Below are 55,636 nucleotides of genomic sequence, written 5' to 3' on the forward strand. Positions count from 1 at the left end.
GTGTCGGCCTGATAGATGACGCCGTAGGGCTGCGCTACTACTGTTGCAACCTGGGCAGCGACATCGGACTGAATGGCGAAGATATCGCGGGAACGGAAATCGTCGTTGTAGGTCTGAGACCACAGGATCGTGCCGTTTTCGGTTTCGATCAGACGGGCTGTGACACGGATGCGCGCGCCGGAGATCTGCACCCCGCCGGTCAGAAGGTAACCGGCTCCGAGTTGCTGGATGTGCGAAGGGGCGACTTGCGATGGCAAGGCCTCTGAGGTCTCGCGGCCGAACACGGTGAGTTCCTTGAAGCGCGGCAGGATGCTCAGCAATTCCTCGGTGAGCCCCATCGCATAAAGCTTGGCTTCCGGTCCTCCGCCGAGATCGGCGAATGGCGCGATCACCAGCGTTGGTCCCTCGGGACCGGCCGCCCGCGCCGAGGGCAAGGAGGTCTGCGACCCTAGCTGGCTGGAGGCCCAATATGCAAGGGTGAGGAGGCAGACGACGACTGCGAGCGCTGCCGTGGCGAGCCAATGCACTCGTTCCCATGAAATCGAAGCCGCTTTCGAAATCTCGGGAGCCGCTGCAGGTTCGACTGGCGTGAGTTCGACTGCGTTCGAGACGCTCCAGCTGAAAACGGGCACGTACCCGCCCTTGGGGATTTCGATGCGGATCGGATCGGTGTATCCCGACAGCAAGAAATACCGCTCAAGCGCGCGGCGCAACCGACCCGCCTCGATCCGCACCACCGGATCGTCCTGCGTGAAGTTTTCGTCCCGGTCGAAAACCTCGATGGCGATCGAATAACCCTTGATCCGCGTAGCGCGCCCAGAAAGCGTTTCCTCCACGATGTAGCGTAGGAAAGCACAAGCGCGCGCCGGCACCGAAAACTCGGGACTTGAGAGAATGCGCTCAAGCTCGGCGCGGACCTCCTCCGGAGAGGGTGGCAGTCGGACTCCCGAAGTCAGTGCTAGCGCTGCAACCCCAGGATCAAAGGCGTTCATTCCATAACCCCTCGTACCCCACCTTGAGGGCTGTCCCGACCTGCCGTCGGGCATTGGCTTAGGAGTTGAAGTAGGAACTGGTTAAGCAGCGTACTCCCGGCATTCCGTTCCGTCCACGACTAAGTACGATTCCATACATTCCAGCGTTGGCTACAGTAACCTACGCCCGCAACTGCTGCGACACGCCTATGCTCCATTGCTGCTCAGGAGCATCGCCGGCGGCGGAATGGGCGTCATTGATATGGATCAAAAAATCGAGGCGGCCCAACGGCGCTTTCCCTTGCGAAAGCGCGCGATCGAGGAACTCGCCGTCCGCGATGAGGATTTCCGCTCGCTGTGTATCGACCTTGCTGACGCCGAAAGTGCGGCCCTGCGTTGGGAGAATTCCGACGCACCAAAGCGTGATGAGCGTCGCGCCGAATACCTAGCGCTTGTCAACGACCTGGCCAAGGAGATCGAAGCAATATTGGATACAGCCACCATTATCCCGCTCCCGGCCCGGCGGCCGAAAAGTCAGTAGTGAGCGAAAGCTGCTCAATGGCTGGCGCAGGCCTCGCAAAGCGGAGCAGCCCTTGGCCGCACAGAACATACCAGATGCTACAACGCGCGGCGAGCCAAAGTATCACGCCGCCGCCTCCTTCTGTTGCGCAGCCGCACTGACCACTGCTTCCTGTTGCGGTCCGGCAGAGCTCTGAGCCAGTACGGATTTCGCGAGTTTGATACCGTTTTCATCAAACGCTGTCTTGATCATGAGGAGGGCGCGACGGCGGACGGTCGTTTGCTGTCCGGGCTTGGTCTTGAACCTCAGCGTCAGCTTGATCCCAAGGTCTGCGAAATCTTCGACTCCCTGCATCTTGAGCGGCTCGATGGTTATCGCCTTGAGCTCGGGGTCTTCGGCCAGTTCAAGTCCGATCTTCTTGATGAGCTTGCGCGCCTTCTCCAAATCGGAATCATACGTGATGGTGAGCGACAGCTTCTCGATTACCCAATCGCGGCTCATATTCTGGACCGCTCCGAGGACCCCGAACGGCACGGTGAATATGGGTCCCCGGTTGTGACGCAGCTTCACCGAGCGCAGGCTGAAGGATTCGACTGTGCCCTTGTAGCTGCCGCTCTCGATATATTCACCAACCCGGAAGGCATCGTCCAACAGGTAGAAGACGCCGCTGAGAACGTCTTTTACCAGTGTTTGCGCACCGAAGCCGATCGCAACGCCGGCAATGCCCGCGCCGGCAATCAGAGGCCCGATCGCAACCCCCATCGCCGACAATGCCATCAATATGGCAACGACAGCGAGCGTGGCCCAAAGAAAATTCCGCAGTATCGGTAAAAGCGTGCCGAGCCGACTGCGCCTCTGCGACTGCTCCGTTTGATCGACCGCCGTATCGCGCACTTTGGCAATCTGATTGTCAATCAGGGTCCGCGTAACGCTCCAGACAAGGTCGGCCACGAGCAGGATGATGACCGCGCTGATGACGCCATGAGCGGCCCGGCGCGACGGCGTGTCACCCGCGCTGAGCGTGATGAGATCTATATCCCATGCCCAGGCGAGGAGCAGGAGAGCGGAAACGATCAGGATGAACCGGATGCTCCGGCCGAGAAGAGTTGCGCCAGCGCTAGACGTCTCCACGTCGACACTGGAAGCACCGGGCCGTCGCAGGATGTGGACGACGCTGCGTTGCGCGACAGCATTGGCCCAAACGAGACCTGCCGCAATTGTCGCGAGCCAGAATAGCTGCACTGCGCCGAACGCCCACAGGCACCACAGCAGGACGAGATAGGCCGACAGGAGACCCGCCGACGTCTTCGAGCGCACCACCGTCCCTTCATCCGTTCCAGCGTCCTCAATCGTTGGCTGCTGGGCCCGCCTGACCGTATCGATGCCGACGGCGAGCACCCCTAAGCCGAACGAATAGGCCACGATCTCACGGGCTTCGATCGAGAAGCCGAGGAGGTTCAACGACAGTGTTGTTGCATACCCGACGGCGAGGATGACGACGAGCAAACCGAGCCGCTGGCTCCAAAACTTGGCCGAGTCCCCGTCCATCGGAACGATCCGAAAATCGTTCGCGTCGCTTCCAGGCGGCGGTAGAAGAAATCGGAACAAAACGCGTGCAACGAGCACGATGATGAAGGCGAGCAGATAGGCAAGCACGATCTTCTCGACGGTGTCGGGCCAATAGTCCAGGACAAGGAAGGTGCCGACGCCAGCCGCAGCGATGATGGCGACGCGCCCTAGCTCATTGGCGGATCGGCTGCCGTGTGCGACCAGCTGACGGCGTCTTGTGTTCACCGGCAGGCGTGCGATGTGGGCCTCAAACCCCGATGTGGCTCGCCGATACAGCCACGCGGCCCCGAAGCCGGCGGCCCCGAGCGCCCCGACAAGGCCAACGAGGCCAGCCGGACCAATATCGTCAACATCCGCTACAAGAATGGACCAGGCTGCTGCAAACTGATCGGGCAGCGTCGGCAGTGCCCGGGCGAGGCCATAGATGTGCGCCCGAATGGCGCTGACGTAGTCGGCCAGCGGGTGAGACGGAGGCGGCGCCGGGGTCGGTGCGCCCGGAACCTGCGTCGTCGCCGGTGTGGCTCGGTGCGCCTCAAGCCATTGTTGAACTCCAGGATCGGCCAGCAGGGACAGGAGTGCATCGATATTCGGCGGCAGCTGTTCCTTCGACGGCGCGGTATCCGCTCGAGCCGGGAGCATGACCCCAAGCAGCATGAAGACAGCAAGAAAAAGAGCGCGCATCGTGTTCGCCTCCTGACGCCAGCACTTACAAAGGCTGTTATTCGGCCTTTGGCAGACAAGTCTTACAGCATGTCGATGGAACTCGTCTGATCACCGGCAGGTCTCAAGGCACCATCGTGCATGGTGTGGGTGTTCAGGGAGTAGGTTACCAGATGCTACGCGCGTGCACGCGCCACGTCCGCTAACCTTCGCGTCAATCAGTGCAGAGGAAGCGACAAACAATGTCATTCCCCTCGCTGGCCGACGACTACCGGACAAGAAATAAGATGGACTATTTGATCGACCGGCTTTGCCTGCACCTGTGTCGGGTTATGATTGCCGAGCAGAACATACCAGATGCTACGCGCACTGACTACTTTCCCTTTCAGTAATGCGAGCTCGATCGTAGCGGCAGCACCACTGCATCGCCGTGGGCGAACGCGCCTAACGATGAAGAGTGCCTTTCGGAGGATGTTCGACAATGAAGATTACCGCTCTGCTGATCTCGACCTTGGACTTAACCACAGCAGCCTTCACGCAGGCAGGCGCCCAACAGATCACAGGAGGCTCGCCGAAACTCGAACCGTCGTAATTGGCGCGTGCTAAGGCAGCAATGTTGGAGATTGCTAATGGCTATCAATAGGTCGACTCCCATGACCGTTGCCCAGAGGGCGAAGCACGAGCTGTGGGAATTTGCACTGCTCTCAGCGTATCTCTACGTTTGTTTCGGTGCACTCATTCTCTACAAAATGGCGATACTCAATGGGGAAGGTGTCGGTTATCTGCCGTTCGGGTTGGTGGCCATCAAGGCATTGATCCTGGGGAAGTTTGTACTACTCGGACAGGCAGTCCGATTGGGCGATCGGCACGAGAGAAACAGGATCGTCTACCTCATAGCCTACAAGGGGTTGCTCTACCTTGCTCTGCTGATCGTTCTCTCCGTTGTTGAGGAAGCCGTGGTGGCGATCATTCACGGCCAAAAAATCGCCGCTTCGCTTGCTGAACACGTAGGTGGCAAACTGCCCGAGACACTCGCAGCAAGCCTGATCATGCTTCTGATACTCATCCCATATCTGGCATCCAAAGAGCTTGACGTCGTCCTCGGTGAAGGCAGGCTCTGGAAGATGCTGTTCGAACGCCGGGCTGGCGCCTGACTTAAGGCCGTGCGTCCATCAATTCCGCGAATGAAGCATCGAAAGGTCAGCGGGTTTCGCCGTTGGCCTTCCCATGTCCTACCGATCATGACCGATGCCGGTTGGAGGGTTTTTGAACGCCGCGTCTATTCAGGCGTCAGTGATTGCCCCGCCGGAAAAGCACGGTCGCGTTACCAGTTCGACTGCGCACACAGCCCGGAATGCGATGAGGCGGTGAGGCGTAACCGCGCTTACTCAGTCAAAGGGTGGGCTACAAATGTTCGATTTCATCCCCGACACGGCACGATTAGTTCAAATCTTTTCACAAGCCACCGCCCCAACTTTTTTTCTCGGCGCGGTGGCGGGGTTTGTTTCGCTCATGGCTTCGAGGCTGTCAGGCGTCATGGAGCGTGTACGGACTCTGAACGCAATAGCCGACGATGACCACGCTCGCGCCCACCTCAAGTCCGACGTTGAACGGTTGAGACGCCGGGCGCATCTCTTAAACAGTGGCATACTAGCGGCATTGCGCGGCGGCCTTTGTGCAACTCTGCTACTGGCGATCCTATTCATAACTGAATTCATCGGCCTGGAGTACTCGTATGGCGCTGGTCTGCTTTTTGTGACTGCTACGTGTTTCCTGGGTTTTGCACTGTTTCGCTTCGCCCAAGAAGCTCGCATCAGTGTCAATGAGGCTGATGAATACCAATAGCTGGGCTTGAGAGCTTCAACGCCAAAGGTAACCCGCGAGCCACACTCCTCCCCCGTGGCAGTCCCGCAGCGAGCGTGGCGACAAAGGCGACCGCTATGGATGCCGCCGGACCGATGCGCTAGAACATACCAGATGCTACGGGCGTGTCGCCCCCTCTACCCCTAGGGTTGCGGCAGGCAACGCGGGAAAGCCAGTAACATGAAGCGATCCACTGGTGGAGGATAGGGCGTGAACCGAACCATGTTTGCGACTACGCTGGCCTCGGCGGCGGGGCCAGTCGCACAGTTTGGTGCCCGTCGGGTGCGGGGAATGTCTGAATTGACATTGCGCTTCGCTTGCCTGCTTGCCCTCTGCGTCTTGGCCTTGACAGCCTGCGTCGGCATTTCTGCGACTGAACTCAGCACGATCGGGACCACCTCGACGCACGAGAAGATAGACTTTGAGGTGCTCTACGCTTTCGCCGACCGCTCCCAAACCGCGTATGAAGCCGAGGATGTCATCCGCTCCAAGTTCCCGGCAACCACGAGAGTGGCCGACCCCGGGACAACGGACGGGCGCTACTTCCTTGAGGTGGACCAAAAGAAGCATACGCAGACAATCACAATCCGCGGCACGGCTAGCAAGATAGATATCCACGACGATATCGAGGTCAAGATTCGCGAGGACCGGCAGATAGCAATTCCCGTCCATACCGGCTTCGACCTCACCACCCTGGCCATCTACGCCGACGTCAAGCCGTACCTGAGACCGGGCTACAAAACCTACATCACCGGCCATTCGCTCGGCGGCGCCGTCGCCGCGCTGCTTGCAGTCTATCTGATCGAGGACGGCCACAAGGTCGTCAAGGTCATCACGTTCGGCCAGCCGAAGTTCACCACCGCAGCGGGGGTGGCGAAACTCGCCATGCTGCCCATCACCAGGGTGGTCGACGAGAACGATATCGTTCCCATGCTCCCGCCCACCACACTCGGCAACAGGGAGTACGGGACGTATGAGCATGTCGGACCCGAGCTCATTCTGCTCGAGGGACCGCGCTTTGCGTTTCTCCAAACCCACGACGCCACTCGCATTTCGATCGGCGAACTGGCCCGCTCGATGCGCATCGCCGAATTGAAGGACCACCACATGGACAACTACATGCGACGGCTGTCGGCCAAGATGAAGGCCGGGGTCGAGGTGCCTTACCACGATCGCGAGAAATATGTCGCTAGTAGCAAGCCACAAGCACTGTGATCGGACGAAGAAGCCGATGAATTTCCTTTTCAGTCAGCCGGCCGGTTGGGACACCCACGTCACCAGAGGAGGCAACCGTGGTTGATAACTCGGTGGGACTCGGCTTGCCGCCACACTTGCTGGATGGCGAATGCGCACGATCTCGTTCTGGCAAATGAGCCGACTCGCATCGGCAAGCCGCGCCTTGATTTGCATCATTTTCAAAAGTTGCCGGTACGACCGCAAGCCGCAGGGCAGGTTAGTGCCGATACTTCTTGCGATGTTCCCAGGCAGGCAATTGGACGCAAGGCCGTAAGCGGTCCGGTCGTTCCATTATCCTGGCTCTTCGTCCGCAGCCTTTCCCCTTGATCGTGATCAAGGACCGATGCAGCGATCGGGATATCCTGCCAGCTCAAAGGAGAATTGCGATGCAGGATATCAAGGTCGATGAAGCGCTGTGGGCGTCCAGCATGCTGCCCGAGGGCATTTTGGAGCGCTGGTTCATCGCCAGCGGTGAAACCGTCAGGGCTGGCGAGCGAATAGCAGAAGTTAGAATTGAAGATGCGCTGCACGAGATTGTCGCGCCGGCAAACGGGCGAGCGACGATTGTCGCGACAGTGAACGCTGTCATCGAACCTGGTTCAGTCCTGGCAACATTGGACGACTCGTTGCGACCCGGCTGATGGCGTTTAACGCGTCACGGTTTGAGAGAGCGCCGAGGGAGAGCTAAGGGAGTTCAGCATGGTTAAGAGATCGGACAAGATAGAGATTGGCATGGATGTGGCGGTGAGGTGCCGCGTCACCAACACCTGGCAGGATGATCTAGGGGACCAGTGGGCTACGGTGCTGATCGATGGCTATGATCTCCCGATCACGTTGAAGGCGACCCATTTCTTCCCGGTTGACGACAGCGACTAATCGGTTGCCAGAGGGGACCCTCGTGGGGCGCACAACCATCCACAATACAAGGATTGCATTGTCGCCGTCGACGCGGCGGATCATCCCACGGAAGCGCTGATCTTTGCGCACGCTCGATCGTTCTTCCGCGCCGCCGACTGTATGTTGCCTTAGCCCCAGTTGCGGCGGTTTTGGCCTGGCCTGCAGTCGGCCGCGAGGCCGATTGCGCATGGACCAAGATCAAATCTGCGTCGCGCTCTTGCCCATTGCTTGCCTGTTTCTGTCACTGATCACGGCTTCTGCAGGCTGGCGATATACGCGATGATCGCCTCGATCTGATCGGGGCTGGCAACCCACTCGGGCATGTCAGGGTGGCCGGTTGAAATGCCCTCGGCGAGCGCCTCTTCGAGATCGGTGAGCGGATAGCGCTTCGACAGGGTGCGAAAGGCGGGAGCGTCCGGATGGCTGCTCACGTCGGTTTTTCCAACAGCATGGCAGCGTGCGCAATTGACTTGCACCAAGGCCTTGCCGTGTTCCGTCACGCTGTCGGCAAGGGCTGGCGACATGGAACCAAGCAACGCCGCCGCAAGGATGGAAACTCGCGATAGACGACTCTCATTGCCGATATGGGCATTCATGCCTGCAAGCCTCTGCAATGGTCAATTCTACGCGACCGTCTTGGCCGCCACGTCCTCGATCGCAGTCTCGGCTTCCTTGCGCACACGCCGGGCCGTTTCCGAAACGAGCTTCGAGGTCAGCGCTGCGACCTTACCGGCTTCCGTGGCGTATTGCGCTGTCGCGTTCTGGAGGAAGTTCGCGAAAACATCGAAAGCGTCGTTGAAGTCGCTGCCGTCGATGAGATCCTCGGCCAGCCGAACATCCTGCTCGCACCGATGTTTCAAGAACGAAAGGGTCTCGATCTGATAGCGCATCATTGCCTTGAACGTGTGAGCCTGAAGGAATGCCACGGCGAGGATAAGCTTCTGTGCATTCTGCGCCGTCGGCATAGATGGCATGCCGAATTGGAATGGCTCGAGATGGGGTTGCATGTCGGTACTCCCTTTTTGAGCGGTGCAGACAACTGTCTGCAGGCAACGCTATCGCCAATTGCCGCGGGGTCGTTGATCAGGATCAAGAGGTCCAAGACCATTGCCGGCACTGCGAGCAACTGGTGTGCCCCTGGTGCACCGTTTGACGCGCATCAAGGTCCTTGCTCCTTTTTCGTGGCTGGCTTGCCTCGACCACAAGAGGGCGGCAACGATGGCTTTCAAAACGATCATGGTACAGCTGGACGTGGACGCCCTCGCCGCGCCACGCATTTCAGTCGCGTGGGATCTTGCTCGAAGGCATGATGCGGAGCTGATCGGCTTCTGTGCGGCTGAGCCACATTTTGTAATGCCCACCGGCACCGACGACAGGGCCGCCACGAAGGCGATATGGTCTCAGGTGGAAGAGATAGAAGGCCGCCTTGATTGCCTGAGAGAGGAGTTCCTGCACATAGTCAACGGCAACAACCGTGCCTCGTGGCGCGGCGAGATCGGAAATCCAACGCGCCAGCTTGCGCTCAATGCACGTGCCGCCGATCTGATCGTCATCGGATCCCCGGCGCCGGATTTCGTAATCGACCGCCACCGCACCGTGGATCCAGGCAGTCTCATTCTCGCGGCGGGCCGTCCGGTGCTCGTGGCTTCTGAAACCCCCGCCCCGATCAAGGCCGAAAGTATCTTGATCGCATGGAATGACACGCGGGAGGCGCGACGTGCCGTCATCGACGCCCTGCCCTTCCTGACCCGCGCGAGCGATGTGGTGATCGCCACCGTGAATGATGGAGAATTCTCGTCCCGGGAAAATGCGGCGGACGTCGAGCTTTTCCTGACACGCCACGGGGTGAAGGCGCGATCCGAGGTGTTGGATGCCAGCCGCTCCGAGCCAGCGGAAATTCTCCTGCGGATCGGGCAGGAAATCGCCGCCGACCTCATCGTTCTGGGCGGTTACGGTCATAGCCGAGTCCGGGAAATGACCTTTGGCGGCGTGACGCGCTCACTGCTCCAGACTGGATCGTTCCATCGGTTGATCTCGAATTGAGGCAACGGACGCGACGTGTTGACCTGGATCAAGGCCGATCTTTGCGTCAAGCGCTTGGATACCGCTCTTGCCAAGCCAAACTGGATTTTGGCGATACGGAGCACGACGAACCGTGATGACGGAGAATCGTTGGGCGAGAGCCGATCCGGCGACGACTGGCAAGCGGGCTCACCGACCTCCGGTCCCGTGATTCCCATTTGGGAAAACCCAAAAGTGAAACGGCGGAGCCGATGGGTCCGATAGTCAATCCACTGCTAGGAGAAGTACCATGGCTGAAGCCGCCACCAAACTGCCCGTCAAAACAGAGAAGAGCACTGCGCCGGCGCCAACCGGCAATTGGACCGGCCCGTTTGAAAGCCTGCGTCGTGAAATCGACCGGCTTTTTGATGATTTCCATCCGTTCGACTTTCGCCTGCCTTCGACGCGATCGCTTTTCGGTCGTGAACTATCGGCGCTGCGCAACTCGGACTGGCCGGTCGCGCCGGCGATGGATCTCGTCGAGAAGGGAAGCGAGTACGAAATCACGGCCGAGTTGCCCGGCATCGACGAAAAGAATGTCGAGATCAAACTCTCCAACCACGTGCTGACGATCAAGGGCGAGAAGAAGGATGAAAAGGAGGAGAAGGCCAAGGACTACTATTTGTCCGAGCGCCGCTACGGCTCCTTCCAGCGGTCGTTCCAAGTGCCCGAAGGCGTCGACGCCGACAAGATCGAGGCCAGCTTCACCAAGGGCGTGCTGACGGTGAAGCTGCCCAAGACCACTGAAGCCCAGAAGCCCGAGAAGAAGATCACGGTCAATGCTGCATGATTGGCTGTTTGATCAAAGCCCTCAGCGCCAGTCCGCGCTGAGGGTTTCAGGCGCGCAGGTTGGATTTGTCAAGGCTGGCGCTGCCTACGACAAGAACCAACTCACCACAGGCGCGGTCTCGGCTGAGCCCTCGTTACCAGGTCAATCTTGAGGCTCATCGCCTTTTGCGGGATTGGAAGGCTGGCGAGATTCCTTGCGTGCCTCACGCTCCGCAATTTGGAGCTTTTGCCGCTCCTGGGCCAACAAACCTTCGATGACGCGCCGCTGCTCGGGATCGGTCTCGCGAGCGAGCAGATCCTCGAAGTGGGCGATATTGGCACGCGCAATAAATCGGCCCACGACATCCCTCAACGCCCGGACGGAAAACACCAAATATACATTGCTCCAACATTGTGGCAGTCCCAGCTGTTTGACGGAGATCAATGCGTGCCCCGCAATCGCGTGATTCATGGCAGACGACGCAAACCGTCTGAATGGAGCATCCCATGTTCACTTGGCGTACTACCTTAGCCGCGGGATTTATGGCTGTGACAGGATTGCCTGCTCTGGCGGGCGCTGAGGACGACGATACCGGCTGGTGGCCCCGGTGGGGCATGGGCCGCATGATGATGGGTCAAGGGGGTATGGGCGGCCCCATGGGTGGCTATGATTCAGGCGAGATGCTTGATCGAATTGACGGACGCCTCGCTTTCCTCAAGACGGAACTGAAGATCACCGACGAGCAGACGCCCTCCTGGGACCAGCTTGCCGTCGTCATTCGCAGCACAGCCGAAACGCACAACGCGCTGATGCAGGCCATGATGAAGGAGTTCCAGGAAGGCGACTTCCTGAAAAAGCCCCTGCCAGAGCGGCTGGCTTACCAACAGACTCATCTCGAAGCCCGTCTGGAACAGGTAAAGGCTGTTAGGACGGCCGCCGAAAAACTATACGAAACACTCAGCGACGAGCAGAAGAAGGCAGCCGACGAGATCGTCCTGCCGATGATGGGCATGGGCATGGGGCGATCGGGCGGCTTCGGGCCTGGAATGATGTTCAGGTAGTCTCCCTACGCTGGAGGAGACATGGACCGATGCAGATAGCCTGCGGAGGAGCTGAGCGCGTGTTCGTTCTGTTTCGGCTTGTGGGATTTCTGGTGACACTTTCTGTGGCCGGCATGACTCAGGCCGCCGGCTCGACCATCTTTCCAACAGGCGTGACCTACAGCAATTGGACTGAAGAGACCGAAGAGACCCGGTTCTGCGAAATCATCGTCGATATCAGCAACCCGCCATCGCGCGAACTCGTCAAATTCATCACATTTGGTGGATACGACAGGTCCGACGGTACGGTTCTGGCCGGCTTTCTCATGGCGGCAACGGTCGTCACTGCAATCGACCAGTCCGAGATCGTGCCGATTTCAAACGCAGCCTTCAATTCCGCGACTTTCAATTCGCCGGGGCAGCTGAGCTCCGAAACCTTTGATGACGGTACAATAATGGCGACGACGGACAACGCCAAGCTGGCCGCTCCATTCATCAATGCCGTGCTTGCCGGAGATTATGAATTGAGATTCTCCCGCGACGAACCGAATTCGGAAATGCGAACCTACAAGATCCTGACCGCCCCGTCGGGCTCTGTAGCGAGCAATTTCATTCTTTGCATGGACGGCCTGACGATCGGATCCAAGCAGGTTCGGTCGTTCACATCGGGAAGGAGAAGCCTGCTGCCGGAGCGATTAACAGCAGGCTCCGCATCACGATGGCGGCAGCCTCCGGCAGGCGCCAAATAATTTGATGCGGCTCAATGCAAGGATCTTCCCGTTGGCCAAGATGGCGCGACGGACGTGAAGGAGTACTCGCATGGCTCACACCTCGGCAATTGGTTTTGCTCACGCGGCCGAGCAGGCCCAGCAATGGGTGAGTGAGTTGGCCAGGGACCTGGGCTGGAGCGAGCAGAGCGCCTACCGGCTCCTGAGATCCGTCCTGCACACACTGCGGGACTGGCTGTCACCTGCGGAAATGGCCGATCTTTCCGCCCAGCTGCCGTCGCTCATCAGGGGCATCTACTTCGAAGGCTGGAATCCATCGGCGCCTGAGTCTGAGCACAAGAAGCGAGATTTTGTCCTCAGCGTCAGAAACAGTTTCGGCTATGATGAGGCCCTCGATTTTGATGTGGCGATCAACGCGGTGTTCAAACTTCTCGACCGTCATATTTCGCATGGCGAGATCGTGCAGGTAAGAAACTCGATGAAGAAATCGCTTCGTCATCTGTGGCCGGCGGGTTGATCGATGTTTCGTGACCGTCAGGACGCTGGACAAAAGCTTGGCATCGAGCTGGAGAAACTCCGGCTGCATCAGCCAATCGTCCTCGCCTTGCCGCGGGGCGGCGTTCCCGTCGCTGCTGAGGTGGCCAACGCGCTGAAGGCCCCGCTTGACCTGATTATCGTGCGCAAGGTGGGGGCGCCGGGGAATCCCGAACTGGCTGTTGCCGCGATCGTCGACGGCGATCCTCCAGATGTCGTACTCAACCGGGACATCGTCGAAGCCTATTCACTCGACGATGACGAACTTCGGGTATTGATCGCCAAAGAGCGCCCTGAGCTGGAACGACGACGCCTGGCCTATCGCGGCAAGCACTCGGCCCTGTCGGTGTCCGGAAAAACAGCAATCATCGTCGATGACGGAGCCGCAACCGGAACGACGATGAAGATCGCGATCCGAGCCTTGAAGAGGCGTTCGCCTCGGGAAATCGTTGTCGCGCTTCCCGTGGCACCTGCTGACACGTTGACTGAACTTGCCCAGGAAGCGGACTGCACCGTTTGCCTCAGTCAACCGGCGCATTTTCGCGCTCTCAGTCAACACTACCTCAATTTCCCGCAGCTCTCCGATAGCGAAGTGCTGGCAGTCGTGGCTGAGGCTGCTCGCGCGCATAGCGCTGGCCGACTTGGCAATTCGAAACGCCCCGCCATGGACGCCAAAAGGAGACAACGGCACAAGACAGTTGCCAAGAGTTAGGAGAACGCAACGATGCTGATCCGCACACTGTCTACTTTGGAATGCACCAAATTGCTGACGGCCAACCGCGTGGGCCGCCTGGCATGCGCGAAGGACGGGCAGCCCTACGTCGTGCCGTTGTACTATGCGCACGCAGACAATCATCTCTATGCGTTTTCCATGCCCGGCAAGAAGATCGACTGGATGCGAGCCAACCCTCTGGTATCGGTCCAGGTCGATGAGCACGGCCAAGGCCGAGGTTGGAGAAGCGTGGTTGTCGACGGCCGCTATGAAGAACTGCCTGACCGGGTCGGCCACAAGCTTCAGCGCGATCACGCGTGGTCAGTGCTGAGCAAGCACCCCGACTGGTGGGAGCCTGGCGCCCTCAAGCCAGTCACTCCTCCCAAGCCCGATAGCGAACCCCACGTTTTCTTCCGGATCCTCATCGAGCAGGTGTCGGGCCGGGAAGCGAGCGAGTAAGTCGTACAGCCCATTCGCTGCCAAGAACAAAACGGGCCGGCGCAAACTTGCCGGCCCTTTTTTGTGATGTTCCCTTTTCTGGCTTTCAATTGCTACCGCGCCATCAGGACAGGCAGCGATGGATCCTCGAGCATCGACTTGGTGACGCCGCCGAATATCCGCTCGCGCAGCCGCGAATGCCCGTAGGCGCCCATGACCAGCAGGTCGGCGGCGACATCAATTGCGTGCTGGCGAAGCACGTCGGCAACGGAACGGTTCGCACTCGGCAACCGGTCGACCGTGACTTTCACCCCATGCCGGGCAAGATAGGCTGCAGCATCGGCTCCCGGTTCGGCCCCGTGGTGGGTTTCACCCTCGACAGGATCGACCAGGACAAGATGCACTTCTTCGGCGCGGATCAGCATGTCGAGCGACTCGCGAAGGGCGCGCGATGACTCCAGACGGGAATCCCATGCGACCATCACGCATTTCGGCTTCAGCGTCGGCCGCGAACCTTGGGGGACAAGCAGCAAAGGCTTTCCAGAGGAAAATAATGCGCCCTCGATCACTTTGCTTTTCAGCGTCTCGCCGGCAAGCACTTCCGGTCCCACGATGGTGATATCGGCATAGCGGGCGCGGCGACCGATGGTTTCGTCGGCCCAGCTGGCTTCCGGATATGCGCTGACAGTGTCAGCCGAAAGTGCGCGACCAGCCAGGAACGCCGACACGGCCGCCGTTGTCTTCTTCAGGGCCTTCTCATCTGCCTGGCGCTCCTTCAGCCAGTCTTCTGAAACGATCGCGGCAAACTCTCCAACAGGCGGTGGCGCGGCGAGCACCACCACGAGAGCAGCGAGGTGCGCACCGACCTCCTCGCAAAGGCCGGCAGCGAGGTGCAGATCGCCGTCGCTCATGCCTGGTTCCGTGACCGTGAGTATCGTCTTGAATGACATCGCAGTGCTCCTGACTCTGAGTTTGGCTTCAATCGTGCCTGCAACCGTAACGAGACGGGTCGCGGCGCTCATTGCGCTGAATCAAAGATCACGTTCGGCGCCCATTTGATCCGGATCAACAGGGGTGCACACCGAGGTAGTAAGGTTCAGCCAATCAATCGGTGGACACGAAAATGAAGTTTTTGATCGCTGCAGTTTTCACAAGCTTGGCTGTCAATGCGTCAACGGCGCAGGAAATGAGCTACGGCCAGGCGGAATACCTGAACTCCTGCGCGGTCTGCCATGGTGTCGACGGCAAAGGTGATGGCCCCCTGGGCGACGAGCTGGTGAAGCGCCCAGCCGACCTGACTCGTCTATCGAAAAGGAATGGTGGCGAATTTCCGTATTGGCGCGTCTTTGCCATGATCGACGGCCGCACCATGGTGCCGGAGCACGGCGAGCGCGACATGCCGGTCTGGGGCCGGCAATTCCTTCCGGATGACGTGAAGAAGTACGGCCCAAACGCCGGAGAAATCGTCACCACGGAACGCATCCATAACCTGGCCGGTTATGTCCAGACACTGCAGCGGTAGGCATTGGGCGCGGCAAGGTTTTCGCATCGCGGGCTCAAGGAGGCAGAACCATGATCGCTGAAAACCAGGAAGCCGTGGTCGCGCTACTGCTCGATCCCGCCACGTATGGCGAGAGTGGACCGGTTGAGGCGATCGAGACCCATATTTCGCGTATCTTCCTGGTTGGCGAACACGCCTACAAGATGAAGCGAGCGGTCAAGTTGCCCTATGTCGATTTCTCGACACCGGCACTCAGGCTCGCCGCTTGTGAGAAGGAGGTTGAACTCAACTCGAAAACGGCACCTGGCCTTTATCTGGGCGTGCGGCGCATTACGCGAGAGGCCGCAGGCAAGCTTGCCCTCGATGGCTCGGGAGAACTGGTCGATGCAGCGATCAAAATGGTTCGCTTCGACCAATCGAAGCTCCTCGATCGGATGGCAATCGCCGGCGAACTGACGCCTGCGCTGATGACGGCGACTGCGCGCATGATCGTGCACTATCATCGCGGCGTACCGGAAATCCGCAATGGCAGTGGCGCCTCTAACCTTGCTGGCGTGCTCGACATCAACGAGGCCGGCTTTGCCACCAGCCATGTCTTCGGCAAGGCCGAGGTCGCGACCTTTGCCGAGGCCTTCCGTACCGCGCTTGCCCGGCATTCCGGATTGCTCGACCGTCGCGAAGCAGCTGGCAAGATCCGCCGGTGCCATGGCGATCTGCATCTGCGCAATATCTGTCTCTTTGACGGCGAGCCCCGGCTTTTCGACTGCATCGAATTCAACGACCAGATCGCGACTGTGGACGTGCTCTACGACCTTGCCTTCCTGTTGATGGACCTGTGGCATCGCGGTTTTCCGGAGCTCTCCAATCTTGTGATGAATCGCTATCTCGACGAAGCCGACGATGAGGATGGCTTTGCCCTTCTGCCCTTCTTCATGGCGGTTCGGGCTGCTGTGCGCGCGCATGTCACCGCGACGCAGGTCGAAGAAGGCAGTGCCGATTCCGACAAATTGATTGCCGAGGCCAGATCCTATTTCGAGCTTGCCCGAACGTTTCTCCAGGAGACCGCGCCGCGACTCGTTGCGATCGGCGGCTTGAGTGGTTCCGGCAAGACGACCGTTGCAGAGGCCCTCGCCGCCCGCGTCGGTGCGCCGCCCGGCGCGCGCATTGTCGAAAGCGACCGCATTCGCAAAGCGATGCATGGCGTTCCTGCAGAAACGAGGCTGCCGGACAAGGCCTATCGACCGGGAGTATCCGAACGCGTCTATCGCCAAATGGCATGGCGGGCCGGTTTGATCCTTTCCGAAGGCGGGTCGGTGGTCGCCGATGCCGTGTTCGACAGGCCAGCTGATCGAAGCCGGATCGAGAAGACGGCAAGCGACAGGAACGTCTCATTCTCTGGATTCTGGCTGGAAGCGGATCCGCTTGTCCTTTGGCAACGGGTCAGCGAGCGCATCGGTGGTCCTTCCGACGCCACCATCGATATCCTCTCGCGGCAATTGCAGCGAAATGCCACGCAGTCCAGCTGGCGCAAGGTCAACGCCGATCGGAAGCTTGCCGACATCGTCGCGGAATTGCGAAGGTTCTCCGAAGGAGATGCTTCCGAACCGGGGCTACCCCTTCGCTCAGCCTCGTGACGGCGGCAGGGTGATCGACCTCAACGGAGGTCGAGCCTTGCCTCGAGAAGGCCGGGTTCGCTCGGATGATGCGCTACCTTGAAGCCGAATTCGCGGCACATGGTCAGCATCTTGCTGTTCTCGCTGAGCACGATGCCTTCGATCCGACCGATCCCATCGGCCTTTGCATAATTGACGATCTGTCTGAGCAATTCCCAACCGAGGCCATGACCCTGCAGATCCGTGCGCACCAGCAAGGCGTATTCGGCAGCGAAGCGGTCCGGATCGCAGGAAAGCCGACTGATGCCTGCCAGCGCGCCAGTTGCTGTCTCCAACGCGACGAAAGCCATGCTGCGGTCGTAGTCGAGTTGGGTGAGCCGCTTCAGCATCTGGTCGGAGAAGCTTTTACGCGGCGAGAGAAACCGCAGGCGCAGATCGTCCGGAGAAATCCTGGCGAGGAATTCCGGGTAGAGCACGATGTCGGCCGGTCTGATCGGCCGGATGTGACAGTGCGCGCCGCCCGCCACAAAGTCCCTGGTCCAGCCCGACGGGTAGGGCCTGATGGCGAGCGCCGGGTTCGGCCCCGGCTCGTCCACGCGTTCCGGCTCGATCTCGATGCGGGCATCGAGCGCGATCACGCCATCGGTGTTGGCGAGCAGTGGATTGATGTCCATGGAGACGAGGCAGGGAAAGTCGACGATCAGCTGCGACAGTCCGTTGAGCGCAGCAGTGATTGCACCACGATCGGCCGGCTGGCGGTCGCGGAACCCGGCGAGCAGGCGGCCGATCCGCGTTTGCCCGATCAGGTCACTGGCGAGAACGTCGTCGAGCGGCGGCAGCGCGATCGCCGTATCGTCCATCACCTCGACCGCCACGCCGCCGGCACCGAACAGCACCACTGGGCCGAAGATCGGATCCCGGTTCATGCCGAGGATGAGTTCCTGCGCCTGTTTTCGCACCACCATCGGCTGAACGGCGTAGCCTTCAATGTCGGCTTTCGGTGCGTGCTTGCGCACCCGCGCCTCGATCGAGCGTGCGGCCTCCCCGACGGCCGCGGCGGTGGCAATGTTGAGTACCACCCCGCCAATGTCCGACTTGTGCGAGATCGTCTTGGACAGCAGCTTGACCACGACGTGCTCGGACGTCTTGAGGAGCCGGCCGGCCGCAATCTCCGCTTCGGCAGGAGATTTTGCGACGATCGTCTCGGGCACCGGAATGCCGTAGACGGAAATCGCCGCCTTGGCTTCCGGCTCGGTCAGCATTCGCCGGCCTTCCTTCGCGACCTGCCTGAATATGGCACGCACGGCTTCGCGGTCACTGGTGGTGTCCTCGCTGCTGCTCGACGGCGTGCGCATCAGCGCCCGTTGGGCTCGCGACCATTCGCTCAGGTAGGAGACTGCCTTTGCAGCATCCGCAGGCGTCTCGAAACTGGCAATGCCGGCATCCTGCAGGATCAGCCGTCCGGCCCGCGCCGTATGCTCCCCGAGCCAGCAGGTCAGGACCGGTTTTTGGCCTATCTTGCCTTCCCTGGTGAGCTCAACCACCGCGCTTGCTGCATCAAGTGGCGAGCCAAGCCCCGTTGGGCAATTCATCACCAGGACGACATCTGTTCCCGGATCGGCCGCGACCGCTTCAACGGCGGCCTTGTATCGCGCTGGCGGAGCATCACCAATGATGTCTACCGGATTGGCATGCGACCAGGTGGGCGGCAGCACAGCGTTCAGGCGATTTATGGTCACCGGTGAAAACTCGGCCAGTTCGCCCTTGCAGTCGATGAGTTGATCGACGGCCAACACGCCTGCCCCGCCGCCATTGGTGATGATGCCGACGCGGGCTCGTTCGAGCGGAGCGAAGCGAGCAGTCGTTTCGGCAGCATCGAAGAGCTCTGCCAGGTCTTTGACGCGCAGGATGCCGGCACGCAGCAATGCCGCATCGACCACGCGATCGGCACCCGATAGCGCGCCGGTGTGGGTCGCAGCAGCCTTCGCCGATTGCTCGTGCCTGCCGGACTTGATCGCGATCACCGGCTTGACGCGCGCCGCAGCACGTGCGGCCGAGATGAACTTGCGCGGATCGGGAATGGTTTCGAGGTACATCACAATGGCGCGCGTGTGCGCATCGCCCGCCAGCATGTCGAGACAGTCTCCGACATCGACATCCGCCATGTCGCCGAGAGAGACGATCTGCGAGAAGCCGACATTGTTCTGCGCCGCCCAGTCGATCAGCGAAGTCGCGATGGCGCCGGATTGCGACAGCAACGCGATATTGCCTGGCCTGGCTGCCATATGCGCGAACCCGGCATTGAGTTTCACTGGCGGGATCATCAGACCCAGCGTGTTCGGCCCGATGATGCGGAAAAGGGTGGGCTTGGCGGCGTCGAGCATCGCCTGGCGCAATCCGTTCTCGCGCGTCAGCCCAGCGGTGATGACGACTGCTGCCCGCGTGCCCTTGTCCCCGAGTTCGCGAACGATACCGGGAACCGTCTCGGGTGGCGTTACGATCACACCCAGAGAGGGAATACCTGGAAGATCTGCCGCCTTCGCATAGCAGCGCCGACCCGCCACTTCAGTGTATTTCGGATTGACCGGCCAGATCTCGCCCTCGAAGCCGCCGCTGACAATGTTGTCGAAGACGACACGGCCGACAGAGCCGTCGCGCACCGATGCGCCGAACACGGCAACCGACTTGGGGGCGAACGCATGTTCAAGGTTCCGGATCGTCACCCCTGCTTCTCCCGTTCGTGGCGATAGTCGCCAATCGATCTTGCCCGTTCATTGCGTTGGATCAAAGCCTCCTCCGGTCATCGCGATTATCTGTTGCGCGGGTTCGACGCGACCGCCAGTGCCCGCGGAAATCGCGCAAGCATCGATCAAATCGGAAAGCATCGCATGAACGAGTCCGTCCTGCGCCGCGCCTTGCTGGTCATCGCTATCCTTGGCTTGGCCATCGGAATCGGCGTTTGGAGAACCGGTCTTGGCCCCATTGATGCGGGCACGATCTGGACGGTGGCGACCTTGCCCGTAGTGGCGGCGCTTGCCATTTCCATATTGCGCGATTTCTGGATCGGCCGCTTCGGCGTCGACGCCATCGCACTGGTCTCGATGTCAGCGGCGCTGCTGTTAGGCCAATCCCTGGCAGCAATAGTGGTCGCGATCATGTATGCCGGCGGCACGGTGCTCGAGGATTTCGCCCGCGGGCGCGCGGAGCGCAACCTCAAGGCACTGACAGACAGGTCGCCCCGCGTTGCGCACCGGAAGTCGACACAAGGAACAGAAACCATCGCTGTCAAGGACGTCACCGTCGGCGACCACCTGCTCGTGCGCGCTGGTGAGTTGCTGCCTGTCGACGGGATCCTGCTAGACGCTTCGGCCTCACTCGACGAGTCCGCGGTGACTGGCGAACCTTTGCCGGAACGGCGCAGCGCCGGCGATCTGCTGCGCAGCGGCACCGTCAATGCGGGCGAGGCTTTCAGCATGCGGGCTTCTGCCCTATCCGAACAAAGCACCTACGCAGCGATCGTTCGCATGGTTGCAGCGGCGCAGACGGCGAAAGCTCCCTTTATCCGGATGGCCGACCGTTTCGCCCTGTTCCTGCTCCCTGTCACGTTGCTGGTTTCCGGCATCGCCTGGTACGTCTCCGGCGACCCTATCAGAGCGCTCGCCGTCCTGGTGGTCGCTACACCTTGCCCGCTCATCCTCGCCGCCCCAGTTGCTTTCATTGGCGGCGTGTCACGCGCCGCGCATGGCGGCATCCTGATGAAGGGCTCTGCGGCGCTGGAGGCCCTTGCACAGGCTCGGACCGCGATCTTCGACAAAACCGGCACCTTGACCATCGGAGGCGCCGAGCTGATCGAAATCGACGTGGCACCCGGCCGTGACCCGGACGAGCTTTTGCGACTGTTGGCATCGCTGGAACAGGCCTCGCACCATGTGCTCGCCGACTCGATCGCCCGAGCGGCGCGCGCCCGGCACCTGCTGCTCTCGCATCCGTGTGATGTTCGCGAGTACCGTGGGGCCGGCCTGAAGGGGGAGGTCGAAAACGTGTCGATCGCGGCGGGCTCGCGGCATCTCGTGCTCGCCCATAAATCGATGCCGACCTGGGCGAGAAATGGCGAAGACCGGTACCGGGACGAGCCGGTGCTGAGGGTCTTTGTTGCGCTCGGCAAGCGCCTTGCCGGCGTTTTTACATTCGGGGACGCCTTGCAAGCGGACGCACGGGATACGTTGGGCGAACTTCGGCAGGCAGGCATCCAGCGTGTCGTCATGCTTACAGGCGACGACAGCGTGGCGGCCGAGCGCATTTCCCGCTTGCTCAACCTCGATGTGGTCGTCGCCAATGCCACCCCCGCCGAAAAGGTCGCGGCGGTCGAGGCCGAGAAAGCGCGGGCCCCCACAATGATGGTCGGCGACGGTATCAACGATGCCCCTGCCCTCGCTGCGGCGACGGTCGGTGTTGCCATGGGTGCACGCGGTGCAACGGCCTCCTCCGAGGCGGCCGACGTCATCATACTGGCCGACAGGTTGCAGCCAGTCGCCGAAGCGATGCGGATTGCCCAACGCACCCGCGCGATTGCCCTGCAGAGCATCATCGCCGGGCTCGCGCTCTCGGCCTTGGCGATGGGTGCCGCAGCCATGGGGCAGATCACACCGGTGGCAGGCGCGTTGCTGCAGGAGGGGATCGACGCCGCGGTCATCCTCAACGCGCTGCGCGCTCTTGGCGATGGACGTCTCGGGCGCGCATAGTAGACGACGGCAAATCGGTGAATGGCCATGGCACAGCAGGATCTTGTGGTTTGCAGCGAGTGTGGCGGGGTCAACCGTTTGCCGCAGGCCCGCAATGCCTTGGAGGCAAAATGCGGGAGATGCGGAATCAAACTGTTTTCGGGACACCCGCAAGACGTCGACGCCGAGATTTTCGATCGTCAGATCACGCGCAGCAGCCTTCCCGTTGTGGTCGACATCTGGGCGCCCTGGTGCGGCCCCTGCCAGATGATGGCGCCGGCATACGAGGCGGCGGCCAACGAACTGGAACCACATGTCCGCTTGATCAAGCTCAACTCCGACAAGGAACAGGCCGTTTCGGCAAGGTTCGGCATTCGCGGCATCCCGACGATGATGCTCTTCCAAGGCGGCGTGAAATCGCGCGTACATCCGGCGCGATGACGGCGGGACAGATCGCCAGATGGGTTCGCGACCATCTGCCAACCGTAGCCGCCTGAGGCCGCGCCAGCCATGGATACGCTCATCGCCCGGCTTGGACTGGCCCTGGCAATCGGTCTGCTCGTCGGATTGGAGCGCGGCTGGCGCGAGCGGGACGCGCCGGATCGCAGCCGGACAGCTGGCATCCGCACGTTCGGCATATCCGGCCTGCTCGGCGGCATTTTGGCAGCGCTGGCCAATGCGCTCGGTGCGGTATCCGTGCTCGTCGGCGGGTTTATCGCCTTTGCTGCAATCTTTGCCTGGTACAAGGCGCGCGAGGCAGCGCATGACGAGGATTTCAGCGTTACGAGCGTCATTGCGGGCCTTGGCGTGTTCGCACTCGGCGCGCTTTCGGTCGCCGGCGACTATCGAGCCGCTTCTGCCGGAGGAGCAGGACTCGCGGCGGTCCTCGCGAGTCGCGAGATTCTGCACGGCCTTCTGAAGCGACTGACCTGGGTCGAGCTTCGTTCGGCGTGCATGGTAGAGCCGTCGCTTCATCCCGGCGAAGGTCGCAGGCCGACCGAACGGCTCTTCGCCCGTTGCCAGCTGGTAAAGAATGCAGCCAAGCGCAAAAAGATCGCTTGCAGGGTCGCCTCTTTCTCCAAGCACTTGTTCGGGCGCGATGTAAGCAGCGGTACCCATCGGCACGGAGCTTTCCGCGCCAAGAAGATCGGGAAGCCCTGCATGCCAGGCGAGGCCGAAATCGAGAAGCACTGCGCCGCGCTCGGCAAGGATGACATTCTCCGGCTTGAGATCGAGGTGAACGACCTTTTGACGATGCAGGGCGGCGAGCGCCGTTGCGATCCCGGTGCCGATCCGGGCAACCTCGTCCGGCGGCAGCGGTGCATTGCCGATGATGTCCGCCAGGCCGGTGCCGGCCACGAACTCCATGGCTATGTAAGGCATCTGCGCAAGGCTGCCGGACGCCGCGAAACGCGGCACATGCGGTCCCGACAGGCGTTTCAGGATCAGTTCCTCCGCCTCGAAGCCAAGAATGACGGAAACATCGCCGCCCGGATCGAGAAACGGAATCTTCAAAACGAGCGGGAAATCGTATCGCGCGCCGGTTGCACGCCAGAGCGAGGCCATTCCGCCGGAGGGCAGCTTTTCGACCAGCTCGAAACCATCGATGGCTTCCCCCGCCCCGAACCGTTGCATCGAATGCATCTCCTTGCAGCCTAGCGGCCGATCTTCAGCCGCATGCCAAGCCAGCCAGGCAGGCCGGCGGCCTTGATCTTGCGGGCGGTTTCTTCGTGATCGTAGGGCACGCGAACCATCGTGACTTCGTGCCGCTCGGTGTCGAGGAGAGCGAAGCACGCAGCCGGGTTGCCATCGCGGGGTTGACCGACCGCCCCGATGACCACCAGATGCCGTCTCAGCTCTGACAAAGGCGCTGCTACATTGTCCAGCGGCGGAAAATGGATCGGCCGGCGGCCAGGTAGCGCGTAGTAGAGGGCCGGAATGTGGGTGTGGCCGCAGAAAATGAAACGGGCATCGCTTGAAGACAGACAGCGTTCTGCCGCGTCAATGTCGCGTATGTACAGCCATCTTTCCGGCCGCTCCGCACTGGCGTGAACATACAGCCGGTCTTCAGATTCGAGTGAAAGCGGCAGTTGCGCCAGGAAATCGACATGCGCCGCAGCGAACTGCTGGCGGGTCCACTGGATAACGAACCGAGCGTTCTCCGTCATGTCGTTCCGGTTCAGGACGACCGCCTCGTCGTGATTGCCCATGATACAGAGGGCGCCTCGACCGACCAGATCAGCAGCCGTCTCGACCGCATAGACCGGGTCGGGCCCGTAGCCAACCAGATCGCCAAGCAGTACAAGTTGGTCCCATCCGTGTTCGCCCAGCGCTTCAAGGATGGCTTCGAGCGCCTCGCGATTGGAATGGATGTCAGACAGGATCGCGATGCGCATTGGTTTCCATCATGGACCTTGCAGGCTTGCGCCACCGGTCAAACGGCGGCGCCGGCAAGTCAGCGGGACCGCTTAGGGTCCAACGGTGCCAGCAGTCTCAAAGGAGCCCCTGTTGCCTAGCGCACCAAGACCATCACCGTGTTGGATAAGCATACGCCTGTTTGTTCTGACATCATGAGTTCACCCGTCTCTTTAAGCTCCGACCTAAAGCGAGACACCGTCTTCATGGAGTGGCGGCGAAGGGTTTGCTGAGGCCGAGGCCGCCTGCGATGCCCGATTGTAGATCAAGTGGATAATCACGACGATATATCCAACCTGAAGGACAACAAGTGTGAGCGCGGCCCACCCGAGCGCCACCCAACCGGAACCGGTTGCTATGCCGGTCCAGATCGCCACGACAAACGACGTCGCGAACATGCCCACCAGAAATTGCGGAAAATACATAGCTGCTCGCACCGAACAATTGCCGACACAGGACCTTCAACCGCGGTTGAAGCCTCTTCGCTTTGAGTTGAATCAAATCGTACCGTGGATATTTCCCGTCCATTCAGTCCCACTGAACTTAAGCGTGTGCATAAGTTCAAGGTCGGCGTTCGGACAGGTTCCGGCCTCTGTCCAAATATGTTGTAGCGCCGACCGAGGTGGCCCCTGCCACCTCGGTCGGCGCGGGCTTCGAGCACACCCAACAATGCTGCCCCCGCGGCCTGCGCCGACCACCTTGACCATGCAATTGCGATGCCAGGCCATGTGACCCAATGTGGGTCAGCGACTGCCGATACCGACGTCACAAAATGTCCCTAAGTCGCCACGGCCCACGGCAAGGAGCGGCCTTCGCATGCTCGCTATGCAGTGCATTCACCGGCCAGCACTTTGCCTGCCCAACTTTCCCGCTTGATCGAACAACGGCGGGTACGCACGAAGCAGCGAGCCCTGCCGGCATCTGCTTGGTCTGGCAGCCACTAGGTGGTTTCCCTTAGGGACATAACCGAATTTCGCTGCCCTCGAATTCGCGCGACTTCTGTTGCCACGGATCAACGGGGAACGCAGCCATGTACGCTCACACGACCTCCAAGATTGCACTGCCGTCTCACCTCCAGCAGTCGAGCCTGTCGGCGGCTCTCGACAGCGTGCCGTTGCAGCCGGTCAGCTTCTTTCCGGCCGGTTCGGAAATCTATGCCCAGGGTGAGAAGGCCGGAGCTCTCTACCAGGTTGAGTTCGGCGCCGTCCGCATCTATCGCTTGCTCGCTGACGGCCGCAGGCAGATAAGTGCCTTCCACCTGGCCGGAGAGACATTCGGCTTCGAAGCCGACACCACCCACCATTTCTTCGCCGAAGCAATCAACGCGACTGGTGTTCGTGTTTTCCGATTGACCGCCGGTGCGGACATGTCCCGTCAACTCCTGCCCTTGGCGCTCAAGGGATTGACCAGAGCCCAGGAACATCTCCTTGTTCTCGGCCGCCAGAACGCCATCGAACGCGTTGCTGCATTTCTGGTCGATATGGTCGAACGGCAGGGTGGATTGCGGCAAGTCGAATTGCCGATGTCGCGGATGGACATTGGTGACTATCTCGGCCTCACCATCGAGACCGTGTCGCGGGTCTTCACCCGCTTGAAGGACAAGGGCGTCATTCGCCTGCTCAACCTGCGTAGCATCGAAGTCCTCAAGCAGGACGTGTTGCAGGACATGGGCGAATAAGCACGCCGCCATCCGAAGGCAGCGACGCTTCAGAACGGCCACAACTCAGGGACCAGTCGACGATGGACAACACACTTACCACGCATACCGGGTTTCGTTTCGAAGTGCGCCGCGCACGCCCTGAAGATGAGCCGACCGTGGCCGAGTTCTTCACGCATGTGACGCCGGAAGACCTGCGCTTTCGCTTTCTCGGCGGGGTGAAGGAGGTTTCCCATGAGCGGCTGGTGGCGATGACGCGTTCCGATGACGCCCATATCCATAATTTTCTTGCGTTCTCGATCGACGGAATGCTGATCGCGGTAGCGACACTGGCATGCGATCCGGCCGATCGCGTAGGCGAGGTCGCGATATGCATTCGCGCGGATCGCAAGCACCTGGGCGTCGGCTGGGACCTTCTCGCCCATATCGCAAACTATGCCGAAGGGATGGGACTGGAGACCATCGAGTCGATCGAGAACCGCGAAAACCGTTCGGCCATTGAGCTCGAACGCGACATGGGATTCACCGTCACGACCTACCCCGACGACCCGACACTTGTTTTGGTTCGCCGGCGGCTCGGAAAACAGCTCTGACCACGGCAGTCAAGTGGCACAGGCAAATCCCGGCTTCCGGTGACGGAACTGCGGAGGCCGTTGTCCGGATGCTCGGGATTGGCGAGTAGTGATATGGACACAGATCACAAACAATATGAGATAACAGTCCAAATCAGTTCCCTGACGCGCCTATTCAATTCTTTCGACCCAACGCCTTTCCGAGAACGAGACTTGGACCGCGAGGCCGAAATCTTCATCGTTGAATGGGCGCGAGAAGCACCGCACAGCGCGCCGATCCTCATCGCGGTTGAACTGCCAAAGTGCGAGCAGGACCAGGAAGCGGCGCAGATGCTTGCAGACGCGGTGCGCTACAACTTCACCGACAGGTCAGCCCAGGCAACGCGGGAGCTCCATGAACTTCTGAGAATAGGGCGGCGTGCAATGCTCGTGGGCTTGCCCATACTGGCGCTCAGTCTCATCGCAGGTCAGCTGATCGGCTATAGCTCGGCGGCTGCGGGTCCGGCGAGGGTCATCGGTGAGAGTCTCCTGATACTGGGCTGGGTGGCCAATTGGCGGCCATTGGAGATATTCCTGTATGAGTGGTGGCCAATAGTGCGACGACAAACCCTTTACAGGCGACTTGCCGAAGCAAAGGTCGAAATCCGCTGGACAGAAGGCGACCTCACCAGCGACGAGGAGAACGGCCGGATGCAGGCGGCCTGACGGTCTCGGTGGGATCAACGGCGCCGGCGAACCGGGAATTCTGCAGCAACGAAGCCACCCAGGACGCCTAAGCGCCGTGCGCCGTCGAGTGGGTAGAACCAGGAACAAAGTTTAGGAGCTGAGGAGCCCATCTCCCCCGGGGAACGGGTAGCGGAAGGAAATCCAATCCTGCTCACTCAAGATGAAACCCTGAACCGTCGAACGTAAGACAGCGTCCCGTGATGAGGGGAATTTTGAGGACGGGTCCCTCGTCACTGCGACCTTGCACCGGCGGCCCCGCGACACATGAATGTCCCTTCAGGATGGACTGCCAGATCGTGGGAAAGTCCACACCGTTGCCTCGCGTCATGTTGCATTCCCTGACAAGCCTGGATACGACGTCGGCCACCTGCGGAACCTCTTCGATAAACCGCTGATTCTATTGCTATAACTCAGGGCATCGGTATTTGATCCAAATCAAATGACCAGAGATTGCCAGCCCCAATAAGTCTCGCCTGCCTGTTGGAAGGCGGTCGGCGCCGCGGCTGTTAGAACCCTGTTGCACCCGATCAGGTTTTCAGTCTTTCCCGCCAGAAATACTTAAGGAACTCGAGGCAGACCAACACCGTAAGCCCGGCCGAAAACGCCACGGCGATATCGCCCGGATGTAACAGCCCGAACCGAAAGAGCTCGCTGGCAAGCGGCCATAGCAGTGTCACAGCAAGCGCCGCAGCCACCATTCCAACGGCAACACCAAGCGATCGATTTGGCCGGAACAAGGCAAGCAGCAAGGACCGGCTGAACGTGCGGTTGACGAAAATCAGGCCAACAATCGTCAACACGAGCGAGAAGAATGTCAGGGCGCGAATTTCGTTCTCAGACATCTCCCATCGCAGGGCGAGAATAAAGACAGCAGCGACAAGAGCGAACGCCAGCACGCCCTGGACAAGGCTCCAGGCTATCAACGATCGCGAGAACAGCGCCGCTTCCGGATCTCGCGGAGGGCGCTTCATGATGTCGTCCTCCTCGGTTTCCGCTTCGAAGACCAGAGAACAGACCGGATCGATCACCATCTCCAGAAAGGCAATGTGGATTGGCCCGAACAGGATGGGCAGGCCAAACAGCAAGGGAAGAAGGGCCAGCCCGGCGATCGGCACGTGCACTGCAAGGATGAAGCCCATGGCCTTGCGCAAATTGTCGTAGATGCGGCGGCCAAGCCGTATGGCCTTGACGATCGAGCCAAAGTCGTCGTCGAGAAGGACGATCGATGACGCCTCCCGCGCAACGTCGGTTCCGCGGCCGCCCATGGCAATGCCAATGTTGGCCGCTTTCAGTGAGGGGGCGTCGTTGACGCCGTCTCCCGTCATCGCGACAATCTCGCCGTTGGCCTTCAGCGCCCTGACGATCGCCAGTTTCTGCTCGGGCATGATGCGGGCAAACACCGTTGCGGTTTTCACCTGATCGGCCAGCGCCGCGTCGTCCAGACTCTTGAGCCTCTCACCCGTGACGACATTGTCGACTTTGAGCCCCGCCTGACTGGCATGAAGGTCGCACTTGTCGAAAAGGGGCGCATCGGCGCCGAGCAGTCCAGCAGGAACTGGGGGTGGTGCCGCCAGCAGAACCGCGACGCCCGCGAGTTGCCGATGGCTACCCGCAGCCTCGATCTGTGGGGCAGTTTCGCGGCTGAAACCGGCGAGGACACCGGCTTGCTGCCAACGATCCAACGAATGGAAGCCAGCCAAGGCAATGTGCGAGGCGTTGTCGATAGTCTGATGAAAGTGATCAATGCGCTCAACCGGGCCGGCGTCGAACTTCTCAGCGAACATGTGCGCAGCGATGACGGCGGCCGTGGCGTCAGGTTCCGGCATCCGGATACGCTGATCGGCAGGCCAAACTAAGCCAAAAAAGCGCTCACCTTCGCTCACGCCAGCACCCACGCGTTGGCCGATCCCTCGTTTTGCTTTCGCTTCCAGAACCTCTCGATGAACCCTCCTCGGCACCCCCACTTTTGGTCACGATTTGCCGCATCAAAAGGCAGGATTCGCTCATGATCCTGTATCTGCGCCGGCTGACGGGAAAAGAGCGTAGCGAAAGATCCGACCGGCACCTCGCTCGCTTTCTGACGTTCATCGCAGGAGCCGCCAATGCTGGCGGCTTTCTGGCGGTCCAACAGTACACGTCCCACATGTCAGGCATCGTTTCGTCGATGGCTGATCACCTGGCACTCGGCAACATCGAACTGGCGCTTTCCGGATTGGGGGCCTTGTTGTCGTTTGTCGCAGGCGCCGCCTGTTCGGCGGTCCTGGTCAACTGGGGAAGGCGGCAGGGTCTGCAGGGCGAGTATGCGTTCCCGCTTGCCCTGGAAGCGATCCTGCTGATCTGTTTCGGTCTGCTCGGCGGCCATCTTGCGCGTCATGAAGCGCTGTTTGTGCCAATGACGGTGATGCTGCTTTGCTTCATCATGGGCTTGCAGAACGCCATCATCACCAAGCTATCTGAAGCCAGAATCCGGACGACGCACGTCACTGGCCTGGTGACTGATATGGGCATCGAACTCGGCAAGCTGCTTTATTGGAACATCTCAGCAAATGACTCGGACGGACTGTTCGTGAGAGCGGATCGAAGGAAGCTGAGACTGCTTGCGTCGCTTGTTGCGTTGTTCTTTGTCGGCGGCGTCATCGGCGCTGTGGGTTTCAAGCACGTCGGCTTTGCAGCAACGCTATTTCTCGCAGCCATTCTCCTCTTGCTAGCTACCATGCCAGTCTTGGAGGATGTCTCTGTTCGTATGAAGCGGTTCTGGCAATAGCTCGGCAGGGCTTTGTCACGGGGCCGGATTTGGCAGTACATGTGCCAAGGCGCTGTTCTCAGATTTCGCCAACTATCTGTTTTGGCTGGTCCTGCCTTTAGGGCCACGACGAGCCCTGCCCCTAACGGGCGCCCCGCCCTACGCCTTATGCTGCCGTCGCGGTACGTGCCAAGGCCTGAACGCCAGAAGGCCAAGCTCATGTTCGATTTCGTCGGCTCCGACCGACGGCGGTATCAGCAGCACTGGTTGGACGAAATCACCCACCTTGCCCGCCATGACCAGTGCGTTGCGATCCGGGGCACCGCGGCTGTCGAGCAGCCTCACATTCGCCCAGATATTGCTGAGTTTCGCGGCAACCCGATCCGGCATGGTGTCAAAGTCGTGGCGAGCGTGAACATTCCCGATCAGAATGCCTGAAGAGTTTTTGAGACGTGTCTGCGCTAGACCGAAGAATGTCTCGGCGCACAAGTGATCTGGAATGCGCTGCCCGGAATATGCGTCCAATACGATAGCGTCGTAGCGATGACGGTCAGCACGTAGAAAATCTCGCCCATCGGAGGTGCAGCAGTGAACCCCTCCAGGCAGTCCAAAGTACTGTTGGGCGATTTGGAAAGCCTTTGGATTGATGTCGACGATCGTAACGCGCGCGCCAACTCTATCCAGCATCGTGGCCAAGCTGCCACCGCCACAACCGATCATGAGGACATCGGACACTTGCGCTTGCGCGAGAAGACCAAAGATCGCGTGTATATAGGGCACGACGCTGACGCCATTCGGGTCGCACTCGCTTTGATAGCAGCCACCCTGGCGATAAATGAACAAACCGGAGTCCTTGGTCCGCAGAACCTCGATGTTGCCGAAATCGGTATGATATTTCGCAACGCGGATCATGACCTTGTCACCAACAACTAAGTTCCTAAATCCGCCGCTCGGCTGGCTTCACGAACTTTCCATCCGTCAGGAGCCTATGCGGAGCCGGGGGATTCCTCCGTCATTGCAACAGGCTTCGCAGATGCGTCACGCATCATTATTTGAATGCCCCACATTTTAATATATGCTGCAACGCGTAGAGATAATATCTCAAAGCTGACAAAAAAGGGGATGCGACCGTGATAACTGCTCCACAGTTGCGTGCCGCGAGGGCGCTCCTTGGCATCGACCAGCGAAGGCTTGCCGAATTGTCAGGCCTATCGGTGCCGACAATTCAACGTATGGAAGCCAGCGAGTCGATTATCCGGGGCAATGTCGATTCCCTCATGAAGTTGATCGGGGCACTTGACCTCGCTGGCGTCGAATTGATCGCTGATGGCGCCTCAAGCCAAATCGGCGGGCGCGGCGTGCGACTGAAAGCAGATTTTGACCCCGCCAAGATTCTGGGCGGGGTCGATACGGACACCAAATTCGGTGTGAGGAGCGTGGCGTGAATTTGGGGGCCGCGTTCCTTCTGTGGGGCGTTGCCGCGCTCCTGGGGACCGCGGTGCTTGCGATTGCGTTGAGCCGCACACCGAACTTGGGAACGCGCCTGATCTACGGCTTGACGCTCGGTATTTCGGCGGCCGTACTCTTGGTTCTCGCGAGCCGCATCATCGATGATCCTGTCACCCCGTCGACTGCCGCATTGCCGCTTGGGCTACCATGGATTGGCGCTCATTTCCGTTTGGATGCGCTCTCGACCTTCTTCCTCGTCGTCGTGAATTTCGGCGGCGCCATGGCCAGTCTTTACGGCCTCGGCTATGGCAGCCACGAGCCCTCGCCGCATCGGGTGCTGCCGTTCTTCCCTGCCTTCCTCGCCGGAATGAATCTGGTCGTGCTCGCGGATGACGCCTTCACTTTCCTGCTCTCCTGGGAATTCATGTCGCTCTCTTCCTGGGCGCTGGTCATCGTCCACCATCGCGAACAGGACAATGTACGGGCGGGTTACATCTATCTCGTGATGGCGAGCTTCGGCACGCTCGCGCTGCTGCTAGCGTTCGGCCTTCTGTCCGGCCCGAGCGGAAACTACACGTTCGAAGCGATGCGCATTGCGGGTGCCACACCGCTCGTCGCCACTTTCGTCCTGGCCCTCGTGCTGCTGGGCGCGGGCTCCAAGGCTGGCCTCGTACCGCTGCACGTTTGGCTTCCACTCGCTCACCCGGCCGCGCCAAGCCACGTCTCGGCTCTCATGAGCGGCGTCATGACAAAGGTCGCCGTCTATGGCTTCATACGCGTTGTCTTCGATCTCCTCGGCGAGCCGGCATGGTGGTCGGGTGTTGCCGTGCTTTTCCTCGGCGGCCTGACGGCGGTTCTCGGCATCCTCTACGCGCTGATGGAAAAAGACCTGAAGCGGCTTCTTGCCTATAGCACCATTGAAAACGTCGGCGTCATCTTCGCAAGCCTTGGCCTTGCGCTGGCCTTCAAGGCGAACGTGATGCCATCGGCCGCAGCGCTGGCGCTCACCGCCGCGCTGTTCCACGTCCTCAACCATTCCTTTTTCAAGAGCCTGCTGTTTTTCGGGGCAGGCGCCGTGCTGACGGCAACCGGTGAGCGGGATATGGAGAAGCTGGGCGGTCTCATCCATCGCATGCCCTTTACAAGTTTCGCCTTTCTCGTCGGCTGCGTCGCGATCTCGGCACTTCCACCCTTCAACGGGTTTGTCTCCGAATGGCTGGCCTTCCAGGCTATCTTGCAGAGCCCCGATCTGCCGCAATGGGGCCTGAAGGTCATGGTGCCCGCCGTTGGCGGCCTGCTGGCGCTGTCTGCGGCACTGGCCGCAGCCTGCTTTGTAAAGGCGTTCGGGATTACATTCCTCGGCCGGCCACGCTCGGCCGCGGTGGAAGTGGCGCATGAGGTCGACCGCTACTCGCTGGCGGCAATGTTCATCCTCGCGGCCCTTTGCCTCGTTGCCGGCATCCTGCCGGGTCTTGTCATAGACGGCCTGTCATCGGTGACACTCCCGCTGATTGGTAGCCGGATGCCTGTGCAGATGGCGCAGCCTTGGCTGTCGATCGTGCCGATTGCAGCGAGCCGCAGTTCCTACAACGGCCTGCTGGTGTTTCTGTTCATCGCCTTTTCTGCATCCGCTGTGGCATATGTGATTCATCGCTTCGCGTCGCATGCACTCCGTCGAGGTCCCGCCTGGGGTTGTGGCTTCCCGGATGTGATCCCAACCTCGCAGTACACGGCCGTCAGCTTCGCGCAGCCTATCCGCCGCGTCTTCGGCACGTTCGTATTCCGTGCAAGGGAAACCGTCGAAATGCCACCGCCAGGCAAGACAGGCCCGGCTCGTTTGAATGTCGAAATGCATGATGTGATCTGGGAGACGCTGTATCTGCCTATCGGCAAGGCCCTCGACTTTGCGACCGACCACATGAACCATCTGCAATTCCTGACGATCCGGCGTTACCTGACCCTCGTCTTTCTCTTTCTCATTGTCCTGCTTTTGGTGCTCGCGCTATGGCCCTGATCTTTGAGTTGGCCGTTCAGAGCGCGCAGATGGCACTGGTGCTTTTGCTGGCGCCACTCCTGACCGGCTTCGTGCGTAAGGTGAAGGCGAGACTGCTACGGCGTCAGGGACCATCCCTGATCCAGCCCTACCGCGATCTCCTGCGGCTGATGCGCAAGGAAGTCGTTCTGGCGGACAACGCATCCTGGCTGTTTCGCGTGACACCCTATCTGATCTTTGCCGCCACCTGGGTTGCGGCAGCACTCATCCCGACATTCGCAACTGGCCTGACCTTCAGTTGGACCGCCGATCTGATAGCCATCGTCGCACTGCTTGGAAGCGCGCGATTCTTCCTGGCGCTGGCAGGGATGGATGTCGGCACGAGCTTCGGCGGCATAGGCTCGAGCCGCGAGGTGATGATCGCTTCGCTGGCCGAGCCCGCGATGCTGCTGATCGTCTTCAGCCTGGCGCTGGTCGCGGGTGCGACGCAACTCTCGACGGTCGCCGCCTTCATGGGCTCGCCGGAGGTTGGCCTGAGGGTATCGCTCGGGATGTCGCTCATCGCCCTCGTGATGGTGGCGATCGCCGAAAACGCCCGCATACCAGTGGACAACCCATCGACCCACCTGGAACTCACCATGGTTCACGAGGCGATGGTGCTGGAATATTCCGGTCGCCATCTGGCGATGATCGAGTTTGCCGCCTTCCTCAAGCTTTTGCTCTATGTGTCCCTGATTTCCTGCGTCTTCGTACCCTGGGGGTTGGTGACAGCCCGAGCCGGACCTGGGTCTTATGTTCTGGGCGTCGTCTTCTATATAGGCAAACTTGCCGTGAGCGGCATTCTCCTCGCCCTGTTTGAGACAGCCATCGCCAAGATGCGTGTGTTCCGCGTCCCGGATTTCCTCGGCGCAGCACTCATGTTGGCGCTGCTGGGCACACTCCTGCTGTTCGTCTCGCGGAGCCTGTGATGAACGGCCTCACCTTCGACATCGCTCATCTGCTCGCCGGTGGCCTGGTGCTGGTCAGCTTCATGATGCTGTATCAGGATCGCCTCTTTGCGCTGATCAACGTCTTTGCGCTTCATGCAATCGTGCTCGCGCTGTCGGTGGCATGGCAGGCCTACATTCAGGACGCCCATCATCTCTATGTCACGGCGGCGATCGCCCTCATCTTCAAGGCGATCGTCATTCCCGTCGGGCTTCATCGCATCATTCAGCGGCTCGGTATCCATCGCGACATCGAGACAGCCGTCGGCATCGGTCCGACCATGCTTGCGGGAATTGGTCTGGTGACTCTTTCCATGGTCCTGATGCTGCGGGTCACTCCTGAAGCCGACCCCCTCGCCCGCGAGGATCTTGCCTTTGCTCTGTCCATCATATTGCTGGGACTCCTGGTGATGGTCACCCGCCGGAATGCCGTCAGCCAGGTTGTCGGATTCATGTCGCTCGAGAACGGCCTGGTTCTCGCCGCCACTGGGGCCAAGGGCATGCCGCTGGTTGTCGAGATCAGCGTCGCCTTCTCGATTCTGATCGCCTTCATCGTCATCGGTGTCTTCCTGTTTCGCATACGCGAGAGGTTCGATTCGGTGGATGTCGGCGCGCTCGACGACTACAGGGGAGAACACCGTTGACCGTGTTTTCCCTCGATGCGGTAGCGGCCATCTTGCTGACACCAGTCGTTGCGGCCGCCCTTCTGGCGGCGCTGCCTAACTACCGGATAACGGCTGGCCTCAATGTCGCCGCGAGCTTGCTGACCTTGCTCGCCGCAGTGTCGCTTCTCGTCACGGATCGGCCACAGCCCGGTCAATACCTTCTCGTCGACGACCTCAATATCGTTTTCATCGTGCTCAACACATTCGTCGCTTTCACGACCAGCGTCTTCAGCGCCTCCTACATTGCGCACGAGCTGGATACCGGGCGGCTGACCGCGGCGAATCTGCGGTTCTACCATGCGATGTACCAGATCATGATGTTCGGCATGAACCTGGCGTTCGTGTCGAACAATATCGGCTTGATGTGGGTGGCGGTGGAGCTTGCCACGCTGACCACCGTGCTCATGGTTGGCATCTATCGCACGCATGAGGCGCTGGAAGCCGCCTGGAAATATTTCATTCTCGGAAGCGTCGGCATTGCGCTTGCACTCTTCGGAACCATCCTCGTCTATATGGCCGCGCAGCCAGTTGTTGGTGAGGGCACGAATGCCATGGTCTGGACAGTGCTTATCGAGCACGCTGCGCATTTCGACCCGGCCCTGCTCAACGTCGCCTTTGTCTTCCTGCTGCTCGGCTACGGTACGAAGGTTGGCCTTGCGCCCTTGCATGCCTGGCTGCCCGACGCGCACGCAGAAGGCCCGACGCCGATTTCCGCAGTGCTGTCGGGCTTGCTGTTGAACGTCGCGCTCTATGCCGTGCTGCGCTTCAAGCTGTTGCTCGCGGCAAGCCCGGAGGCGATCGCGACCGGGCCATTGATGATAACGATGGGGCTGACGTCGCTTGTTTTCGCGGCCTTCATGCTTTACCGCCGCCGCGACATCAAACGTCTGTTCGCGTACTCCTCTATCGAGCACATGGGCATCATCGTGTTCGCTTTCGGCATGGGTGGCCCGCTCGCCAATTTTGCCGGCCTGCTGCACATGGTCATGCACAGCCTGACCAAGTCGGCGATCTTTTTCACGGTCGGACACATTGCGCAGGTCAAGGGAACACAGAACATCACCGAGATCCGGGGACTGACGGTGACCCATCCGGCGCTTGGCTGGGCGCTCGTCATCGGCGTTGTTGCCATTGCCGGCCTCCCCCCGTCCGGCATCTTCATGAGCGAATTCCTGGTCGTGAGTTCGACATTTGCAAGACACCCGCTTTTGGCGATGCCGTTAGTATTCGGGATTCTGCTCGCTTTCGGCGCCCTGCTGCTTCGGTTGACCGGCGTCGCCTTCGGCGAACCGCGCGGCAGCACTGCGCCCGCCGAAGCGTCCTACATTCCGATGTATTCCCACTTGGCGCTGGTGTTTGCCGCCGGCATCTATCTGCCGGCGCCCCTGGTTGCGTGGTTCCAGCATGTCGCGAGCATTCTGGGGTGAGGCGCATGAACAAGAAACCCGCACTGGTTGATCTCATCGAAGCCGGCCGGCCTGTCGGAAACCACGCTCCCTGGCGGCGCGCCGTTGTGACCCCAAAGGCCTGGACCCTTGCGGTGGACCAGCTTGCCGAAGGCCGCTGGCGTCTGCTCGGCCTTTGGGGGGAGCCGGACCGGATCCATATGACGCTTCTCGGCGAAGGTCTAGACATCGGCGTTATCAGCCTGGAATGCCGCCGCGGCCGCTACCCGTCTGTCGGCGAACGACACTCGCCGGCCTTGCGCCTCGAGCGTGCCGCGGCGGACCTCTTCGGGCTGTCGCCGCAGGGGCTCCCCGATACCCGTCGCTGGCTCGACCACGGCCAATGGGGCGTCAGCCATCCCCTGGCGGCGCGACCTCAGCCGCCGGCGACCGCTTCCTCCTACCGGTTCCTTGCCGCGGAAGGCGAGAGCCTCCACCAGATCCCGGTCGGACCAGTGCATGCCGGGATCATCGAACCGGGACACTTCCGGTTTACGGCAAGCGGCGAAACAGTTGTGCGGCTGGAGGAGCGCCTCGGCTACGTGCACAAGGGTATCGAAGGCCTGATGGCAGGGGCGACCATCGAGCGCGCTGCCATGCTGGCGGGCAGGACCTCCGGCGACAGCACGGTGGCCTATTCCCTTGCCTTTGCCCGCGCCGTCGAGGCGGCTCTCGGCATTGCGGTTCCGCCGCGCGCAATCTGGCTGCGGGCGCTGATGGCCGAGCTGGAGCGTCTTGCCAATCATCTCGGCGATATCGGCGCCATCTGCAACGACGCCGCCTTCGCGATCATGCATGCTCATTGCGGCGTGCTGCGCGAGCGTGTGCTGCGCGCCAGCGAGGCGGCCTTCGGCCACCGGTTGATGCGCGACCGCATCGTGCCCGGGGGCGTGGCAAGCGATTTGAACGAAGCGGGGACGGAGGCCGTCCGCTCGCTGATCGCGGAGATCAGGCGGCGCTTTCCTCATCTGGTCGAGCTCTACGACAACACGGCGTCGCTGCAGGACCGCACCGTCGCCACCGGCCGGCTCAGGGTCGAGCTCGCCCGTCAATATGCAGCGGGCGGCTATGTCGGCCGGGCCTCCGGCCGGGATTTCGATGCGCGGCGCACGCCAGGCTATGCGCCTTACGATGAACTCACCTTCGACGTGCCCGTCCTCCAGGAGGGCGATGTCAACGCGCGCGTCTGGATCCGCATCCGCGAGGTCGAGCAGAGCCTGTCGCTCATCGAGCAGATCCTGGAGCGGCTGCCCGGCGGTCCGATCCGCGTCGATATCGCCGGGCCTGACGGGCCGCGCGAAGGCATGGCGCTGGTCGAGGGTTTTCGAGGCGACATCCTGGCCTGGCTGCGCATCGGCAAGAGCGGCAATATCGAGCGCTGCCACCTGCGTGACCCATCATGGTTTCAATGGCCGCTTCTTGAAGCAGCGATCGAGGGAAATATCGTCGCCGACTTCCCGCTCTGCAACAAATCGTTCAACTGCTCCTACTCTGGTCACGATCTCTAAGGCATTCTGCCATGCGCAAGCACCTCTTCGAAGGCCTGACACGGACCCCTCTCACCGAGCGTCCGCCTGAGGCGAGCCAGACGGCGATCGACGAACTCGCCCGCGCGCTAAACGGCGCTGCCCGCAAGCAACTGGGCCGTAGCCTGTCGATCCGGGCGGTCGACGCCGGTTCCTGCAATGGCTGCGAACTCGAAATGCACGCGCTGAACAATGCTTTCTATGACGTCGAACGTTTCGGAATCCGGTTCGTCGCGTCGCCGCGCCATGCCGATGTGCTGCTTGTCACGGGCCCGGTCACAAAGAACATGCGCGAGGCGCTGAAGCGGACTTATGACGCGACACCGGCCCCCAAATGGGTGGTTGCCATTGGCGACTGCGCCAGGAACGGCGGCTGTTTCGCTGGCAGCTATGCGATCGTGGGAGGCGTGTCAGAGGTGCTGCCGGTCGATCTGCACATTCCAGGCTGTCCGCCGCCACCAATCGAAATTCTGAAAGGCCTGCTCAGCCTGCTTGAGGGGGTAAATTCAAAGGCTGGTGTTCTCCCAGGTTGAATTCCCATGTGGAGGTTTTCCAGGTCGGCCTCGTCGCTGCATGTATCCAATGCATGGCCGTGATTTTAGCGACTCTTGGAATCTTGCTAGCCGCGCGACATGAGCTGATCTGGCGCCTTTGGACGCCAATGCTAACGCCGCGCCCGAGTTGGATTCGTACCGACGTCACGCGGCCGCTCTTCAGGGCAACCACTGATACCGACATTCGCTCATCGTAAAGATTTGAGACTAAGTCGCATAACCGCAGCGCCGCCGAGTAGACCGTTCAGCACTACCATGGTGAATGCCAAAATCGTCAGTCCAGCAGGCGTGTTTGACGATTTTATCTACCCCTCATGCGGGGCAGCTTGAATTCACCGGTCTCTAAAGTCTCAACAAATTTTCGATCTCGACCAGCACCGACCGGGCGATGGAGGTTCCCCCGCTAAATTCCGACGACGAGGGCGCCACCGCTGAGACCGGCACCCGCGGCCGCCAGAAGAATTTTCTCGCCGGGCCGAAACGGCTGCATCCGATGGGCCAGCGACAGCGAGAGCGGGATCGTCGCGGCGGAAGAATTGCCATAGTCGGCGATCGTCTTGACGATCGCGTGATCGGCTATGCCGAGGTTTCGCCCGACCGCATCGAAAATGCGGGCATTGGCCTGATGCGGCACAAACCGATCGATGTCCTGCGGCCGCATTCGAGCAGCAGTGAGGGCGTCCTGCGAGCAGGCGGTCATCATCTCCACGGCCTTGGCGAACACTTCGCGGCCGTCGGTGATCGTCATTCGGGTCTGCTCGAGGTCGAGGTCGCCATGGAACGGGGTGTTGCTTCCGCCGGCGGGAATCTGGATCAGCCCGTAGCGCGAGCCGTCGGAATTCACCGAAGCGCCGAGAATGCCTCGATCCGGGTCATCGCACGGACCAATCACCACGGCGCCGGCGGCATCGGCAAACAGCACGGCGCTGGCGCGCTCGGCCGGATTGATGCGGCGGCTGAGGATGTTGGCGGCAATGACAAGGCTCGCTTTGCCGTGCAGGCGGGTGAAGCCGTCGGCGAACATCAGTGCATAGATGAAACCGGCGCAGGCGCCGGTGAGGTCGACCGCGCCGGCCCGGCCGAGCCCGAGCCGATGTGCGACCAGCGGCGCGCTTGGCGGCAGAAGGTGATCGGGCGTCGAGGTGGCAAGCAACAGCAGACCGATGTCGCCGCGCTCGATGCCGGCATTTGCCAGCGCCATGTCGCCGGCAGAGGCGGCAAGGCCCGACAGCGTGTCTTCGTCCGTCGCCCAGAAGCGGGACCGTATCCCGGTGCGCCGCTCGATCCAGCCGGGTTCAAGCCCGAGACGATCTTCGATTTCCGGGTTCTCCACCTTGCGCGCCGGCGCATGATGACCAAGCCCGAGAATGCGTGACGATCTGCTCATGGCTTTGAGCCGAAGCGTTCGCCGGCCTCCTCGATCGCGTCATAGAGCCCGTCCAACTCGTCTCCGGTGATGCAATAGGGTGGCAGAAGATAGAGGACATTGCCGAGCGGGCGCACAAGCAGGCCGCGCTCGAGGAAAAAAGCGCGCAGTTTTGGCCCGATCTCGGCCAGATAGCCGGCAGAGTCGGTACGCAGATCGAGGGCGGCGATCGTGCCGGTCGCCCGACTATCGATGAACAAGGGATTGTCGCGGAAGCGTTGAAGCCCGGCGGCCTGCTTCGCGCTCAGGGCCGCAATGCGCTCGGCCACCGGCTCGTCACGCCAGATCTCGACATTGGCGAGTGCGGCCGCGCAGGCGATCGGATTGGCGGTGTAGGAGCTCGAATGGAAAAACGTCTTCTGCCGGTCCTCGGAATAGTGGGCCTGGAAAATGGCATCGGTGGCGAGCGTGGCGGCCAGCGGGATGGCGCCGCCGGTCAAGCCCTTCGAGGTGCACAGGATATCAGGAGAGATGGACGCCTGCTCGCAGGCGAACATGGTTCCGGTGCGCCCCCAGCCGGTCATCACCTCGTCGGCGATCAGTAGCGTGCTGGAGGTCTCGGCGATCTTCTTCAATTCGACCAGAACCCAGGCCGGATACATCAGCATGCCGCCGGCGCCAAGCACGAGAGGCTCAACGATCACTGCGGCCGCGCGCCGGTCGCGGGAGAGTGCCTCGAACCGATCCAGCGTCTCCTGCTCGCGCCCTGCGGCCGGGAAGGGAATGGTGTCGACCTCGAACAGCAAGGGCTCGTAGGCGGCGTTGAACACGCCGCGGGCGCCAACACTCATCGTGCCGATCGTGTCGCCATGGTAGCTGTGCTCCATGACAACGATGCGCGAGCGCGGTGTGCCGATGTTGCGGAAATAGCCGAGCGCCATCTTCAGTGCGACTTCAACGCAAGTCGAGCCACTGTCGGAATAGAACACCCGGTCGAGCCCGGGCGGAGCAAGGTCGACAAGCGCCTCTGCCAGGCGTTCGGCCGGCTCGTGGGTGAAGCCCGCGAAGATGATCTGGTCGAGAGCAGACGCAGTCGTCTCGATGGCCTTCATGATGCGGGGATGGCGGTGGCCATGGGTGACGACCCACCAGGAGGAAATGGCGTCCAGGATGCGAGAGCCGTCGGCCTTGTGGAGATAGGCTCCCTCAGTCAGGACGATTTCAGGAATCGCCGGCTCGAGCGCGTGCTGGGTGAAGGGATGCCAGACTCGAGACTGCGCCATCAGTCGCCTCCGGCAATCAAAGCGAGGTCGAAGCCGGCAACCATCGCTGCTCTCAGCGCTTCACCCGTCAGCGGATCGAGGCGCGGCAGCCTGCCGAGTTGTGGCACGCCGCTGAATTCCACGATTGTCCTTTGCGTGTCGGCTACCTCTTCGCCGATGAAGGCGATGCCGATGAGCGGGATGGAGCGGGCCCGCAGAGCCTCGATCGACAGCAGGGTATGGTTGATTGTGCCGAGCGCGGTGCGCGCGCAAAGGATGACTGGCAGTTGCCATTCCCGGAAAATGTCGATGAACCTTGTCTGTCGATTAAGCGGCACCATCAGCCCGCCGGCGCCTTCGATGATGAGCGGACCCGGCAAGTCTGGAAGTGAGAGCTTGGCCGCCTCGATCGCGACGCCGTCGATTTCGGCTGATCGATGCGGCGACAGCGGCATCCTCAGACGGTAAACTTCCGGCAGGACGCGCCCGGCGGGCAAGCCGGAAAGCCGGGCAACGACCTCGCTGTCAGTCTCTTCGTCGAGGCCCGATTGCACCGGCTTCCAGTAGAAGCCGTCGAGCAGGCCGGCGAGCCCTGCCGAAAACACTGTCTTGCCAATTCCAGTGTCTGTTCCGGTGACGACGATGCGCTTGATCATGCCGTGGCCAACACCTCGACAAGCGCCTCGACCATGGCGGAAATGTCGGTTTCGTCGACGTTGAGCGTCAGGGAAATGCGCAGGCGCGATGTGCCCTCGGGTACGGTCGGCGGACGAATGCCGCGTATGTCGAAGCCGCGGGCCTGCAGTCCTGCCGCTACCGCCATGGTGCGCCTGTTCTCGCCGATGACAAATGGCTGGATCTGCGAGCCGCTGGGTACCACGCCGCAGCGCTCGGCCAATTGGCGGCCCGCGAGGGCGACACGCTCATGCAATTGAACGCGGCGCATCGGTTCGTCGGACAGCATGGCGAGCGCTTCGCGCGCCGCGACCGCCATCAGCGGCGACGGCGCAGTGGCGTAGATGAATGGCCGGCACCGGTTGACGAGATAGTCGCACAGCGTTCCCGGCCCGGTGACAAGCGCGCCGGACGCGCCGAGCGCCTTGCCGCATGTATGCAGCGCAACGATGTTGTCGCGGCCCTCGAACGCGGCCGCCAGCCCGCGGCCGTCCGGTCCCCAGACGCCAGTGGCATGCGCCTCGTCGACGACGATGAATGCCTCGTGCCGATCGGCAAGCGCGACAAGGCTCTCCAACGGCGCGCAGTCGCCATCCATGCTGTAGAGGCTTTCGACCGCGATCCAGATACGCCCCATGCCGCCTTCGGCGCGCCATCGCGTGATCGCGTCCTCGACAGCGTTGACGTCGTTGTGCGCGGCCAGCACGAACTCGGCGCGGCCGGCATGCACGCCCTCATGCATGCTGGCATGGGCGAGTTCGTCGAGGACCAGCAGGTCGCCCTTCTGCGGCAGCGCGGTCAGCAGTGCGAAGTTGGCGATGTAACCGCTGCCGAAGAACAGCGCGCGTTCGGCGCCAAAGAATGCCGCGGCGTCCGCCTCCAGTTGCTCATGCTCTGGTGCATTGCCGCGCAACAGCCGCGAACCGGTGGCGCCGACCGGCGTGCCCTGCGCGATGGCCGCCGCAACGGCTTCGCCAAGTCTTTTGGAGGCGGCATGCCCAAGATAGTCGTTCGAAGAGAAGTCGAGGCCGGTGCGCGGCGACAGCGTCCGCAGCCGGTCCTTGCGTGCCAGCCCCTGCAAGGTTGCGTCATAGCGGGCAAGAGGTGCCCCGCTCATTGCGCCTCGCGTTCCATCGGCTCGATGCCGAGGCGGCGAAACAGGAGAGTATCCTTGTCTTCGCCGGGATTGTCCGCCGTCAACAGCGTGTCGCCGACGAAGATCGAATTGGCGCCGGCAAAGAAGCACAGTGCCTGCATCTCGTCGGTCATGGCAGTGCGGCCGGCGGAAAGTCGAACGTGCGATTTCGGCATCATGATGCGCGCCAGCGCGATCACCCGCACGAATTCGATCGGCTCGATGGGCCTGGCGTCGGCTAGCGGGGTGCCGTCGATCGGGATCAGCATGTTGATTGGAACGCTTTCGGGATGCTCCGGCAGATTGGCCAGCGTCACCAACATGTCGATCCGGTCCACCGGTTCTTCACCCATGCCGACAATACCGCCACAGCAGACCTTGATGCCGCTGTCGCGGACATTGGCAAGCGTATCGAGCCGGTCGGCAAAGCTGCGGGTCGAGATGATCTCGCTGTAGTAGCGCTCCGACGTGTCAATGTTGTGGTTATAGTAGTCGAGGCCCGCCTGTTTCAGTCGAGCGGCCTGCTCGAGATCGAGCATGCCGAGCGTCATGCAGGTCTCCATGCCCAGCGCCTTGACGCCTTCGACCATCGCCACGACCGCATCCATGTCGCGCGCCTTGGGGTTTCGCCAGGCAGCACCCATGCAATAGCGGGTGGCGCCGGCATCGCGCGCCTTGGTCGCCTCGGCGATGACGCGCCTGACCTCCATCAGCTTCGACGCCTTCAAACCGCTTTCGTGATGCGCAGACTGGCTGCAATAACCGCAATCCTCGGGGCATCCGCCGGTCTTGATGCTGAGAAGCCGGCTGAGCTGGACCTTATTGGGATCGAAATTCCGGCGATGAACCGTCTGCGCCTGAAACAAAAGGTCATTGAAAGGCGCGTCGTGGAGGGCCTGGGCTTCTTCCAGGGTCCACATCCGGCCGCCGTCGAAGGATTGAACTTCAGGCAGGGTCTTTTCCGAAATCGCTGCGTGCATTTCCATCCTGTTCCTTGCGTTGTGGCCACATGGCGCCTTGAATCCGCGGACTGCGTCCAAAAGAGCATAGTTGTCGAACTTCTCCCAGGTGCCGTCCTTCCTTGTGGACTCTGTCCTTGATCATCGATCAGGGGGCTTGGGCCTCATCAGCACATTGTCCCACCAGTTATCGGCGATGTGAGGCAGTTCGACAGCAGGCTCCCTGCCCAACAAGAGCCCTAGCACGCGCGGCGGTGTGAGTGGCATTTGTTGCACGCGGCACCCTGTCGCGTTTGCGACGGCGCAGGCGACTGCGGCAGGCGGATTGAGAATGGGCACCTCGCCAGCGCCCTTTACGCCGAGGGGACCGATGGAAGGCGCGCCTTCATAGAGATCTTCAGAGGGGCGTTTGCCCTTGAACAGGCAACTTCCAAGGGTGAGCGATCTGGCTGTCGCTTTTGGTATAGAAATGCGCCGACGCGAAGGGCAAAGACCAAGACGTGGTCGAATGTGCCGTCCTTGACGACGTTGACGGGCAGCAGGCAGCAGTTCACCCTTCTCACATTGGTCCCTCCGGGGCGGACTTGATAATTGGAATTCGATCAAATCCCTATGCAAGACAGGAAAACTCCGGCGAAGAAAGAGACCGCAAAAAGCGACCGCGGCCAGGCCGTCAGCGCGGACCTGATCGCTGTTGTGATCGCCGTGACAAATGGTGAGCCACGCGTGCTGACCATCGGACAGGCCGCCGGTGCTTTGCCATCCGGACCCTTTGAACTCGGCCACCGTTCCTTGCAGTCGGGCCTAAGAGCCTGGGTAGAGCGGCAGACCGGTCATCCGCTGGGCTATATCGAACAGCTTTACACCTTCGCCGACCGCGACCGGATCGGTGACGAGCACGTACAGCGCGTGATCTCAATCAGCTATCTCGGCCTGACGCGGGAAGAGCAGACGGAGAGGTCGCCAGCGAATGGATGGCACGGCTGGTACGACTATTTTCCGTGGGAGGATCACCGCGCAGGCGTGCCGACCTTAGTGTCTGGCATTCTCATGCCCCAACTGCGGGCCTGGGCCGATGAGGCCGAAGACCCGGACACGCGTCACGACCGCTGGCAGCGCGCGGCAATCGCTTTTGGCTTCGATGAGTGCCACTGGAACGAGGAACTCGTCCTGCAGCGATACGAACTGCTCTACGAAGCCGCGCTGGTCGCGGAATCCAGACGCAGCAGCAACACAGGCAGCGCGCCGTCAGTTCCCGGCCGTCCGATGATTGCCGATCATCGCCGTATTCTGGCAACGGGGATCGCCAGACTGCGAACCAAGATCAAGTACCGGCCCGTCGTGTTCGAGCTGATGCCAGCGACGTTCACATTGCTGCAATTGCAGCGAACCGTGGAGGCACTGGCAGGCCGGCTCGTTCACAAGCCAAACTTTCGGCGAATCATCGAAGAGCAAGATCTGGTCGAGGAGACAGGCGAGACAATGTCCGCCACCGGGGGGCGCCCAGCGAAGCGCTTCCGCTTTCGCCAAACGGTTCTGGCGGAGCGAACTGTCGCAGGGACGAAATTGCCCCTCTCACGCGTTTGACATTCCTTATACTCAGGATAAGTATATGCCCTAGTTATACTCATTTAGAGAATAATAGGGTTGACCATGCTCAGCACCTCCGCACGTACGGTTGCGCTCTATGATCGGGTGCGACGGGTCATCCCGCCCATCGAATGGCCGGCTTTCACCGGTGATATCGAAGCCATCCTCGATCTGAAACGGCAGCGCAATGCCGTCATCCTGGCGCACAACTACCAGACGCCGGAGATCTTCCACTGTGTTGCCGACATCGTCGGCGACAGCTTGGCGCTCGCCCGCAAGGCAATGGCAGTCGATGCCGATGTCATCGTTCTCGCCGGCGTGCATTTCATGGCCGAGACGGCCAAGTTGCTCAACCCGGGCAAAACAGTGCTTATCCCGGACACGCAAGCCGGCTGCTCGCTCGCCGATTCCATTACGGCCGAGGATGTCCGCCTGCTGCGGCAGCGCTATCCTGGCATACCGATCGTCACCTACGTCAACACTTCCGCGGCTGTGAAGGCAGAGTCCGACATCTGCTGTACCTCCGGCAATGCGAAAGCCGTGGTGGAGTCGCTGGGTGTTCCTCGGGTGATCATGTTGCCGGACGAGTATCTGGCCCAGAACATCGCCGCACAGACCGATGTGCAGATCATCGCCTGGAAAGGGCATTGCGAGGTGCATGAGCGCTTCACGCCTGCCGACATCCGCCAACTGCGCGAGGACCATCCCGGTGTGACGGTACTCGCCCATCCCGAGTGTCCACCCGAAGTGGTGACTGAGGCCGATTTTTCCGGCTCGACCGCTGCCATGTCCGACTATGTCGGGCAGCGAAAGCCGGCACGGGTCGTGCTGATGACGGAATGCTCGATGAGCGACAATGTCGCGGTCGAACACCCCGATGTCGAGTTCATCCGGCCCTGCAATTTGTGCCCGCACATGAAGCGGATAACGCTCGCCAACATTCGTTCGTCGCTCGAACACAACCGCCACGCTGTGACAATCGAGCCGGAGATTGCCGGGCGCGCGCGGCTGGCCGTCGAGCGGATGCTGGCCGTATGAACATGGACGTCCGCGATCTCGCCGGCCGGCCGGTCATCATTGGCGGCGGCGTAGCCGGGCTGATGACGGCGCTTCACCTGGCGCCCGAGCCGGTGCTTCTGCTATCGAGATCACCGCTTGGCGCGGACGCGTCGAGCGCGTGGGCGCAGGGTGGGCTTGCTGCCAGCCTGGGCAACGATGATGAGCCAGCGCTCCATCTTTCCGACACGCTCGCCGCAGGTGATGGTCTTTGCGACAAGCAAGCAGCAACGCGCATCGTGCACGCCGCGCCCGCCGCGACTGAGGATCTGGCGCGCCTTGGGGTTCGCTTCGACCGGACGCCGACAGGCGCCCTTCGTCTCGGATTGGAAGCGGCGCACAGCCGGCGGCGCATCGTTCATGCCGGAGGCGACGGGAGCGGCCGGGAGGTCATGCGCGCACTGGTCGCCGCCGTGAAATCGACGCCGACCATAGAGGTCGTCGAGGGCTTCGAAGCGCGCCGGCTGGCCGTGGAGGACGGCAGGGTCACCGGGGTGATGGCGAGTTGTTCGACAGGTCCGGTGTTCCTCGCCACGGGACGGGTCGTCCTCGCCACGGGCGGGATTGGCGGGCTGTTTCAGGATTCAACCAACCCGCTGAGCAGTTGCGGGCAGGGCCTGGCGCTCGCTGCGCATGCGGGTGCCGTCCTTGCCGACCTGGAGTTCATCCAGTTCCACCCGACCGCGCTCGATGGGCCGGGCCGTCCGATGCCGCTCATCAGCGAGGCGGTTCGCGGCGAAGGTGCGGTGATCGTCGGCGAGACAGGCCGACGTTTCCTCGACGGCGTGCGAGGGGCGGAACTCGCACCGCGCGACATCGTCGCGCGCGCCGTCTGGCGCCATCTTGCCGACGGCCATCGCGTCTTCCTCGACGTACGCGAAAAGCCAGGCGCGACATTCGCGCAGCAGTTTCCCACCATCGCGTTGGCCTGCAGCAAGGCCGGCATCGATCCAGCGCGTGATCTCATCCCGATCCGGCCGGCGCAGCACTATCACATGGGTGGCATCGCCGTGGATCTGGCCGGGCGTACTTCCGTTCCGGGACTTTGGGCTTGCGGAGAGGTCGCTTCGACCGGGCTGCACGGCGCCAACCGGCTTGCCAGCAATTCCTTGACCGAGGCCGTCGTCTGCGCGCGCTGGGTTGCCGAGAGTGTAGCTGGTTCGCCCGACGGCAGCGGAAAACCAGCGACGGCACCTGACCTGCCCACGCCGAACCCAAAGCCTGTGCGCCCTCTCCTGTCGCGTGCCCTCGGCGTCATGCGAGATGGCGAAGGGTTGAAAGAGGCCGCGCGGGCCTTGCTGCCGCTGTTGCAGCGGCACGACGCGGCGTCCGATCCCGCCGCCGTCGGGCTGATGATCACCCTTGCCGCCTTGCTGCGCCGGGAAAGCCGCGGTGCTCATTTCCGGACCGACTTTCCGCATCATGCAACCGTCGCTCGCCGCTCCGAAATCACGCTCGACGCGGCTGTGGCGGCAGCGCGGGAACTCGCATCCTCCCCGGCACTCGAAAGCGTCCTGTGATGAACCTCTCACCCCTTCCCGCAATCATGCTCGAGCCACTGGTCCGGGCAGCTCTGCTCGAAGATCTCGGCAGGGCCGGCGACCTGACCTCGGACGCCGTCGTACCGAAAGATCATCATGCGACAACAGTGCTGACTGCGCGTCAGGCCGGAACTGTCGCCGGGCTCGATCTGGCGACGCTCGCCTTCCGGCTCATCGACAAGAGCGTCGACGTGAAAGTGCATCTGCCTGACGGCATCGCCGTCGCGCAAGGCGAGATCATTGCCTCGGTGCGCGGTCCGGCCCGCGCCATACTCACGGCGGAACGGACGGCGCTCAATTTTCTTTGTCATTTGAGCGGCATCGCCACGGCGACCGCATCGGTCGTCGCGGCTGTTCGGGGCCACGCTGCGAAGATCGTTTGCACACGCAAGACGACGCCTGGATTGCGGGCGGTCGAAAAGTATGCCGTGCGCGCCGGCGGCGGCGCCAATCACCGTTTCGGCCTCGACGACGCCATCCTGATCAAGGACAACCACATCGCCGTCGCCGGCGGAATTCGCCCCGCCATCGAGCGGGCGCGGGCCGGCGCCGGCCATCTCGTCAAGATCGAAGTTGAGGTTGATACGCTGGCCCAGTTGGAAGAAGCCTTGCCCCTCGCCCCCGACGCAGTGCTGCTCGACAATATGTCGGTCGACGCGTTGCGGCAGGCGGTGGCCATGGTTGCCGGCCGGGCAATCACCGAGGCGTCAGGCAGGATCACCGTCAATACGGCGTCAGCCGTCGCCGCGACCGGTGTCGATCTGATTTCCATCGGCTGGTTGACCCACAGTGCGCAGATCCTCGACATCGGGCTCGACTACCGTGAGCTTTGACCGTCGAGCCTGGCCGTCGGCAGCTGAATGACTTCTTCTCGACACGAATAGGGCACCGGACCAATGCGAAAAATAGTCGCCGGCAAGCTGCACGGCATCCATGTCACCGAAGCGAACCTCAATTACCTTGGATCGATAACGCTGGACCCTGACCACTGTGAAGCAGCCGGGATCCTGCCCATGGAGTTCGTGGATATCTGGAACAAGAATTCCGGTGCGCGGATTTCGACCTATGTCATTCTCGGCGAGCGCGGCTCACGATGCTGCATCCTCAATGGTGCGGCCGCCCGCACCTGCCAGCCCGGCGACCAAATCATCGTCTGCAACTCCCTCTACGTGGACGAAGCGCGGATCACCGCAGTGAAGCCGCGGATCGTCACGTTCGACCAAGACAACCACATACGCGACCGCCTGAGCTACTCGGTCGATCTTGACACGCACGGCCGGTACAGTTTTTCCATCCTTGACGAGGCGAATGCGGCTTTGGCCATTCGCGCGCTGGTCTCCGGGGCGTGACTTGCTCTCCATACCCGCGCGTGCATTTCCGCTGCGTTTGATTGGTCGCCTATCACCGCAGCGGGCCGAATGCGCTTGACAAGACAGCGCCGGCCCGTTCAATTCGATGCATTCACCAGGGGAGTCCCGGCAAGGGGCTGAGATACTGCTGGCTTTCGCGGCGCAGTGACCCGTTGAACCTGATCCAGTTCATACTGGCGTAGGGACGGTGCAAGCGCTTTGCGGGAGTTTACGCCCGAGATCCTGTTTCGGCAGGTCGACAGAAGCGTCTTTTCATCCTTCCGGCACAGAACTGGGTCTCCAATGCATGAGCAAAGGAGCCTCACGATGAATGCCCTCACCCCCGCCGTGTCGACGGGACCACTGCCCGCCTCGCGGAAGATCCACAAGTCCGGCGTCTTCCATCCGCACATCAAAGTGCCGATGCGCGAAATCTCAGTCCATCCGACGGCCGGGGAGCCGCCCGTCACCGTCTACGATCCGTCCGGCCCCTATACCGACCCTGCTCTCGAAACCAGCATCGAAAAGGGCCTTGCCCGGCTTCGCCACGAATGGGTCACGGCGCGCGGCGATGTCGAAGCCTATGACGGCCGCCATGTCCGGCCGGAAGACAATGGGTTCGCCACCGGCGAGCGCCTGACGCCGGAATTTCCCATTCGTAACCGGCCGCTCAGGGCCAAGGCAGGCAAGGCGGTCACCCAGCTTGCCTATGCGCGCGCCGGTATCATCACGCCTGAAATGGAGTTCGTCGCGATCCGCGAGAACCTCGGCCGCGAGATCCTGCGCGGCAAGCTTGAGCGCGACGGCGAAGCCTTCGGCGCGGCGATCCCAGACTTCGTCACGCCGGAATTCGTGCGCGACGAGGTGGCTCGCGGCCGGGCGATCATTCCCGCAAACATCAATCATCCCGAGAGCGAGCCGATGATCATCGGCCGCAATTTCCTGGTGAAGATCAACGCCAATATCGGAAACTCAGCGGTCACCTCGTCGATGGCCGAGGAGGTGGAAAAGATGGTCTGGGCGATCCGCTGGGGCGCCGATACGGTGATGGACCTCTCGACCGGCCGCAACATCCACAACATCCGCGAATGGATCGTGCGCAATGCGCCGGTGCCGATCGGCACGGTGCCGCTCTATCAGGCGCTCGAAAAGGTCAACGGCATTGCCGAAGACCTGACCTGGGAGGTCTACCGCGACACGCTGATCGAACAGGCCGAACAGGGCGTCGACTATTTCACCATCCACGCCGGCGTGCGGCTGCACTACATCCCGCTGACCGTCGACCGGGTCACGGGCATCGTCTCGCGCGGTGGGTCGATCATGGCCAAATGGTGCCTGCACCATCACCGGGAGAGCTTCCTTTACGAGCATTTCGCCGAAATCTGCGACATCTGCCGCGCCTATGACGTGTCCTTTTCGCTCGGCGACGGCCTTCGTCCGGGCTCGATTGCCGACGCCAACGACGCGGCGCAATTCGCAGAGCTGGAAACGCTCGGCGAGCTGACGAAGATCGCCTGGGCAAAAGACTGCCAGGTGATGATCGAGGGGCCCGGCCACGTACCGATGCACAAGATCAAGGAGAACATGGACAAGCAACTCGCCGTCTGCGGCGAGGCGCCATTCTATACGCTTGGACCGCTGACGACCGACATCGCGCCGGGCTATGACCACATCACCTCCGGCATCGGCGCCGCGATGATCGGGTGGTTCGGCACTGCCATGCTCTGCTACGTCACGCCGAAGGAGCATCTCGGCCTTCCCGATCGCAACGATGTCAAGATTGGCGTGATCACCTACAAGATAGCTGCCCATGCCGCCGACCTGGCGAAGGGCCACCCAGCAGCGAAAACCAGGGATGATGCCCTTTCGCGTGCGCGCTTCGAGTTCCGCTGGGAAGACCAGTTCAACCTGTCGCTCGACCCCGAAACCGCGCGGTCCTTCCACGACCAGACCTTGCCCAAAGAGGCCCACAAGCTGGCGCATTTCTGCTCGATGTGCGGGCCGAAATTCTGCTCAATGCGAATATCCCACGACATCCGCGCCGAGGCTCAGAAAGAGGGCATGGCGGCGATGGCGGCGAAATACCGCGAGGGCGGCGATCTCTACGTGCCAGCGGAAGAGAGCGGCGCACCGCTCATGCCGGAGGCGCATGAGCCGTCATGAAGGAGTTGATCAAAGGGGCCGGCGTCGCCGGCCTCACCGCGGCCTTCGAACTCGCCACCCGCGGCGCGGCGGTGACGCTTGCCGAGACGAGGCTTAGCCTCGGCGGCAATGCGTCGTGGTTCGCCGGCGGCATGTTGGCGCCATGGTGCGAGCGTGAAAGCGCCGAGCAGCCGGTGCTCGATCTCGGACGCGACGCCGCCGACTGGTGGGATACGGCAACGCCCGGGCAGGTGACGCGGGCCGGAACACTGGTCGTGGCCGCGCCGCGCGATGCGGGCGAGCTCGACCGGTTTGCCAGTCGCACGTCGGGGTACAGGCCTGTCGATGAAAACGAAATCGCACAGCTCGAGCCGGACCTCGCCGGTCGCTTCCGCCGTGCGCTGTTCTTCCCCGACGAGGCCCATCTCGACCCACGCCAGGCGATGGCGGCACTGCATGACAGGCTGGCGGCGATGGGCGTCGAATTCCGCTTCGGTGCCGATGCCCGGCACATTTCCGGATTCGATCGCCGGATCGACTGCACGGGGATGGCGGCAGAAGACGATGGGTTGCGCGGCGTTCGCGGCGAAATGCTGATCCTGCGTACGCCGGATGTCTCGCTGTCGCGCCCGGTCCGTCTGCTTCATCCGCGCTTTCCGCTCTACGTGGTGCCGCGTGCCGACCACCATTTCATGGTTGGGGCGACGATGATCGAAAGCCAATCCGGGGGACCGGTCACGGCGCGTTCGATGATGGAGCTTCTGGGTGCCGCCTGCGCGCTCCATCCGGCATTCGGCGAGGCTGAGATCGTTGAGGCTGGTGTCGGCGTTCGTCCGGCCTTTCCAGACAACCTGCCGCGTGTCGAGGCACGCGGCAACACGGTCGCGATCAACGGGCTTTATCGCCATGGCTTTCTACTCGCGCCTGCCATGGCGCGCCAGGTGGCCGACCTGGTTTTCAATCAAGACGGAACCAAGGAGCTTGCTCATGAAACTGTTGGTCAACGGCGAAGCGCATGAGGTTGCCGCCACCACCCTGGCCGAGCTGCTTGCCGCGCTCGACTATGAGGGCGATTGGCTGGCGACCGCCGTCAACAGCGACCTCGTGCACAAAGCCAACCGCGCGGAGTTCCAGCTGAGCGACGGTGATCGGATCGAAATCCTCTCGCCCATGCAGGGAGGCTAGCATGTTCGAGCTTCTCGGGACGACGCTTCCTTCCCGCCTGCTTCTCGGCACCGCGCAATATCCTTCGCCGGCCATCCTTGACGATGCGGTCAAGGCATCGGGCACGTCGGTGGTGACCGTCTCGCTGCGCCGTGAGATGGCAGGTGGCAGGGCCGGCGAGAAATTCTGGTCGTTGATCCGCTCGCTGGGCGTTAGAATCCTGCCCAACACTGCTGGCTGTCACTCCGTCAAGGAAGCGGTCACCACTGCGAAAATGGCGCGCGACGTCTTCGGTACGAGCTGGATCAAGCTCGAAGTGATCGGCAACCACGACACGCTGCAGCCAGACGTGTTCGGGCTGGTCGAAGCCGCCCGCATCCTGTGCGAGGACGGCTTTATGGTATTCCCCTACACCACCGACGATCTTGTCGTGGCCGAGCGGCTGCTGGAAGCGGGCTGCAAAGTCCTGATGCCGTGGTGTGCGCCGATCGGTTCCGCCCTCGGGCCGGTCAACATCATGGCGCTACGCTCGATGCGCGGACATTTCCCAGGCGTCCCGCTGATCGTGGATGCGGGGCTCGGGCGACCGTCACACGCCGCAACGGTCATGGAGCTCGGTTTCGACGCCGTGCTCCTGAACACGGCGGTCGCCAGGGCGGCCGATCCGGTCGGCATGGCGCGTGCCTTCGGCAAGGCGGTCGAAGCCGGTCGCGAAGCTTTTGGTTCGGGATTGCTCGAGCCGCGCGATGTCGCCGTGCCGTCGACGCCGATATTCGGCAGGGCGGTTTTCTCATGAAGCTCGATCCGTTCTATTTGATCGTCGACAGCGCCGCCTGGATTGAGCGGTTGGCACCACTCGGCGTCAAGCTGGTGCAATTGCGCATCAAGACCATGGACGAAGCCGGGTTGCGCTCCGAAATCCGAAAGGCAAAGACCTTATGTGCCGCGGAGCGATGCCAGCTCATTGTCAACGACCATTGGCGCCTGGCAATCGAGGAAGGCTGCGACTTCGTCCATCTCGGCCAGGAGGATTTGCAGACCGCCGACCGTTCGCGGATTCGGGCAGCCGGCGTCAGGCTCGGGCTGAGCACGCATGATGATGTCGAACTGGAGACGGCCATAGCGGCCATGCCCGACTACATCGCACTCGGTCCGATCTATCCCACCATCCTGAAAAAGATGAAATGGGCGCCGCAAGGGCTCGAACGGATCGGCGAGTGGAAGCGCCGGGTCGCACCTGTCCCATTGGTCGCCATTGGTGGCCTCAACCCTGACCGGCTCGATGGTGTCTTTGCGGCTGGGGCGGACAGCGCGGCAGTGGTGACCGACATCATGCTCAACGACGACCCCGAAGCGCGCACGCGGGAATGGCTCGAAAAGACGGACCAATGGCGCTGAGGCGAGAGCCGCATGTGCTTGTCGTCGGTGGATCGGACTCTAGCGGCGGGGCTGGAATTGCACGCGATATCGAGACGATCTCTTCCATTGGCGTGCGCACTTGCCTCGCTGTCACGGCGGTGACGGTGCAGACGCACGAAGCTGTCATGGAAATCCATCCTTCGCAGTCCGATCTTGTGGCCGATCAGATGCGCGCTGCGCTGCAGGCCAACCATGTGGCGGCCATCAAGATCGGCATGCTCGCAACAGCTGACATCGTCGTTGCGGTTGCCGGCGTGCTGCGCGAAAATCCGCGGATCCCAGCAGTGCTCGATCCGGTGCTGGCCTCCACGTCAGGTCGGACGCTCCTGGAAGCCGGAGCCGTCGACGCCATGAAGGGCGACCTGATGCCGCTTTGCCACCTGGTCACACCCAATCTCATCGAGTTGGCGCTCCTTATCGGCGCGGAGCAAGCGGTCGATGACGATGACGCGGTCTGGCAAGGCCAGGAACTCTTGGCCGCCGGCTCGCAGGCGATTCTGATCAAGGGCGGCCATGCAGTGGGACCCCGATCTACCGATAGTCTGTTGCGCCACGGTCAAGAACCAATCCTCTTCGACACACCGCGCCTTAAAGCGTCGATGCGCGGGACTGGATGCATGCTGGCCAGCGCGATTGCGGCACATCTGGCGAATGCGAGTCCACTCGAAGACAGCGTGCGCAAAGGCAAGCGGTTTGTTTTCGAGAGGCTTCAAAAACAAGCAGCCGAATGACAGTGGCTTTATGCTCAAGTTGAACTGCCCGTCTGAGAGGGCGCCCGCCTTTCGACACCTCAACCTTTGAATGGCTGTCATGACGCGAAGCAGACCCGCCGATTTGCACGCCATAGTACGCCACAGCACTCTCTGAAACTGAGCGGGATTTACTTCCGACGCAACGACATGTCAGATCAGCCAAACGGTCAGGAAGGAGCGGAGGAAATGGCTGACGGCAACTGACGTGCGCCAAAAGCTGAAATCACAAGGGCTGCCGTTCTACGCTGCGGCCTCCCCTACTCCCACTCGATTGCTTCAACCCATGATAACCAATTGATTTTGAAAGGCAATTTGTTTCCACTCGACACAGATACCGTCGAAGATGCCGTCAAAAATTCGAGCTTTTGATTTCATTGACGAATTACCGCTATTTGCGAATTCCTTGCTTCCGGGGACTATCGATAGGACGAGTCGATTTTTTCTTCGCAGACCGGCACTGATCCCCTTGGCGGCAGTGCGAAAAATACCGTCATCGTCCAACTTGCGCAGCAGCAATGCCACGCGGCGGCGCGAAGGCGCCCGGTTGCGAGGTGGCGCCCCAAGTAGCGCCGATAGTGTTCGGCGTGGCTCTCGCTGGTATCCTTGGCTGCTGCTTCGCCGGCCACAATGTACCACTTTCGGAGTAGGTGCCGGCCCTCGAC

53 protein-coding genes, 6 pseudogenes and 1 riboswitch (1 of these 60 cut by a window edge) are annotated in these 55,636 nt (G+C 61.4%); of the genes and pseudogenes, 41 read left to right on the top strand and 18 right to left on the bottom strand.

Annotation, left to right across the window (positions count from 1 at the left end; translation table 11 throughout):
• Positions 1-992: the 5' portion of an adenylate cyclase gene (locus tag AC1RUK_RS21205; RefSeq protein ID WP_481840100.1), read on the bottom strand. The gene continues 832 nt to the left of window position 1, outside the view; only the first 992 of its 1,824 coding nucleotides appear in the window; it begins with the start codon at positions 990-992; the stop codon falls past the left edge of the window.
• Positions 993-1,218: 226 nt separating this feature from the next.
• Here AC1RUK_RS21205 and AC1RUK_RS21210 point away from each other — a divergent pair, with 226 nt between their 5' ends.
• Positions 1,219-1,512, top strand: coding sequence for a hypothetical protein (locus tag AC1RUK_RS21210; protein WP_436171153.1), 294 nt, complete (start codon positions 1,219-1,221; stop codon positions 1,510-1,512).
• A 102-nt stretch (positions 1,513-1,614) separates the two neighbouring features.
• Here AC1RUK_RS21210 and AC1RUK_RS21215 read toward each other — a convergent pair whose 3' ends face one another.
• Positions 1,615-3,741: a mechanosensitive ion channel family protein gene (locus tag AC1RUK_RS21215; protein WP_481839090.1), complete on the bottom strand. Its 2,127-nt coding sequence runs from the start codon at positions 3,739-3,741 to the stop codon at positions 1,615-1,617.
• Positions 3,742-4,373: 632 nt separating this feature from the next.
• Here AC1RUK_RS21215 and AC1RUK_RS21220 point away from each other — a divergent pair.
• From AC1RUK_RS21220 to AC1RUK_RS21240, 5 genes are all read left to right on the top strand, one after another.
• Positions 4,374-4,874 carry a hypothetical protein gene (locus AC1RUK_RS21220; RefSeq protein ID WP_481839089.1) on the top strand — a complete coding sequence of 167 codons (501 nt, stop codon included), beginning with the start codon at positions 4,374-4,376 and terminating at the stop codon, positions 4,872-4,874.
• 256 nt (positions 4,875-5,130) lie between these two features.
• On the top strand, positions 5,131-5,565 hold the full coding sequence (locus tag AC1RUK_RS21225; RefSeq protein ID WP_436171150.1) for a DUF2721 domain-containing protein: 435 nt from the start codon (positions 5,131-5,133) through the stop codon (positions 5,563-5,565).
• A gap of 228 nt (positions 5,566-5,793) precedes the next feature.
• Positions 5,794-6,798, top strand: coding sequence for a lipase family protein (locus tag AC1RUK_RS21230; protein WP_436171149.1), 1,005 nt, complete (start codon positions 5,794-5,796; stop codon positions 6,796-6,798).
• Positions 6,799-7,205: 407 nt separating this feature from the next.
• Entirely contained in the window at positions 7,206-7,460 is a 255-nt protein-coding gene (locus AC1RUK_RS21235; protein WP_436171148.1) for a lipoyl domain-containing protein, read from the top strand.
• A 58-nt stretch (positions 7,461-7,518) separates the two neighbouring features.
• Positions 7,519-7,695, top strand: a complete 177-nt coding sequence (locus AC1RUK_RS21240) for a hypothetical protein (RefSeq protein WP_436171147.1) — start codon at positions 7,519-7,521, stop codon at positions 7,693-7,695.
• Positions 7,696-7,964: 269 nt separating this feature from the next.
• On the opposite strand, the gene AC1RUK_RS21245 is transcribed toward AC1RUK_RS21240, so the two are convergent.
• On the bottom strand, positions 7,965-8,312 hold the full coding sequence (locus AC1RUK_RS21245; protein WP_481839088.1) for a c-type cytochrome: 348 nt from the start codon (positions 8,310-8,312) through the stop codon (positions 7,965-7,967).
• Positions 8,313-8,339: 27 nt separating this feature from the next.
• Positions 8,340-8,723, bottom strand: a complete 384-nt coding sequence (locus AC1RUK_RS21250) for a phasin family protein (protein WP_481839087.1) — start codon at positions 8,721-8,723, stop codon at positions 8,340-8,342.
• A gap of 142 nt (positions 8,724-8,865) precedes the next feature.
• On the opposite strand from AC1RUK_RS21250, the gene AC1RUK_RS21255 reads away from it, so the two are divergent.
• Positions 8,866-9,759, top strand: coding sequence for a universal stress protein (locus tag AC1RUK_RS21255; RefSeq protein ID WP_481839086.1), 894 nt, complete (start codon positions 8,866-8,868; stop codon positions 9,757-9,759).
• A 268-nt stretch (positions 9,760-10,027) separates the two neighbouring features.
• Positions 10,028-10,567, top strand: a complete 540-nt coding sequence (locus AC1RUK_RS21260; protein WP_481839085.1) for an Hsp20/alpha crystallin family protein — start codon at positions 10,028-10,030, stop codon at positions 10,565-10,567.
• 141 nt (positions 10,568-10,708) lie between these two features.
• On the opposite strand, the gene AC1RUK_RS21265 is transcribed toward AC1RUK_RS21260, so the two are convergent.
• Entirely contained in the window at positions 10,709-10,990 is a 282-nt protein-coding gene (locus AC1RUK_RS21265; protein ID WP_481839084.1) for a hypothetical protein, read from the bottom strand.
• 62 nt (positions 10,991-11,052) lie between these two features.
• On the opposite strand from AC1RUK_RS21265, the gene AC1RUK_RS21270 reads away from it, so the two are divergent.
• The 5 genes from AC1RUK_RS21270 (at position 11,053) to AC1RUK_RS21290 (ending at position 14,019) form a co-directional block, all read left to right on the top strand.
• On the top strand, positions 11,053-11,607 hold the full coding sequence (locus AC1RUK_RS21270; protein ID WP_481839083.1) for a Spy/CpxP family protein refolding chaperone: 555 nt from the start codon (positions 11,053-11,055) through the stop codon (positions 11,605-11,607).
• Positions 11,608-11,636: 29 nt separating this feature from the next.
• Positions 11,637-12,335: a hypothetical protein gene (locus AC1RUK_RS21275; protein ID WP_481839082.1), complete on the top strand. Its 699-nt coding sequence runs from the start codon at positions 11,637-11,639 to the stop codon at positions 12,333-12,335.
• A 70-nt stretch (positions 12,336-12,405) separates the two neighbouring features.
• Positions 12,406-12,831 (top strand): DUF2267 domain-containing protein, encoded by a 426-nt coding sequence (locus AC1RUK_RS21280; protein WP_481839081.1) that lies wholly within the window; start codon positions 12,406-12,408, stop codon positions 12,829-12,831.
• 3 nt (positions 12,832-12,834) lie between these two features.
• Positions 12,835-13,560 carry a phosphoribosyltransferase gene (locus AC1RUK_RS21285; protein ID WP_481839080.1) on the top strand — a complete coding sequence of 242 codons (726 nt, stop codon included), beginning with the start codon at positions 12,835-12,837 and terminating at the stop codon, positions 13,558-13,560.
• A gap of 12 nt (positions 13,561-13,572) precedes the next feature.
• Positions 13,573-14,019, top strand: coding sequence for a pyridoxamine 5'-phosphate oxidase family protein (locus tag AC1RUK_RS21290; RefSeq protein ID WP_481839079.1), 447 nt, complete (start codon positions 13,573-13,575; stop codon positions 14,017-14,019).
• A gap of 92 nt (positions 14,020-14,111) precedes the next feature.
• Here AC1RUK_RS21290 and AC1RUK_RS21295 read toward each other — a convergent pair whose 3' ends face one another.
• Complete coding sequence (locus AC1RUK_RS21295) at positions 14,112-14,948, bottom strand: universal stress protein (protein ID WP_481839439.1); 837 nt, start codon at positions 14,946-14,948, stop codon at positions 14,112-14,114.
• Positions 14,949-15,121: 173 nt separating this feature from the next.
• On the opposite strand from AC1RUK_RS21295, the gene AC1RUK_RS21300 reads away from it, so the two are divergent.
• Together AC1RUK_RS21300 and AC1RUK_RS21305 are read left to right on the top strand one after the other, a co-directional pair.
• A complete protein-coding gene (locus AC1RUK_RS21300; RefSeq protein WP_436171138.1) occupies positions 15,122-15,520 on the top strand; it encodes a c-type cytochrome in 399 nt (132 codons plus the stop codon).
• A 50-nt stretch (positions 15,521-15,570) separates the two neighbouring features.
• Positions 15,571-17,133 (top strand): bifunctional aminoglycoside phosphotransferase/ATP-binding protein, encoded by a 1,563-nt coding sequence (locus AC1RUK_RS21305; RefSeq protein WP_481839078.1) that lies wholly within the window; start codon positions 15,571-15,573, stop codon positions 17,131-17,133.
• A gap of 20 nt (positions 17,134-17,153) precedes the next feature.
• Here the strand turns inward: AC1RUK_RS21305 and AC1RUK_RS21310 are convergent, their stop codons facing one another.
• Positions 17,154-19,835: a bifunctional acetate--CoA ligase family protein/GNAT family N-acetyltransferase gene (locus tag AC1RUK_RS21310; protein ID WP_481839077.1), complete on the bottom strand. Its 2,682-nt coding sequence runs from the start codon at positions 19,833-19,835 to the stop codon at positions 17,154-17,156.
• A gap of 165 nt (positions 19,836-20,000) precedes the next feature.
• Between AC1RUK_RS21310 and AC1RUK_RS21315 the strand changes: the two genes are divergently transcribed.
• The 3 genes and pseudogenes from AC1RUK_RS21315 to AC1RUK_RS21325 all read left to right on the top strand — a co-directional run.
• On the top strand, positions 20,001-21,854 hold the full coding sequence (locus AC1RUK_RS21315) for a heavy metal translocating P-type ATPase (protein WP_481839438.1): 1,854 nt from the start codon (positions 20,001-20,003) through the stop codon (positions 21,852-21,854).
• Positions 21,855-21,881: 27 nt separating this feature from the next.
• Positions 21,882-22,330 (top strand): annotated as a pseudogene (gene trxC, locus AC1RUK_RS21320) (thioredoxin TrxC).
• Positions 22,331-22,343: 13 nt separating this feature from the next.
• Positions 22,344-22,793: pseudogene (locus AC1RUK_RS21325) on the top strand (MgtC/SapB family protein); the annotation flags it as partial.
• 63 nt (positions 22,794-22,856) lie between these two features.
• Here the strand turns inward: AC1RUK_RS21325 and AC1RUK_RS21330 are convergent.
• The 3 genes and pseudogenes from AC1RUK_RS21330 to AC1RUK_RS21340 all read right to left on the bottom strand — a co-directional run.
• Positions 22,857-23,477, bottom strand: a pseudogene (locus AC1RUK_RS21330) (serine/threonine-protein kinase); the annotation flags it as partial.
• A gap of 11 nt (positions 23,478-23,488) precedes the next feature.
• Positions 23,489-24,229 (bottom strand): metallophosphoesterase family protein, encoded by a 741-nt coding sequence (locus AC1RUK_RS21335; RefSeq protein ID WP_481839076.1) that lies wholly within the window; start codon positions 24,227-24,229, stop codon positions 23,489-23,491.
• A 204-nt stretch (positions 24,230-24,433) separates the two neighbouring features.
• Entirely contained in the window at positions 24,434-24,673 is a 240-nt protein-coding gene (locus AC1RUK_RS21340; protein WP_481839075.1) for a hypothetical protein, read from the bottom strand.
• Positions 24,674-25,278: 605 nt separating this feature from the next.
• Here AC1RUK_RS21340 and AC1RUK_RS21345 point away from each other — a divergent pair.
• The 3 genes from AC1RUK_RS21345 to AC1RUK_RS21355 all read left to right on the top strand — a co-directional run bounded on the left by AC1RUK_RS21345 (position 25,279) and on the right by AC1RUK_RS21355 (position 27,182).
• Positions 25,279-25,926, top strand: a complete 648-nt coding sequence (locus AC1RUK_RS21345; protein ID WP_481840101.1) for a helix-turn-helix domain-containing protein — start codon at positions 25,279-25,281, stop codon at positions 25,924-25,926.
• A 62-nt stretch (positions 25,927-25,988) separates the two neighbouring features.
• Entirely contained in the window at positions 25,989-26,498 is a 510-nt protein-coding gene (locus AC1RUK_RS21350; protein WP_481839073.1) for a GNAT family N-acetyltransferase, read from the top strand.
• A 192-nt stretch (positions 26,499-26,690) separates the two neighbouring features.
• Positions 26,691-27,182, top strand: coding sequence for a hypothetical protein (locus AC1RUK_RS21355; RefSeq protein ID WP_481839072.1), 492 nt, complete (start codon positions 26,691-26,693; stop codon positions 27,180-27,182).
• A 548-nt stretch (positions 27,183-27,730) separates the two neighbouring features.
• Here the strand turns inward: AC1RUK_RS21355 and AC1RUK_RS21360 are convergent.
• Positions 27,731-28,702: pseudogene (locus AC1RUK_RS21360) on the bottom strand (HAD-IC family P-type ATPase); the annotation flags it as partial.
• On the opposite strand from AC1RUK_RS21360, the pseudogene AC1RUK_RS21365 reads away from it, so the two are divergent.
• Positions 28,700-29,059, top strand: a pseudogene (locus AC1RUK_RS21365) (FAD-dependent oxidoreductase); the annotation flags it as partial. The pseudogenes AC1RUK_RS21360 and AC1RUK_RS21365 sit on opposite strands and share 3 nt — an antisense overlap.
• A 149-nt stretch (positions 29,060-29,208) precedes the next feature.
• Positions 29,209-29,955: pseudogene (locus AC1RUK_RS21370) on the top strand (YoaK family protein); the annotation flags it as partial.
• Positions 29,956-30,105: 150 nt separating this feature from the next.
• Here the strand turns inward: AC1RUK_RS21370 and AC1RUK_RS21375 are convergent.
• Positions 30,106-30,858 (bottom strand): spermidine synthase, encoded by a 753-nt coding sequence (locus AC1RUK_RS21375; RefSeq protein WP_481839071.1) that lies wholly within the window; start codon positions 30,856-30,858, stop codon positions 30,106-30,108.
• A gap of 218 nt (positions 30,859-31,076) precedes the next feature.
• Here AC1RUK_RS21375 and AC1RUK_RS21380 point away from each other — a divergent pair, with 218 nt between their 5' ends.
• The 7 genes from AC1RUK_RS21380 to AC1RUK_RS21410 are packed head-to-tail and all read left to right on the top strand — an operon-like array spanning position 31,077 to position 38,543.
• Positions 31,077-31,391 (top strand): helix-turn-helix domain-containing protein, encoded by a 315-nt coding sequence (locus tag AC1RUK_RS21380; RefSeq protein WP_436171110.1) that lies wholly within the window; start codon positions 31,077-31,079, stop codon positions 31,389-31,391.
• Positions 31,388-33,409 carry a hydrogenase 4 subunit B gene (gene hyfB, locus AC1RUK_RS21385; protein WP_481839070.1) on the top strand — a complete coding sequence of 674 codons (2,022 nt, stop codon included), beginning with the start codon at positions 31,388-31,390 and terminating at the stop codon, positions 33,407-33,409. Before AC1RUK_RS21380 ends, hyfB begins: the two co-directional genes overlap by 4 nt.
• The gene (locus tag AC1RUK_RS21390; RefSeq protein ID WP_481839069.1) at positions 33,400-34,356 is read left to right on the top strand and encodes a respiratory chain complex I subunit 1 family protein; all 957 of its coding nucleotides are present in this window, start codon (positions 33,400-33,402) and stop codon (positions 34,354-34,356) included. The genes hyfB and AC1RUK_RS21390 overlap by 10 nt, the downstream gene beginning before the upstream one ends.
• Positions 34,356-35,018, top strand: a complete 663-nt coding sequence (locus AC1RUK_RS21395) for a hydrogenase-4 component E (RefSeq protein WP_436171107.1) — start codon at positions 34,356-34,358, stop codon at positions 35,016-35,018. Before AC1RUK_RS21390 ends, AC1RUK_RS21395 begins: the two co-directional genes overlap by 1 nt.
• Positions 35,015-36,466, top strand: a complete 1,452-nt coding sequence (locus AC1RUK_RS21400) for a hydrogenase 4 subunit F (protein ID WP_481839068.1) — start codon at positions 35,015-35,017, stop codon at positions 36,464-36,466. The genes AC1RUK_RS21395 and AC1RUK_RS21400 overlap by 4 nt, the downstream gene beginning before the upstream one ends.
• 5 nt (positions 36,467-36,471) lie before the next feature.
• Positions 36,472-37,992: a hydrogenase large subunit gene (locus AC1RUK_RS21405; protein ID WP_481839067.1), complete on the top strand. Its 1,521-nt coding sequence runs from the start codon at positions 36,472-36,474 to the stop codon at positions 37,990-37,992.
• Positions 37,993-38,003: 11 nt separating this feature from the next.
• Positions 38,004-38,543, top strand: coding sequence for an NADH-quinone oxidoreductase subunit B family protein (locus AC1RUK_RS21410; protein WP_436171104.1), 540 nt, complete (start codon positions 38,004-38,006; stop codon positions 38,541-38,543).
• A 424-nt stretch (positions 38,544-38,967) separates the two neighbouring features.
• Here AC1RUK_RS21410 and AC1RUK_RS21415 read toward each other — a convergent pair whose 3' ends face one another.
• The 5 genes from AC1RUK_RS21415 to bioB are packed head-to-tail and all read right to left on the bottom strand — an operon-like array spanning position 38,968 to position 43,922.
• Positions 38,968-39,951, bottom strand: a complete 984-nt coding sequence (locus AC1RUK_RS21415; RefSeq protein WP_481839066.1) for a 3-oxopimeloyl-[acyl-carrier-protein] synthase BioZ — start codon at positions 39,949-39,951, stop codon at positions 38,968-38,970.
• Positions 39,948-41,213, bottom strand: coding sequence for an adenosylmethionine--8-amino-7-oxononanoate transaminase (locus tag AC1RUK_RS21420; protein ID WP_481839065.1), 1,266 nt, complete (start codon positions 41,211-41,213; stop codon positions 39,948-39,950). The genes AC1RUK_RS21415 and AC1RUK_RS21420 overlap by 4 nt, the downstream gene beginning before the upstream one ends.
• Positions 41,213-41,848 carry a dethiobiotin synthase gene (bioD, locus tag AC1RUK_RS21425; protein WP_481839064.1) on the bottom strand — a complete coding sequence of 212 codons (636 nt, stop codon included), beginning with the start codon at positions 41,846-41,848 and terminating at the stop codon, positions 41,213-41,215. Before bioD ends, AC1RUK_RS21420 begins: the two co-directional genes overlap by 1 nt.
• Positions 41,845-42,984: an 8-amino-7-oxononanoate synthase gene (locus AC1RUK_RS21430; protein ID WP_481839063.1), complete on the bottom strand. Its 1,140-nt coding sequence runs from the start codon at positions 42,982-42,984 to the stop codon at positions 41,845-41,847. The genes bioD and AC1RUK_RS21430 overlap by 4 nt, the downstream gene beginning before the upstream one ends.
• On the bottom strand, positions 42,981-43,922 hold the full coding sequence (gene bioB, locus AC1RUK_RS21435; RefSeq protein ID WP_481839437.1) for a biotin synthase BioB: 942 nt from the start codon (positions 43,920-43,922) through the stop codon (positions 42,981-42,983). The genes AC1RUK_RS21430 and bioB overlap by 4 nt, the downstream gene beginning before the upstream one ends.
• 651 nt (positions 43,923-44,573) lie before the next feature.
• On the opposite strand from bioB, the gene AC1RUK_RS21440 reads away from it, so the two are divergent.
• From AC1RUK_RS21440 to AC1RUK_RS21490, 11 genes are all read left to right on the top strand, one after another.
• Positions 44,574-45,548, top strand: a complete 975-nt coding sequence (locus tag AC1RUK_RS21440) for an NUDIX hydrolase (protein WP_481839436.1) — start codon at positions 44,574-44,576, stop codon at positions 45,546-45,548.
• Between the two features lie 66 nt (positions 45,549-45,614).
• Positions 45,615-46,589 (top strand): quinolinate synthase NadA, encoded by a 975-nt coding sequence (gene nadA, locus AC1RUK_RS21445; RefSeq protein ID WP_481839062.1) that lies wholly within the window; start codon positions 45,615-45,617, stop codon positions 46,587-46,589.
• On the top strand, positions 46,586-48,127 hold the full coding sequence (locus tag AC1RUK_RS21450) for an L-aspartate oxidase (RefSeq protein WP_481839061.1): 1,542 nt from the start codon (positions 46,586-46,588) through the stop codon (positions 48,125-48,127). The genes nadA and AC1RUK_RS21450 overlap by 4 nt, the downstream gene beginning before the upstream one ends.
• Positions 48,127-48,981 (top strand): carboxylating nicotinate-nucleotide diphosphorylase, encoded by an 855-nt coding sequence (gene nadC, locus AC1RUK_RS21455; protein WP_481839060.1) that lies wholly within the window; start codon positions 48,127-48,129, stop codon positions 48,979-48,981. Before AC1RUK_RS21450 ends, nadC begins: the two co-directional genes overlap by 1 nt.
• A 63-nt stretch (positions 48,982-49,044) precedes the next feature.
• Positions 49,045-49,497: an aspartate 1-decarboxylase gene (gene panD / locus AC1RUK_RS21460; protein ID WP_481839059.1), complete on the top strand. Its 453-nt coding sequence runs from the start codon at positions 49,045-49,047 to the stop codon at positions 49,495-49,497.
• A gap of 107 nt (positions 49,498-49,604) precedes the next feature.
• A riboswitch (TPP riboswitch) is annotated at positions 49,605-49,721 on the top strand.
• 103 nt (positions 49,722-49,824) lie between these two features.
• Positions 49,825-51,660, top strand: coding sequence for a phosphomethylpyrimidine synthase ThiC (gene thiC / locus AC1RUK_RS21465; RefSeq protein WP_481839058.1), 1,836 nt, complete (start codon positions 49,825-49,827; stop codon positions 51,658-51,660).
• Positions 51,657-52,658, top strand: coding sequence for a glycine oxidase ThiO (thiO, locus tag AC1RUK_RS21470; RefSeq protein ID WP_481839057.1), 1,002 nt, complete (start codon positions 51,657-51,659; stop codon positions 52,656-52,658). The genes thiC and thiO overlap by 4 nt, the downstream gene beginning before the upstream one ends.
• The gene (gene thiS / locus AC1RUK_RS21475) at positions 52,627-52,824 is read left to right on the top strand and encodes a sulfur carrier protein ThiS (protein WP_481839056.1); all 198 of its coding nucleotides are present in this window, start codon (positions 52,627-52,629) and stop codon (positions 52,822-52,824) included. Before thiO ends, thiS begins: the two co-directional genes overlap by 32 nt.
• A 1-nt stretch (position 52,825) precedes the next feature.
• Positions 52,826-53,599: a thiazole synthase gene (locus tag AC1RUK_RS21480; RefSeq protein WP_481839055.1), complete on the top strand. Its 774-nt coding sequence runs from the start codon at positions 52,826-52,828 to the stop codon at positions 53,597-53,599.
• Complete coding sequence (locus tag AC1RUK_RS21485) at positions 53,596-54,201, top strand: thiamine phosphate synthase (protein ID WP_481839054.1); 606 nt, start codon at positions 53,596-53,598, stop codon at positions 54,199-54,201. Before AC1RUK_RS21480 ends, AC1RUK_RS21485 begins: the two co-directional genes overlap by 4 nt.
• On the top strand, positions 54,192-54,953 hold the full coding sequence (locus tag AC1RUK_RS21490) for a hydroxymethylpyrimidine/phosphomethylpyrimidine kinase (protein WP_481839053.1): 762 nt from the start codon (positions 54,192-54,194) through the stop codon (positions 54,951-54,953). Before AC1RUK_RS21485 ends, AC1RUK_RS21490 begins: the two co-directional genes overlap by 10 nt.
• A 297-nt stretch (positions 54,954-55,250) precedes the next feature.
• On the opposite strand, the gene AC1RUK_RS21495 is transcribed toward AC1RUK_RS21490, so the two are convergent.
• Complete coding sequence (locus AC1RUK_RS21495; RefSeq protein ID WP_481839052.1) at positions 55,251-55,496, bottom strand: hypothetical protein; 246 nt, start codon at positions 55,494-55,496, stop codon at positions 55,251-55,253.
• Positions 55,497-55,636: the final 140 nt, after the last annotated feature.

This window comes from Mesorhizobium monacense (assembly GCF_056781675.1).

What these genes read in the sequence shown, in the direction of transcription:
- AC1RUK_RS21210 (WP_436171153.1), top strand. Translation starts at nt 1,219, where the DNA reads ATGGGCGTCATTGATATGGATCAAAAAATCGAGGCGGCCCAACGGCGC.
- AC1RUK_RS21215 (WP_481839090.1), bottom strand. Translation starts at nt 3,741, where the DNA reads ATGCGCGCTCTTTTTCTTGCTGTCTTCATGCTGCTTGGGGTCATGCTC.
- AC1RUK_RS21220 (WP_481839089.1), top strand. Translation starts at nt 4,374, where the DNA reads ATGACCGTTGCCCAGAGGGCGAAGCACGAGCTGTGGGAATTTGCACTG.
- AC1RUK_RS21225 (WP_436171150.1), top strand. Translation starts at nt 5,131, where the DNA reads ATGTTCGATTTCATCCCCGACACGGCACGATTAGTTCAAATCTTTTCA.
- AC1RUK_RS21235 (WP_436171148.1), top strand. Translation starts at nt 7,206, where the DNA reads ATGCAGGATATCAAGGTCGATGAAGCGCTGTGGGCGTCCAGCATGCTG.
- AC1RUK_RS21240 (WP_436171147.1), top strand. Translation starts at nt 7,519, where the DNA reads ATGGTTAAGAGATCGGACAAGATAGAGATTGGCATGGATGTGGCGGTG.
- AC1RUK_RS21245 (WP_481839088.1), bottom strand. Translation starts at nt 8,312, where the DNA reads ATGAATGCCCATATCGGCAATGAGAGTCGTCTATCGCGAGTTTCCATC.
- AC1RUK_RS21250 (WP_481839087.1), bottom strand. Translation starts at nt 8,723, where the DNA reads ATGCAACCCCATCTCGAGCCATTCCAATTCGGCATGCCATCTATGCCG.
- AC1RUK_RS21260 (WP_481839085.1), top strand. Translation starts at nt 10,028, where the DNA reads ATGGCTGAAGCCGCCACCAAACTGCCCGTCAAAACAGAGAAGAGCACT.
- AC1RUK_RS21270 (WP_481839083.1), top strand. Translation starts at nt 11,053, where the DNA reads ATGTTCACTTGGCGTACTACCTTAGCCGCGGGATTTATGGCTGTGACA.
- AC1RUK_RS21275 (WP_481839082.1), top strand. Translation starts at nt 11,637, where the DNA reads ATGCAGATAGCCTGCGGAGGAGCTGAGCGCGTGTTCGTTCTGTTTCGG.
- AC1RUK_RS21280 (WP_481839081.1), top strand. Translation starts at nt 12,406, where the DNA reads ATGGCTCACACCTCGGCAATTGGTTTTGCTCACGCGGCCGAGCAGGCC.
- AC1RUK_RS21285 (WP_481839080.1), top strand. Translation starts at nt 12,835, where the DNA reads ATGTTTCGTGACCGTCAGGACGCTGGACAAAAGCTTGGCATCGAGCTG.
- AC1RUK_RS21290 (WP_481839079.1), top strand. Translation starts at nt 13,573, where the DNA reads ATGCTGATCCGCACACTGTCTACTTTGGAATGCACCAAATTGCTGACG.
- AC1RUK_RS21295 (WP_481839439.1), bottom strand. Translation starts at nt 14,948, where the DNA reads ATGTCATTCAAGACGATACTCACGGTCACGGAACCAGGCATGAGCGAC.
- AC1RUK_RS21300 (WP_436171138.1), top strand. Translation starts at nt 15,122, where the DNA reads ATGAAGTTTTTGATCGCTGCAGTTTTCACAAGCTTGGCTGTCAATGCG.
- AC1RUK_RS21305 (WP_481839078.1), top strand. Translation starts at nt 15,571, where the DNA reads ATGATCGCTGAAAACCAGGAAGCCGTGGTCGCGCTACTGCTCGATCCC.
- AC1RUK_RS21315 (WP_481839438.1), top strand. Translation starts at nt 20,001, where the DNA reads ATGAACGAGTCCGTCCTGCGCCGCGCCTTGCTGGTCATCGCTATCCTT.
- AC1RUK_RS21335 (WP_481839076.1), bottom strand. Translation starts at nt 24,229, where the DNA reads ATGCGCATCGCGATCCTGTCTGACATCCATTCCAATCGCGAGGCGCTC.
- AC1RUK_RS21340 (WP_481839075.1), bottom strand. Translation starts at nt 24,673, where the DNA reads ATGTATTTTCCGCAATTTCTGGTGGGCATGTTCGCGACGTCGTTTGTC.
- AC1RUK_RS21345 (WP_481840101.1), top strand. Translation starts at nt 25,279, where the DNA reads ATGTACGCTCACACGACCTCCAAGATTGCACTGCCGTCTCACCTCCAG.
- AC1RUK_RS21350 (WP_481839073.1), top strand. Translation starts at nt 25,989, where the DNA reads ATGGACAACACACTTACCACGCATACCGGGTTTCGTTTCGAAGTGCGC.
- AC1RUK_RS21375 (WP_481839071.1), bottom strand. Translation starts at nt 30,858, where the DNA reads ATGATCCGCGTTGCGAAATATCATACCGATTTCGGCAACATCGAGGTT.
- AC1RUK_RS21390 (WP_481839069.1), top strand. Translation starts at nt 33,400, where the DNA reads ATGGCCCTGATCTTTGAGTTGGCCGTTCAGAGCGCGCAGATGGCACTG.
- AC1RUK_RS21395 (WP_436171107.1), top strand. Translation starts at nt 34,356, where the DNA reads ATGAACGGCCTCACCTTCGACATCGCTCATCTGCTCGCCGGTGGCCTG.
- AC1RUK_RS21405 (WP_481839067.1), top strand. Translation starts at nt 36,472, where the DNA reads ATGAACAAGAAACCCGCACTGGTTGATCTCATCGAAGCCGGCCGGCCT.
- AC1RUK_RS21410 (WP_436171104.1), top strand. Translation starts at nt 38,004, where the DNA reads ATGCGCAAGCACCTCTTCGAAGGCCTGACACGGACCCCTCTCACCGAG.
- AC1RUK_RS21415 (WP_481839066.1), bottom strand. Translation starts at nt 39,951, where the DNA reads ATGAGCAGATCGTCACGCATTCTCGGGCTTGGTCATCATGCGCCGGCG.
- AC1RUK_RS21420 (WP_481839065.1), bottom strand. Translation starts at nt 41,213, where the DNA reads ATGGCGCAGTCTCGAGTCTGGCATCCCTTCACCCAGCACGCGCTCGAG.
- bioD (WP_481839064.1), bottom strand. Translation starts at nt 41,848, where the DNA reads ATGATCAAGCGCATCGTCGTCACCGGAACAGACACTGGAATTGGCAAG.
- AC1RUK_RS21430 (WP_481839063.1), bottom strand. Translation starts at nt 42,984, where the DNA reads ATGAGCGGGGCACCTCTTGCCCGCTATGACGCAACCTTGCAGGGGCTG.
- bioB (WP_481839437.1), bottom strand. Translation starts at nt 43,922, where the DNA reads ATGTGGACCCTGGAAGAAGCCCAGGCCCTCCACGACGCGCCTTTCAAT.
- AC1RUK_RS21440 (WP_481839436.1), top strand. Translation starts at nt 44,574, where the DNA reads ATGCAAGACAGGAAAACTCCGGCGAAGAAAGAGACCGCAAAAAGCGAC.
- nadA (WP_481839062.1), top strand. Translation starts at nt 45,615, where the DNA reads ATGCTCAGCACCTCCGCACGTACGGTTGCGCTCTATGATCGGGTGCGA.
- AC1RUK_RS21450 (WP_481839061.1), top strand. Translation starts at nt 46,586, where the DNA reads ATGAACATGGACGTCCGCGATCTCGCCGGCCGGCCGGTCATCATTGGC.
- nadC (WP_481839060.1), top strand. Translation starts at nt 48,127, where the DNA reads ATGAACCTCTCACCCCTTCCCGCAATCATGCTCGAGCCACTGGTCCGG.
- panD (WP_481839059.1), top strand. Translation starts at nt 49,045, where the DNA reads ATGCGAAAAATAGTCGCCGGCAAGCTGCACGGCATCCATGTCACCGAA.
- thiC (WP_481839058.1), top strand. Translation starts at nt 49,825, where the DNA reads ATGAATGCCCTCACCCCCGCCGTGTCGACGGGACCACTGCCCGCCTCG.
- thiO (WP_481839057.1), top strand. Translation starts at nt 51,657, where the DNA reads ATGAAGGAGTTGATCAAAGGGGCCGGCGTCGCCGGCCTCACCGCGGCC.
- thiS (WP_481839056.1), top strand. Translation starts at nt 52,627, where the DNA reads ATGAAACTGTTGGTCAACGGCGAAGCGCATGAGGTTGCCGCCACCACC.
- AC1RUK_RS21480 (WP_481839055.1), top strand. Translation starts at nt 52,826, where the DNA reads ATGTTCGAGCTTCTCGGGACGACGCTTCCTTCCCGCCTGCTTCTCGGC.
- AC1RUK_RS21485 (WP_481839054.1), top strand. Translation starts at nt 53,596, where the DNA reads ATGAAGCTCGATCCGTTCTATTTGATCGTCGACAGCGCCGCCTGGATT.
- AC1RUK_RS21490 (WP_481839053.1), top strand. Translation starts at nt 54,192, where the DNA reads ATGGCGCTGAGGCGAGAGCCGCATGTGCTTGTCGTCGGTGGATCGGAC.